General features: G+C 35.7%; 36 protein-coding genes, 1 pseudogene, 1 riboswitch and 1 other annotated feature. Of the genes and pseudogenes, 33 read left to right on the top strand and 4 right to left on the bottom strand.

Annotation, left to right across the window (positions count from 1 at the left end):
* The 10 genes and pseudogenes from D8M03_RS17895 to D8M03_RS11770 form a co-directional block, all read left to right on the top strand.
* Positions 1–126, top strand: a pseudogene (locus tag D8M03_RS17895) (IS30 family transposase); the annotation flags it as partial.
* Positions 127–178: 52 nt separating this feature from the next.
* A complete protein-coding gene (locus tag D8M03_RS11810; protein WP_121214989.1) occupies positions 179–1,708 on the top strand; it encodes an EF-Tu/IF-2/RF-3 family GTPase in 1,530 nt (509 codons plus the stop codon).
* A 257-nt stretch (positions 1,709–1,965) separates the two neighbouring features.
* Positions 1,966–2,063: riboswitch (TPP riboswitch) on the top strand.
* Between the two features lie 200 nt (positions 2,064–2,263).
* The gene (gene tenA, locus D8M03_RS11805) at positions 2,264–2,947 is read left to right on the top strand and encodes a thiaminase II (protein ID WP_121214988.1); all 684 of its coding nucleotides are present in this window, start codon (positions 2,264–2,266) and stop codon (positions 2,945–2,947) included.
* Entirely contained in the window at positions 2,934–3,695 is a 762-nt protein-coding gene (thiM, locus tag D8M03_RS11800) for a hydroxyethylthiazole kinase (protein ID WP_121214987.1), read from the top strand. The genes tenA and thiM overlap by 14 nt, the downstream gene beginning before the upstream one ends.
* Entirely contained in the window at positions 3,683–4,504 is an 822-nt protein-coding gene (gene thiD, locus D8M03_RS11795; protein ID WP_121214986.1) for a bifunctional hydroxymethylpyrimidine kinase/phosphomethylpyrimidine kinase, read from the top strand. The genes thiM and thiD overlap by 13 nt, the downstream gene beginning before the upstream one ends.
* Entirely contained in the window at positions 4,494–5,111 is a 618-nt protein-coding gene (gene thiE, locus D8M03_RS11790) for a thiamine phosphate synthase (RefSeq protein WP_121214985.1), read from the top strand. The genes thiD and thiE overlap by 11 nt, the downstream gene beginning before the upstream one ends.
* A gap of 422 nt (positions 5,112–5,533) precedes the next feature.
* Positions 5,534–6,805, top strand: coding sequence for a saccharopine dehydrogenase NADP-binding domain-containing protein (locus D8M03_RS11785; protein WP_121214984.1), 1,272 nt, complete (start codon positions 5,534–5,536; stop codon positions 6,803–6,805).
* 389 nt (positions 6,806–7,194) lie between these two features.
* On the top strand, positions 7,195–8,907 hold the full coding sequence (locus tag D8M03_RS11780; protein WP_121214983.1) for a methyl-accepting chemotaxis protein: 1,713 nt from the start codon (positions 7,195–7,197) through the stop codon (positions 8,905–8,907).
* Positions 8,908–9,250: 343 nt separating this feature from the next.
* Positions 9,251–10,075 (top strand): MBL fold metallo-hydrolase, encoded by an 825-nt coding sequence (locus D8M03_RS11775; RefSeq protein ID WP_121214982.1) that lies wholly within the window; start codon positions 9,251–9,253, stop codon positions 10,073–10,075.
* Between the two features lie 72 nt (positions 10,076–10,147).
* The gene (locus tag D8M03_RS11770; RefSeq protein WP_121214981.1) at positions 10,148–11,440 is read left to right on the top strand and encodes a hypothetical protein; all 1,293 of its coding nucleotides are present in this window, start codon (positions 10,148–10,150) and stop codon (positions 11,438–11,440) included.
* A 23-nt stretch (positions 11,441–11,463) separates the two neighbouring features.
* Here D8M03_RS11770 and D8M03_RS11765 read toward each other — a convergent pair whose 3' ends face one another.
* Entirely contained in the window at positions 11,464–13,455 is a 1,992-nt protein-coding gene (locus tag D8M03_RS11765; RefSeq protein WP_121214980.1) for a methyl-accepting chemotaxis protein, read from the bottom strand.
* Between the two features lie 184 nt (positions 13,456–13,639).
* Positions 13,640–13,851: a binding site (T-box leader), on the top strand.
* Positions 13,852–13,998: 147 nt separating this feature from the next.
* Here D8M03_RS11765 and proS point away from each other — a divergent pair.
* From proS to D8M03_RS11745, 4 genes are all read left to right on the top strand, one after another.
* Positions 13,999–15,435 (top strand): proline--tRNA ligase, encoded by a 1,437-nt coding sequence (proS, locus tag D8M03_RS11760; RefSeq protein WP_121214979.1) that lies wholly within the window; start codon positions 13,999–14,001, stop codon positions 15,433–15,435.
* A gap of 113 nt (positions 15,436–15,548) precedes the next feature.
* Positions 15,549–17,945, top strand: a complete 2,397-nt coding sequence (locus D8M03_RS11755) for a tetratricopeptide repeat protein (RefSeq protein WP_121214978.1) — start codon at positions 15,549–15,551, stop codon at positions 17,943–17,945.
* A gap of 13 nt (positions 17,946–17,958) precedes the next feature.
* Complete coding sequence (locus D8M03_RS11750; protein WP_245987560.1) at positions 17,959–18,432, top strand: peptidoglycan recognition protein family protein; 474 nt, start codon at positions 17,959–17,961, stop codon at positions 18,430–18,432.
* A 159-nt stretch (positions 18,433–18,591) separates the two neighbouring features.
* Positions 18,592–19,434 (top strand): methyl-accepting chemotaxis protein, encoded by an 843-nt coding sequence (locus D8M03_RS11745; protein WP_121214976.1) that lies wholly within the window; start codon positions 18,592–18,594, stop codon positions 19,432–19,434.
* A 126-nt stretch (positions 19,435–19,560) separates the two neighbouring features.
* Here the strand turns inward: D8M03_RS11745 and serC are convergent, their stop codons facing one another.
* Positions 19,561–20,661 carry a 3-phosphoserine/phosphohydroxythreonine transaminase gene (gene serC, locus D8M03_RS11740; protein WP_121214975.1) on the bottom strand — a complete coding sequence of 367 codons (1,101 nt, stop codon included), beginning with the start codon at positions 20,659–20,661 and terminating at the stop codon, positions 19,561–19,563.
* Positions 20,662–20,944: 283 nt separating this feature from the next.
* Here serC and D8M03_RS17735 point away from each other — a divergent pair, with 283 nt between their 5' ends.
* The 9 genes from D8M03_RS17735 (at position 20,945) to D8M03_RS11700 (ending at position 30,338) form a co-directional block, all read left to right on the top strand.
* Positions 20,945–21,091 (top strand): hypothetical protein, encoded by a 147-nt coding sequence (locus D8M03_RS17735; protein ID WP_170148435.1) that lies wholly within the window; start codon positions 20,945–20,947, stop codon positions 21,089–21,091.
* A gap of 11 nt (positions 21,092–21,102) precedes the next feature.
* Complete coding sequence (locus D8M03_RS11735; RefSeq protein WP_121214974.1) at positions 21,103–21,870, top strand: NRDE family protein; 768 nt, start codon at positions 21,103–21,105, stop codon at positions 21,868–21,870.
* Positions 21,871–22,469: 599 nt separating this feature from the next.
* Positions 22,470–23,585, top strand: a complete 1,116-nt coding sequence (locus D8M03_RS11730; protein ID WP_121214973.1) for an S-layer homology domain-containing protein — start codon at positions 22,470–22,472, stop codon at positions 23,583–23,585.
* A 139-nt stretch (positions 23,586–23,724) separates the two neighbouring features.
* A complete protein-coding gene (locus D8M03_RS11725; RefSeq protein WP_121214972.1) occupies positions 23,725–25,185 on the top strand; it encodes an IS1182 family transposase in 1,461 nt (486 codons plus the stop codon).
* 188 nt (positions 25,186–25,373) lie between these two features.
* Positions 25,374–25,970: a class I SAM-dependent methyltransferase gene (locus D8M03_RS11720; RefSeq protein WP_121214971.1), complete on the top strand. Its 597-nt coding sequence runs from the start codon at positions 25,374–25,376 to the stop codon at positions 25,968–25,970.
* A gap of 427 nt (positions 25,971–26,397) precedes the next feature.
* A complete protein-coding gene (locus D8M03_RS11715; RefSeq protein ID WP_121214970.1) occupies positions 26,398–26,526 on the top strand; it encodes a YjcZ family sporulation protein in 129 nt (42 codons plus the stop codon).
* Positions 26,527–26,698: 172 nt separating this feature from the next.
* Complete coding sequence (locus tag D8M03_RS11710) at positions 26,699–26,809, top strand: YjcZ family sporulation protein (RefSeq protein WP_121214969.1); 111 nt, start codon at positions 26,699–26,701, stop codon at positions 26,807–26,809.
* A 137-nt stretch (positions 26,810–26,946) separates the two neighbouring features.
* Entirely contained in the window at positions 26,947–29,028 is a 2,082-nt protein-coding gene (locus tag D8M03_RS11705) for a DUF2339 domain-containing protein (protein ID WP_121214968.1), read from the top strand.
* A gap of 155 nt (positions 29,029–29,183) precedes the next feature.
* Positions 29,184–30,338 (top strand): toxic anion resistance protein, encoded by a 1,155-nt coding sequence (locus D8M03_RS11700; protein WP_121214967.1) that lies wholly within the window; start codon positions 29,184–29,186, stop codon positions 30,336–30,338.
* Between the two features lie 462 nt (positions 30,339–30,800).
* On the opposite strand, the gene D8M03_RS11695 is transcribed toward D8M03_RS11700, so the two are convergent.
* Complete coding sequence (locus tag D8M03_RS11695) at positions 30,801–31,178, bottom strand: CotD family spore coat protein (RefSeq protein WP_121214966.1); 378 nt, start codon at positions 31,176–31,178, stop codon at positions 30,801–30,803.
* 339 nt (positions 31,179–31,517) lie between these two features.
* Between D8M03_RS11695 and D8M03_RS11690 the strand changes: the two genes are divergently transcribed.
* The 7 genes from D8M03_RS11690 to D8M03_RS11660 all read left to right on the top strand — a co-directional run bounded on the left by D8M03_RS11690 (position 31,518) and on the right by D8M03_RS11660 (position 36,281).
* A complete protein-coding gene (locus tag D8M03_RS11690; RefSeq protein ID WP_121214965.1) occupies positions 31,518–32,471 on the top strand; it encodes an alpha/beta hydrolase in 954 nt (317 codons plus the stop codon).
* A gap of 31 nt (positions 32,472–32,502) precedes the next feature.
* Positions 32,503–32,916, top strand: a complete 414-nt coding sequence (locus tag D8M03_RS11685) for a PaaI family thioesterase (protein WP_121214964.1) — start codon at positions 32,503–32,505, stop codon at positions 32,914–32,916.
* A 31-nt stretch (positions 32,917–32,947) separates the two neighbouring features.
* On the top strand, positions 32,948–33,133 hold the full coding sequence (locus D8M03_RS11680; protein ID WP_121214963.1) for a DUF6954 family protein: 186 nt from the start codon (positions 32,948–32,950) through the stop codon (positions 33,131–33,133).
* 155 nt (positions 33,134–33,288) lie between these two features.
* Positions 33,289–33,606 (top strand): PadR family transcriptional regulator, encoded by a 318-nt coding sequence (locus tag D8M03_RS11675; RefSeq protein ID WP_121214962.1) that lies wholly within the window; start codon positions 33,289–33,291, stop codon positions 33,604–33,606.
* On the top strand, positions 33,603–34,136 hold the full coding sequence (locus D8M03_RS11670) for a DUF2812 domain-containing protein (protein WP_121214961.1): 534 nt from the start codon (positions 33,603–33,605) through the stop codon (positions 34,134–34,136). Before D8M03_RS11675 ends, D8M03_RS11670 begins: the two co-directional genes overlap by 4 nt.
* Positions 34,137–34,150: 14 nt before the next feature.
* Entirely contained in the window at positions 34,151–35,050 is a 900-nt protein-coding gene (locus tag D8M03_RS11665; protein WP_121214960.1) for an ABC transporter ATP-binding protein, read from the top strand.
* Positions 35,043–36,281 (top strand): ABC transporter permease, encoded by a 1,239-nt coding sequence (locus tag D8M03_RS11660; RefSeq protein WP_121214959.1) that lies wholly within the window; start codon positions 35,043–35,045, stop codon positions 36,279–36,281. The genes D8M03_RS11665 and D8M03_RS11660 overlap by 8 nt, the downstream gene beginning before the upstream one ends.
* Positions 36,282–36,431: 150 nt before the next feature.
* Here D8M03_RS11660 and D8M03_RS11655 read toward each other — a convergent pair whose 3' ends face one another.
* Positions 36,432–38,150, bottom strand: a complete 1,719-nt coding sequence (locus D8M03_RS11655) for an S-layer homology domain-containing protein (protein WP_121214958.1) — start codon at positions 38,148–38,150, stop codon at positions 36,432–36,434.
* A gap of 191 nt (positions 38,151–38,341) precedes the next feature.
* Here D8M03_RS11655 and D8M03_RS11650 point away from each other — a divergent pair, with 191 nt between their 5' ends.
* The 3 genes from D8M03_RS11650 (at position 38,342) to rarD (ending at position 43,043) form a co-directional block, all read left to right on the top strand.
* A complete protein-coding gene (locus D8M03_RS11650) occupies positions 38,342–40,102 on the top strand; it encodes an ABC transporter ATP-binding protein (RefSeq protein WP_121214957.1) in 1,761 nt (586 codons plus the stop codon).
* Positions 40,095–41,864, top strand: a complete 1,770-nt coding sequence (locus tag D8M03_RS11645; RefSeq protein ID WP_121214956.1) for an ABC transporter ATP-binding protein — start codon at positions 40,095–40,097, stop codon at positions 41,862–41,864. The genes D8M03_RS11650 and D8M03_RS11645 overlap by 8 nt, the downstream gene beginning before the upstream one ends.
* A 252-nt stretch (positions 41,865–42,116) precedes the next feature.
* On the top strand, positions 42,117–43,043 hold the full coding sequence (gene rarD, locus D8M03_RS11640; RefSeq protein ID WP_121214955.1) for an EamA family transporter RarD: 927 nt from the start codon (positions 42,117–42,119) through the stop codon (positions 43,041–43,043).
* Positions 43,044–43,375 lie beyond the last annotated feature (332 nt).

Genomic DNA, 43,375 nt, shown 5'->3' with positions numbered 1-43,375 from the left:
TTTGATCACGTAACGGAAAAAGAGATGGAACAAGCACTTAAACTTATCAACAATCGACCAAGAAAATGTCTTGGTTGGAAAACTGCATACGAGGCGTTTCAGGAAGAACTGTTGCACTTAAATTGACAAAGTATCTATTAATAAAATTGACCGTGATGGTGCTAGCGTTGATAACGTAATGATGGAAATCCGCAAAGAATTTTCACAAGATGCTCTTTTGATAACGGAGACGTTAACTGAAAACTCGTTACCGGAAAATGTTCTGGAATGGATTGCAGAACGCGATGAAGAGCTACTAGAGCAGTATATGGAAGGGGAAGTTGATTCTTTAGCTTTCTTTTCTAAATTAAAGGACATGATTCAAAACGAGCAGGTATTTATTTGCATGGCAGGTTCAGCGTTAAAAGATATTGGTGTGAAGGAATTTTTCGAGCAACTATCAATTTTAACGGATACAAGTTATGACAAGAATGGTCCGTTTCAAGGGAAAGTTTATAAAATTCGTCACGATGAACAAAATCAACGAATTACCTTTATTAAAGCTGTGTCCGGCACATTACATGTACGAGATGAAATTAATGTGGGAGAAGAGACTGAAAAAGTTACGGAAATCCGACTTTATAACGGGAATAAATATGAGACCGCGCAACAGGTTGAAGCGGGTGAAATTTTTGCAGTTAAAGGATTGTCAGAAGCAAAAATCGGGGATGTTCTAGGGGGAGATTTCGCGCGGGATGAATTTGAACTCATGCCAACGTTACAAGCCAAGGTGGTGTATACAGGAACAGAACATATTAAAGAAGTTTTACGCTATTTCCGCATGTTAGAGGCAGAAGAACCTACTTTACGTGTGGTATGGAGCGAAAAATTTCAGGATATTCATGTCCACGTCATGGGTGTTATTCAGCTAGAAGTATTAGTTGAAGTGGCGAAAGAACGTTTTAACATGGATATCACCTTCGAAGATCCGAAAATTTTATATATGGAAACGATTCAAACCACGGTAACCGGTTATGGGCATTTTGAACCTTTGAAGCATTACGCTGAAGTGCATTTGAAAATGGAGCCAGCTCCTAGAGGGAGTGGGATTGTTTTTGAAAATGCTTGCCATGCCGATGATTTATCGGTTGGGTATCAACGGTTAATCGAGAAGCATTTGTTTGAACGCGACCATCATGGATTACTTACCGGATATCCGATTACAGATATTCGTTTTACGTTGTTGACGGGACGTGCCCATTATAAGCATACAGAAGGTGGAGATTTCCGTGAAGCCACTTTCCGCGCACTTCGTCAAGGACTTGAACAGGCGGAAAATGTTTTATTAGAGCCGTATTATCGCTTTAAGATGAAGGCAGATTTGACCCATTTAGGACGGATGATGACGGACATTCAACAAGCAAGTGGTACCTTTGAAGCTCCAGAAATGACGGAAAACCAAGTGACCATCATTGGAAGGGCGCCTGTTTCAACATTTATGAATTATAGTACAATTTTTTCGGCATATACGAATGGTAAGGGTGCACTGTCTCTTCAATTTGACGGATACGATCTTTGTCACAATGCCGATGAAGTGATTGAAAAGATTGGCTATCGGAAAGAGGCAGATCCAGAATATACGTCATCCAGTATTTTTTGTGCAAAGGGGAAAGGCTATTCTGTTCCGTGGGATGAGGCGGAAGAAGCGATGCATTGTTTGAAAAAGTGATGTGGGGGGAAGGTTTGGTTTATTTCCCGCACGAAACGGGGGATTTTCCGAACAAGACGGATTATTACCCGCACGAAAGAGTAAATTTCCCAAACCAGATGGACTATTACCCGAACAAAAAAGTGTATTTCCCGAACAAATAAGCTCAATTTCAGCACGAAAACTAAGCTATTTCCGAACGTAATGAATCTGTAATTTAAATAATATAAATCAAACTTGAATAATAAGAAAACTATGCTAGAATGAGAAATAATTAGAATATTTGCAGGGGGGGCACTCGTGCCTGAGAAGGTTAAAACCTGACCCTTAGAACCTGTTCGTTAATACGATCGTAGGGAGCAAGTACAATTTTAGCATAGTTTTTATTATGCTTATTATTACCTGTACATGTTAAGCGCTCCATTTTTTGGAGGGCATTTTCTTTGCCAAATATCTCTAATTGCTAACTAACTGTAATTCGATGTAGGGAGCAATTTAGGAAGATAGGCGCCCACTCAGTCATCGTATGAGTAGGGCGCTTTTTGTTTTCCTACGTCCATTAGAGGAGGAAGAAAGATGACATTTTGTGAAGAAGTTCGTAAAGAAACTGATTTGTATTGGGAAGGAAGCTTCAACCATCCATTTGTTAGAGGGATTGTAGACGGTTCTCTACCAATTGAGAAATTTAAGTATTATATATTACAAGATGCTTATTATTTAAAGCATTATACGAAAATATTAGCCATTGCGGCTTCAAAAGCAGATACAAATGATGAAATTACTTACTTTTTAAATTCCGCGCGTTTTATCAATGAAGCAGAACTTGAGTTGCATCGTACAGTTTTTAACGAATTAGAAGTATCCGAAGAGGAAATCGAACAATTTGAACCAGCTCCAGCTGCTTATAACTATGTAAGTCATATGTATAATGCTGTGCATAACGGAGACGTGGCAGAAGCATTTGCGGCAATGTTCCCATGTCCATGGCTGTATCAGGAAATTGGTGAAAAATATAAAGATGCTAAACCAGGCGTTAAGTTATATGAAGAGTGGATTGCCATGTATAGTAATCCCGAGTTTAAAGAATCCGTTGAAAATCAAAAAGCAATGATGAATCGATATGCAGAATTACACCCAGAAAAAGTTCACATTTATAAATCCCACTTCTTAAAAAGCTGTTATTATGAATGGAAGTTTTGGGAAATGCCGTGGACATTAGAAAATTGGGAGCAGGAGGTAAAAGAATATGGCTTTGTATAAAATCCGTCAAAAAAATCCACTCGTACATTGTATTACAAATTATGTAGTAGCGAATTTCACAGCAAACGGATTATTGGCGATTGGGGCATCTCCTGTGATGGCTGACGAAGTAGAAGAAGTGGAAGAGATGGTCTCAATTGCGAATGCGTTCTTAATAAATATTGGAACGTTAAATACTAGAACGCTAGAATCTATGCTTAAAGCTGGGAAAAAGGCTAATGAATTGAATATTCCAGTTGTACTAGATCCTGTCGGGGTCGGGGCAACTTCATTCCGTAAGCAAGCTGTGGCCAAAATTTTAGAAGAAGTTGATATTCAATTAATCCGTTGTAACCCTGGTGAACTTGCTGCGATTGCTGGAGTAAGTTGGCAAGCGAAGGGTGTAGATAGTGGAGAAGGTGAAATCGACGTTCAAGCGGCGGCTAAGGAAGTTGCTTCAAAATACAATTGTATGGTGATTGTTACTGGGCCGTCTGATTATTTAACAGATGGTGAATCGGAACATTGGATTTCTGGTGGACATGTATTAATGACACAAGTAACAGGAACAGGCTGCTTATTAAGTGCCATTTGTGCTGCAACACTATCTCTTGAAGGGGATCCAATATCAAATCTAAAAGCAACCTTATCCGACTACAAACGTGTTGCAGATGGTGTCAGTTTCCAGCTTCTTCTTGGTTCATTCCAAGAAAATATCTTAAATCAATTACATTTAATTTCTAGGAGTGTATCGAAATGGACGTTGTAATGACAATTGCGGGTTCTGATAGTGGTGGAGGAGCAGGCATTCAAGCCGACTTAAAAACTTTCCAAGAGTTAAAAGTATTTGGAACGTCTGTGATTACAGCATTAACGGCTCAAAATACGCTCGGGGTAGATGGAATTTTTCCGACAACACCTGAATTTGTCACACAACAGCTTTCTTCAGTTTTCAATGACTTTGATGTAAAGGCGTTAAAAACAGGAATGTTGTTTTCAGCTGACATCATTGAAAGAGTAGCCGGAGAAATCCAAAATAAGGAAGTTCAAGTTGTCGTGGATCCTGTGATGATAGCAAAAGGTGGCGCGAGTTTATTGCAACAAGAGGCAGTAGAAGCATTAAAAACAAAATTGTTGCCGATTGCTACGGTACTAACGCCAAACATTCCTGAAGCTGAAGTGATTACTGGGATGACAATCAAGACACAATCGGATATTCAAGCTGCTGCAGAATGTATTCTAGAAAAAGGTTTGCAATGTGTCGTGATGAAGGGTGGCCACCTTGAAAATGACGAATTTGCGACAGATACAGTGTTCCTTGCGAATGGCAGCTCATTTAAAATGCAAAGTAAACGAATCCATACTAAACATACGCACGGAACAGGATGTACGTTTTCCGCTGCGATTACGGCATTTTTAGGTAGAGGATTTTCTTTACAAGAAGCTATCGTTGAAGGGAAAAAATTTGTCCAACTTGCCATTGAACATCCATTGAATTTAGGACATGGTCACGGTCCAACAAATCATTTTGCTTATCAAACATATCAAGATTATGAGGTGACGGTAAGTGAAGCGTAGTGATTTAGCGGTGTATTTTATTATGGGTACAGAAAATTGTAAGGATGAGCCATTAGTCGTCTTGGAAGATGCACTGAAGTCAGGTATTACATTCTTTCAATTACGAGAAAAAGGAGCAAATGCCTTAACTGGCGAGTCCCTAGAAAAATTTGCCCTTGCTTGCCAAACATTATGTAAAGAATATAACGTCCCATTTATTATTAATGACAATGTGCAATTAGCACTGAAGATAAATGCGGATGGCGTTCACGTTGGACAAGATGACGCACCAATAGCTCAAATTCGAGAACAATTTAATGGGAAAATTGTTGGCGTTTCTGTTCATAATGACGAGGAAATGAAGGTAGCTGTGGAAGGTGGGGCAGATTATGTAGGCATTGGTCCGATTTATGAAACACAATCAAAAGCCGATGCAAAACCTGCTGCGGGCGTGTCGTTTTTATCCAAAGCAAGAAGAGATTATCAAGATTTCCCGATTGTCGGCATTGGCGGTATTACGACAGAAAATGCATCTGAGGTACTTGCTGCTGGGGCTGATGGGGTTGCAGTAATTTCAGCCATTTGTCAAAGCGCGGACCGTAGAGAAACGATTAATCTATTAAAATAAACTATCAAGGTTAGGGAATAGTGATTTCTATAAAAACGTTGTTCTCCGTTCCGGCCAACGCTTTCCGCGGGCACTGCCTCAACTAATTTTTGCCGGCAATTGCCCGGCAAAAATGGATTTTCGGCTAGTGCGGTTCCCGCAGGAGTCGTGGCCTCCTCTTCGAACAACTAAAAAATACTACTATAATATTTTAATTACTAAAAACTACAAGTAAAAGTTGAAACGATCCACTTATGTCCCAACCTCTAAATCGGCACTCATGAGCTAAACATTCATGAGTGCCGTTGTATTTTTACTTGGATTTTAACCCAAGTCCATAATATTATTTTTTGACTAGGCGCTAATCATATCCCTAATAGTTTTCTACCTAAGCATACTCTATTAAACTTCATATGCTTTAAGTAGAAGGCGAGGTGAATCATATGACAAATCGTACTAGTGTTCTTACTCTTTTAGGTAGCGCAGGTGGTGTTGCCAAAGCAATACTCGCTATTTTGAACAAATCCGCTGTAGATGTAACAGACCCAATTCATCCAATCATCACCAATTGCCAACTTCATTTGATAGATATGAAGTCAGTGGACAAACAACTCTACTTTCAACTTTTCCCTAATTTAAAACAGAGGTTTGTATTTCATCAACTAGATTTAAGTGATAAAGATAAGTTCATTCAACATCTCAAGAATACGAAAACATCCTTGGTTATCGATGTTTCTTGGGCTGATACAGTTGAAATGATGAAAGCCTGTAACAGTTTAGGGATTAGTTATGTAAACTCTGCCTTGGAAAATCCGTATATCGATGAAAATGAAGATCAATTTGCTGGATTTGGTCTTATTGAACGATTGAACTGGATTGAAGGTAAACGACATCTCATTACAAATTCAAAAGCCATTCTTTGCTCTGGGATGAATCCAGGAGTTGTGCAATGGATGGCGACAGAATTGTTTAAAAATAAGCCAACTAATGAAACACCATTAGCATGTTTCATAGTGGAACACGATAATTCATTTTTCAAAGATAAAACTCTGGCAAAAGAAAATGTAGTTTATACTACTTGGTCCCCTGAATGTTTCCTCGATGAAGCCATTCTAAGCTACCCGATGTTTATGAAGGGTCAAACTCCGCTATTCCTTTATGAAAATGTTTACGATCTTGAATTCAAAGTGAGATTGGGAGATATCAAGTTTTACGGTTGTTTAATGCCCCATGAGGAAGTCTACACATTAGGGAAATTATTGAATTTGGAAAGTGGGTTTATTTACAAAGTGAATGAACACACAACGAAACTCATTCGTTCCAATATCGATGATGTTGATAAAATTTGGGACTTCGAAATGAAGGTGTTGAATCCCCTTGATGGAGAATTAGTAGGGGAAGATTTATGTGGGGTTTTAATGGTGTATCCAGATAAGGAACAGTACATGTACAATGTTTTAACAAATATAGAGATTTTTGATAAGTTTCAAATGAATGCTACGTATTTTCAAGTAGCCTGTGGAATTTATGCCTCTTTATCGGTGCTGTTGCTAGATGATATTCCAAAAGGTGCCCATTATGTAGATGAACTTCTACTAAATCACCAAACAAATTTTGGACAATATTTAAAGCAATATATGAAAGATTTTGTCGTTGGTGAGAACGATAAGTCGGACGGTTTAATATTAGACCGGATGAGAGATTTTAAAGATTAAATTAGTAGGGCTGTGTAGAAGGTAGGTTATCTGCATAGCCCTTTGTCATGCTTTTACATCAAGATGTAACTATCATTGTTTCGGAAAGTGTGCTTCTGTGGCGGTCACATTAGAATATCACCATCCTCTTTTCAAAGAATCTGCTCCTGTGGTGGTCACATTAAAATGTCACCATCCTCGTCGCAATATATCTGTGACGAAAGCGAAGCGACAGTCACAAAGGCTGATTCTCAAATGTATTTCAGACGCAACCTTGACAAATAGATGACAAATTTATTATAAAATTCTGGAGAAATATCCAAACATTCTTTCTCGATACTTCTTTTCATAGTATGATAGATTAGAGTTTTTTAATATAACAGGGGTTCTTTTAGAAGGTGGTACGAGAAATGAAATTTTTTCAGACTTTAACGTTTAAATTAGGAACAATCATTGCAGGTATTTTAGTAGTTATGCTTGCAATTACTTCTGCCGCTACATATTATACTGCGTACGATAAATTGTACGAAGCTGCTGGTGTTGAAGCATATGGTTGTGCCAATATCACAACAGGATTAATTGATCCGACTGTGTTAGATCGTGCACTAAATAATGATATGGCAGCAAAAGAAAGTATTAGTGAACAATTAAATTGGACAATCGATCATAAAGAAATTTTTGAAACGCAATATATCTTAGATTTAAATGGGAACGTCATCGCCCTTGATAATAACTTAAAAGAAAAAGGGATTAATATTGGTGATGAATTCCACGTAGACCAAAAAGCAATTTCGATGTTGTTAGAAATGGGCCACCCAACTTTTTCAGAACCTTATGATTACGCAGGGATGGAACGTTTATCGGGTTATGCACCAATTTATAAAGACCACGACCCATCTAAAGAAATTATCGCCATCAATGTCATCGATTTTGATGCAGATATCGTAACAGAAAGAACGTGGGAAGTCGTTAGTCAAGGAATTTTAATTAGTATTATTCCAATGTTAGTAGCTTCAATGATTACTGGATTATTAATTTATCGTAAAACAAAACTAATTTCACAATTAATCGAACAAGCAAAACGATTAGCTGACGGAAATTTATCAGTTTCTGAAACAACGATTAAAGGGAAAGACGAAATCGCGGATTTATCTAGAACGTTAAATCAAACAGCATCTAATTTACAATCTATCATCTCGACAATGCGTTCGACTTCTAATCAATTAACAACGAATGCAACAGAAACCGCAAGTACATTAACAGAAATGAATTCGGCTGTTCAATCGGTAGCAGATCATATAGAAGATGTAACAGGTGCGATGCGAGATGGAATGCATAATGCAGATAATGCATCGAATGTCTTAACGTCCTTAGCGGATAATCTACAAAGTATGAAAGCTCGAGCTGATCAAACGGTAGTTAATTCGAATGAAACAATGAAAATTGCCATTGAAGGGGAAAAACGTGCACAAGAAATTAGCGCGGATATGGAAAAAATCCGTACTGGTTCCCAAGAAGTAAGCAATACGATTCAACATTTAGTCGAGTCTGCTACGAGAATTCAAACGATAACTGAAGCAATTTCATCGATTGCTTCCCAAACAAATTTACTGGCTTTAAATGCATCCATTGAAGCGGCTAGAGCAGGGGAGCATGGAAAAGGATTTGCTGTTGTTGCCGAAGAAGTACGTAAACTTGCAGAACAATCGAACAAAGAAGTAACAGAAGTTGAGAAACTAGTAAAAGATATTATGGAACGCATTGGCAATGTCATGATTTCTTCCAGTGAAAATGGGAAGTTTATTGAAAAAGGTACACAAACGGTTCAATTAACGGCGAATGCACTTCACAATATTTCGAATGCGGTTTCTGAAACGGTTCATGATATTAAAAATATTTCTAACTTATTATCTTCTGAAACAGAGAAATCTGATACAATCGTTGAAATGATTCATGAGTTAACGCGATCAATTCACGAAATTGAAGATACATTGAAGGGCATTTCAGCTGCAGCCCAAGAAACAACGGCAAGTATTCATGATATTTCACATCGCTCTGTTGAATCTACAAAAATGGCAGAGGAACTTGAAATTTCTGTAAAAATGTTTCGATTAAAAGAGTAGTCTAGGTCCAGTATTCTTGAATTAGTCAAGGATACTGGATTTTTAAATTGAATAGAAATTTTAGAAGGATTAATCAAAATTTATGAGAAATTAATAGAAAACGTATAAAAAAATAATAGAAATGACTCAAGTATTTAAAAGTTATATGAATATAATAGAGTAAAACAGCTAGCTAATAGAAATTTGCCCGTTATTAATAGAGTTTTTCACTTAAATAAACGATTAACCTTAATAAATGCGTGTATTCGGCAAAAGTGTACATAATTTTCAAGATATTGAAGTTATACATTTTCTATTATTTCGGGTAAAATATTTAAGAATAAGTGGATTGGAGTGAAATATATTGATTCAATATCAAAATAGTAATTTCACAGTTTTCCAAAGTCTTTTATATAAAACAACTTCTACAGTCATTCAAACAAATGATTGTATCATTGTGGTAGATCCGAATCTATTACCCTTTGAAGTTGAAGCAATCCGCGCACATGTAGATAGCATCAGAGACAACCGACCAATCTATGTCATTTTCACCCATTCTGATTGGGATCATGTCATTGGTTATGGAGCTTTCCAAGATGCAACCGTCATTGCAAGTAGTGCTTTTGCACAAAGAGAAGATATAGAAGATATTGTGAAACAAATGAGAAAATTTGATGACCAGTACTACCTTGACCGACCACATCCAATCCTATATCCGTCCGTAGATATTGAGATAAATGAAGATGGGCAGTTTGTTACAATTGGTGATACCTTTTTAACGTTTTATCAAGCAGAAGGGCACACAAACGATGGAATTTACTGCATCATCGAACCATTGGGCATTTGGATTACAGGCGATTATTTGTCAGACATTGAATTTCCTTTTATTTACGATAGTAGCTCAAAATATGAAGCGACTTTACTTAAAACGGATGCCATTTTAAAACGCCATCTGATTGACTATTTAATACCAGGTCATGGTCATATTACAGATATTGTGGAAGAGATAAAGTTTCGTAAAATGGTTTCGTTGACATATATTAAGGAATTACGTGAAGCGATTGAAAAAGGGAAGGATAGTCAAAATCTTCTCCAAGGTTATAACTATTTAAGTGAACTTCAAAGTTGTCACGAACAAAATATTGAACTGATGAAAAAGGAACTGAATGCTCAGATCAAGCAAGACTGATATTTAGACCCGTGTACCCCCTTTACCTTTTCTCGCATAAACTATTAAGGCGACAAAGGGGGTGTATTCATAATGGGGTTATATATTAATAATGAGGAGCACCCAGAAGTGTTTAGAAATTCAAATAAACTTTTTGCACCGAATCAAGCTGAGTTTCGAAGGGATTCAATGGCAGAATTTTTAGAACAGCAATTGAAGTTAAGTGAAGAATTAAAGCAAACTGTTTCTCGTAATCTTAATACACAAGTACAGTGGAATTTACAGCAAACGAGACAGTGGGGACAACTACAACAACAACTCGAACAGCAAGCAATGAATATGTTAAATACTATCGAAAATCAAAATACAACTTTTCAAGAAGTTTGGAATAATGAGCAACAGAATCGACAAAATTTATTTCAAGAAGTAAACGGCATTACGCAAACCCAACAAACCTTATCTCAAGAAGTAACTGCAATTAGTCAATCGCAAGTGAACTTGACGCAAAATGTAGACACTATTAACCAATCCCAACAAAATCTCCTCCAAGAAGTCAATGGCATTACGCAATCCCAACAAAACTTGTTTCAAGAGGTCAATACGATAAGTCAATTGCATAATACTTTGCAAGAAAATGTAGAGACTATTAATCAATCCCAAGAAAATCTACTTCAAGAAGTAACGGGCATTACACAATCCCAACAAGACTTAATCCAAGAAGTAAGTACGATTAATGAATCACAAAATACATTGCAAGAAAATATTGATGCCATGAGCGAATCACAGCAAAATCTGATTCAAGAAGTAACGGGCATTACACAATCCCAACAAGACTTAATGCAAGAAGTCAATACGATTAATCAATCACAAAACAACTTGCAAGAAAATGTAAACATCATTAACCAGTTACAACAAAATCTATTCCGAGAAGTCAATGGCATCAATCAACAATTGGAACAAAGCTTAACCGGAGAAGTCAATGGCATTTCCTTTTCACAGCGAGAAGTGGTGACAAGGGTCGATGTAATTGCGGATGAACAGCATAGTATTGTTGATTTATTACATGAATTTGAAGTGTTGAACAATGCCATGCTAAAACGAATTGAAGAATTGGTAATGAATAATGATGTTATGCAAGGGAAATTAGATAAACAAATCGAAATAAACGAGCAACTGCTAGCAAAGATTGCTCAAATTGAACAATCCCAACAAACCGTTGTTGAGCATGTGGAAAATAACGGAGGGTTAATCGAAAAGATTGTCCGTCAAATGGAATACTTACGTTCCGTTATATTTGAACGTTCCAACTTCTTAGAAGAAAAAATCGGCAAGCTGTTCAATTCTCAAAATGGGAATACAGATGAAGATAAGAAGCCACGGTTGTGAACAACAACACGTGGCTTTCTTGTTTATAATTTAAATTTACTTGCAGCAATGGATAGTTCTGTACTTAAGCTGTTTAGTTCTTCCGATGCAAGGGCAACGGATTGAATAGCATGTAGTTGTTCGTCACTAGATGCACTCACTTCTTCACAAGCAGCGGCACTTGATTGCGCTGTGATGGTCATTTGTTGAATCGTAGCGACAACTCGATCTTTGTATTTAATAATGCCTTCAATTTCGGTTGATACATTTTTAAAGGTTTCTTCCATGTTGTTTACTAATTCCGTTAAATTGCCAAATAGGATACCGGTTTCTTCCACAACGACACCTTGATTTTGGAAAGTCGTTTGCATTTCACTCATTTGTGATGTCACCACTTGGGCTTCTGATTGAAGTTCTTGAATCGTCGTTTTTACTTGTTCCGTTGCGACTTTCGATTGTTCTGCTAATTTACGAACTTCTTCAGCTACTACCGCAAATCCTTTCCCATGTTCTCCCGCACGAGCAGCTTCAATACTCGCATTTAAAGCTAATAAATTCGTTTGAGAGGAGATTTCAGAAATTGTATTCATAACGGAACCAATTGCTTCTACTTTTACTTCTAATGTTTGAACAGCTTGCGCCATATTTAATAAATCTTGTTTTGATAGGTCAAAGGAGTCTAGCAAGTTCTCCATTTTTTCTTCCCCGATAATATTCAATTTACCAGCTTGGATTGTAATATCATGAAGGGCATTGGATTGTTGCTGCATGCCATTAATTCTATCTCCAAGTTTTACAGAGGATTCCATGACGGCATCGGCATTTTCAGATGAACTCGTTGCACCAATAGCAATGTCATTGACAGCCTTTGCCACTTCATTACTTGATGCACTTGTTTCTTCTGCTAATGCACTTAGTTGCTGTGAGCGTTCTTCTACATGGTTAGATGATTCTTGAACAATCGTAAGAATCGATTTCATTTGTTGCACCATGGCATTAAAGTAGTTGGCAAGTTGACCAATTTCATCTTTTGAATTGATATCAATTTGAACGGTTAAATCACCTTGCGCGACCTCTTCCATTAATTCACCGAGATGATGAATCGGTTTTAATGTTCTTGTAATTAAGAAATAAAGAATGACAAAGGTAATGATTAATATTGTAACGGCAATGAGAATTATAACTTGTACCATATCCCGCGCTAACCCTTGTACTTCTTTGACATCATATACAGCTCCCACGTACCAACCAAGGTCAGGAATTTTATTAAAGACGATTACGGATTCTTTTTCATCGATTTCGTCATTGAAATGATTCGTCGTCACCGTATCACTTAACATTTTATTGACATAGTTTAATGATTGTAAGTTTTCCCCGGATTGGGTAGGGTGCACTAAAGCTGTACCTTTCTCATCAACAATCAGTGGATAGCCATTATAACCAAGTTTTGTTGATGAAACCATTTCCGTTAATTGTTCTAATTGAATGTCGACACCAAGTACACCGATTACTTGATTACCATCTTTTACAGTAACAGAACCTGTGATGGCATAATGATTTGATACTGAGTCGATATATGGTTCAGACCAGACGAATTGACCTTCGTTATCAATCGCATTTTTATACCAATCTCGTGATTTAATGTCGATATCGTTTATCCCTTCAAAATGGGGTTCAATGATGGTATAGTCGCCCGTTGAAAAATAAATTCCTGAAGCGGCTTTGTAAATTGATAAGTAGTCTGCTAATCCAGCACGATAGATTCGATCTTGTGCATCGTTGTATGTAGAAGATTTTTTATAAAATTCTATTGTGTCAGGTGAATTTGCTAGTTTTAATAAACTATTTTCATATCCATTTAAGAATGTTGTAATGTTGTTGGATAATCCTGTTACAACCACTTCACTCGATTCAATGACACTTTCTTCAGACTTGGATGAAATTATGTATGAACTAATTGATGAAAGTAATCCTAGTCCAAGCACAATAATGACTAGTACAATGGCAATAATTCTCCATCGTATGGATGTTTTCAAAAATATTCCTCCTTAAATTTTCGATTAAATGCTAAATAGATTATAGGACCATTTAGAGGAATTTCTCTAAATAAAATTAATTTTTAATATTTGGTTAATTTGGAATTTTCAGTCCGAAGTAAGAGTTAGAAAAATTACCACAATCATTGAATTTATTCCGTTTTTTTGATACATTATAAGAAATATGGAATCAATGATGTGACCAAGTAAATAAGAATTGTGACACAGAAAATGTAGCAGTTGCTGAGAGCTATATCACCACTTCTTATTGAAACCTATCACGGAGATGCGAGCAAAAACTTGCCGAGTCGTTATCGTTACTAACGTAGGAGGGTAATATTTTATATTACCGAACTAAGGTGGTACCACGTTTATTCGCACAGAGGCGTCCTTAATATGAGGGCTCTTTGTGCTTTTTATTTGGTTTTTATGTTTATTTTAGGAAAATGAATCCAAATAATAAGAAAGAATATCACGAGGCGAGCTCGAATCTACCGTTTAGAACGGATCCGTCAAGTTGTAATATATTTAGGAGGAAATTGAATGTCTCAACAAACAAATGATTTTTCAAAATGGTACATCGACACAATTCAAAAAGCTGATTTAATGGATTATACACCAGTACGTGGTTGTATCGCCTTTAAACCAGACGGCTATGAGTTATGGGAACACATCCAAGGCGAGATGGACCGTCGTTTTAAAGAAACTGGACACCGTAATGCGTACTTCCCAATGTTAATTCCTGAATCTTTCTTCCAAAAAGAAAAAGATCATATTGAAGGTTTCTCACCAGAACTTCCATGGGTAACAGAAGCAGCAGGGGAGAAATTAGAAGAACGCCTTGCATTACGTCCAACTTCTGAAACAATGATTGGTCATTTGTATTCAGACTGGATTAAAAGTTACCGCGACCTTCCAGTATTAATTAACCAATGGGCAAACGTTTTCCGTTGGGAGAAGAAAACACTTCCATTCATCCGTACGTCTGAGTTTTTATGGCAAGAAGGGCATACAGCTCACGTTGATGAAGAAGATGCACGTAAAGAAACAATGCAAATGTTAAATATATACAAAGAAGTTGTTGAAGGATTCCTTGCAATTCCTGTTTATGATGGTCAAAAAACTCCATCTGAACGTTTCGCTGGTGCGGTTGATACGTATTCAATCGAAGCGATGATGAAAGACGGTAAAGCAGTGCAAGCCGGAACTTCTCACTACTTAGGTACAAAGTTTGCAGAAGCTTTTGATATTAAATATTTAAACAAAGAAAACAAACACGTTCACGTTCATACAACATCTTGGGGAACGTCAACTCGTTTAATCGGTTCTGTTATCATGGTACATGGTGATGAGCAAGGTCTTGTATTACCACCAAAAATCGCACCAACTCAAGTTGTATTAATCCCTGTTGGTCCATGGAAAAAGAACCCAGCAATCATTGAAAAATTAGACGAAATCTTTGCTGCATTAAAAGCAAAAGGCATTCGTGTACGTCTTGATGATTCTGATCAATCACCAGGATACAAATTCAATGAATGGGAATTAAAAGGTGTACCAGTACGCATTGAACTTGGACCACGTGACTTAGAAAACAACCAAGTATTATTAAAATCTCGTGACGAACAAGATAAACAAACAGTAGCACTTGGTGAAGTTGTAGAAGCTATCGAAAAAGAACTTGAAGTGATGCAAACACGTCTTTACGACAAAGCAAAAGCGTTCCGTGATGCAAACTCTCATACACATATCGATTCATTAGCTCAATTACACGAACATTTAGCTACATCTGAACAAAACGGCACAATCCCTGGTTGGGTACTTGCTGGATGGTGTGGAGATGATGCATGTGAATCAAACGTGAAAGAAGAAACAAAATTCACAACACGTAACATTCCATTCAACCCACCAACGAAAAAACATACATGCATTAACTGTGGCAAAGAAGCACAACACACAGTTTGGTTCGGCCGCGCATATTAATTAATGAAACTGCTCTTGATTTCAATCAAGGGCAGTTTTTTATGAAGAAGAAATAAGGAAAATTATGCTATGATAAAACAATAATTCCAATTATTGTATATTTTGGAGGTCGTATGTCTAGTTTAAAAGCAATGTTAGACAAAAAGAAAAAAGCAAGATTTGTCGGAAGAGAATATGAAGTGTCTGAATTTATGCAGGAATTATCCATGCATGACTTTGAAGACCATCGCATCTTTTCTTATTACGGAATTGGTGGTGTAGGGAAGACTGAATTTTCAAAGGAATTACAAAGAAGAATCAACCCGTTGTCAAAGTATCGTTTTACATCGATTAATTTTGAAATTAAGAAGCATCGCACAATGGAAGAAGCTCTAATTTTCATGAGACAAGAGCTAGGGAAAAAATATAAAATGCCATTTACGCTTTTTGATATCGCCTATGTCATCTATTTGAAAAATATCGATCCTAAAACGGTTATTAATGAAAAATCGATTCCATTTATCGAGGAAAGTTCGATTATTATGGAAATCATTTCTGCAACTTCAGGGGTTACGATGATTTCGATTCCAAAAATTATTGAACTTGTATACCGTAGAATGGACAAACTATTAAATGCGTCCCGAAGAGAGATGATTGAAGATTTTAAGAATATGGATAACATAGAACTATTCGAACTGTTGCCATATATTTTTGCTGAAGATATTCGTGCTTATATTGAAAAACATCACAGTCATTTTATCTTTTTCTTAGACGCGTATGAGGCTTTATGGGAAGAAAAAAGAGAGCATTATGATGTGGATCATTGGATTCGTATTCTTGTTGAAGCAATGCCCTATTCTGTTTGGGTTATTACAGGGCGCGAACCCCTTGATTGGATTCAATATGAAGATGAATGGAAAGATCGAATTATTCCAATTCCATTAGATAACTTAAGTGATACAGAGACATTTCATTTATGTTCCTCACTGGGTGTAGGGGATTCTGAAATTCAACATGTTATTTATGAAAACTCTGGTGGACATCCATTTAGTATTACGTTAGCAATTGATTTATATAAACAAATCAAAGATTCCGGTCGAAAACCAGAAGTGAGTGACTTTATTGATCAAAAAACACCACAAAAATTAGTGAAGCGATTATTGTTATATATAACAAACTCTGAAAAACAATTATTAGAATACTTAGCTTTAGCAAATACATGGAATATCTCATTGTTTCATGCAGTCGTTTCGAATTTTAGAATTTTTATGAATGAAGAAAACCATCAGAATATCACACAATTTTCTTTCATTCGTGAAATAGGTGAAAATCAATGGGAGATGCACCAACTTATGCGTAAATGTTTAAAACATACGCAATCTGAAGAAAAACTGTCTAAAGGACATAATTTCTTACATATGTATTATAAGAATCAATTACATAAAGATTTAATTTATTCTGACCCTAATTATGCTAGTTCTATATTACATGAAGCGTTCTATCACGGTTATCAATTAGTTGGAATGAAAGAATTTAATAAAAAAGAATTTATTGATTGGTTCAGTAAATTAGATGAAAAATTCTTAAATAGTGGAAAAAACTATTTAACTTTGCCAATGCTTGAAACGTTAATTGATGATTTGGAGAAGTCTAATGATGAAATTAAATTGGAGTACTTATCGATTTTAATTTATGATTTAGCCTATATTCATATGTGGGAATTGCTTAACTATGATGAAGCTGAACGTTTGTTCAAAGAAGCACTACAATTACGATTAAATTACTACGGTGAAAACCATTTATATACTGCGAAATCTTATTATGGTCTAGCCACTTTATATCATCGACAAGGTAAGAAGGACCGTTCAGAAGAGTTATACATTAAATCTCTGGATATCCGAGAAAGACTTTGCGGGGAAGGGGATAATATAGCAGTTGCATTATCTGCAAATGGATTGGCAAAACTATATCAAGATAACGGTGATTATGAAAAAGCAGAAGAGCTTTATAAACGATCATTAGAAATTCGTTTAAGTCAAGTAAACATGAATTATGAAAAGATTGTTCTAGCGAAAAATAATCTAATCAGCTGTTATCAAGAGATGGGGAAATATGAGTTAGCAACAGAGTTAATTGATGAAGTGTTAACCATTATAAAAGAGCATCTATCTTCACAAAAGTTAGAATGGCATAAAGCACAAACATATTTAGCGATTTTAACAGCTAAAGATAAACATTTTGAGAAGGCAATTAGTATTTTAGATGAAGTAGAGGAATATTATAAAAATTATTACGGCGAAACCCATATAAGAGTTGGGGATATTTTGCATAATAAAGCACTGATTTATGCATTGAGAAATGAAACCATTCTTGCAATTGACTTTATGGAAAAAGCGATAGAGATTAAATCGAGAATTAACGGTTTGAATAAAGCCTTTGATAAACGAATTGGTTTTAAGAAATCTACAATAATGCTAGAATATATAAAACTTAAGAAATTGGCGTATGAAGACTGCAAATTTGACTTTTAGGTGTGAATTAAATTTGAAAATTGTGAAGAAAAATTTTTATTTTATTGAACCATTAGAAGATTTAGATGAAGTACAGAAAATCATTGTTCATCACACATCTCGAAAACAAATGAATGCTGAAGAATGTCATGAATTTCATCAAAAAGTTCGTGGGTGGAGTGGTATTGGCTATAATTTCTTTATAGAAAAAGATGGGACAATCGTTGAAGGACGAGGGTTTCACGTAGGGGCTCATGCATATGGGCATAATCGAAATTCAATCGGGATTTGTTTAACAGGAGATTTTGATATTGAACTTCCAACATCATCGCAATTTTCCTCGTTCCTTCAATTATGTCATCACATTATGAGATTGTATAATTTGGAGCCGCACCAAGTAATCGGTCATCGTGAACTTGATGGAGTAACGAAAAGTTGCCCTGGATTATTATTCAATGTTAATCAAATGCGTGATGATATAAAAGGTTATATCCATTCCTCAATATAGGTCTATAAGTGTCTCTTCATTAGAGGAGGCACTTTTTTGTGGAGAAGAAAGGGGAAATTTTTCAAAAAATATTACCAAAATGAGAGTTTCTGGAAACGATATTGGTGTTATAATATTAGCGAATAGGTTGTTCAGGTTGATTTGAGAGGGGAATTTTTAATGAGTTTAGAGACAAAAACAGAAGTACATGAAACATTACAATGGTTCGTAAAACAAGCACCAACAATTAAACAACTGTTTACAGAAGATGTCGACATTTCCATTACAGATGGCGAAACAGTAATTGAACAACTATTATCGAAAGAAATTGCCGTTCAAAGTTCAAAAGGTAGAAAACTTGAGAGTCACGAACCAATTATGGAGGTCATTCGTACAAATAAAGTAAAAACTGTAAACGTTCCTGCAGAATTATACGGTGATCCGTTTCAAGCAATGATAGTACCAATTCACGGAGATCGCGGGGAAGTAATCGGGGCAATTGCGGTTAGTAAAAGTACAAAAAATCAATCAAAATTATTGCAGGTTGCGGAGCACTTTGCAGCTTCTTCTGAAGAGATATCGGCTTCTACTGAACAATTAGCGGAATCCGCTAGTGAATTTAGTACATATATCAAACATTTAACAGAAGCCCAAAGTGAAATGAGCATGCAAGTTGAGAATACAACGAAAATATTAGAAATGATTAACTCTGTTGCAAAAAATACGAGAATCTTAGGTTTCAACGCAGGTATTGAAGCTGCTCGTTCAGGTGAATACGGAAGAGGATTTAGTGTTGTTGCAAAAGAGATTACAAAATTAGCAGACCAAAGTGCAGATTCTGTTAACGAAATTCGCAATTTACTCGACCAATTAAAAGTGAAAGTAAGTCAAGTTGCGACAATCGTTAAAGAAACATTAGAAATTGCGGACAATCAAACTTCAAGTATTAATGAAATTTCGCAAACGATTCAGCATTTAACGGACTTTGCAGAAGAAATTGAAGATATGGCTAAAAAATTATAAAACTATGAGAAGAGAAATCTTGGGTGGGATTTCTCTTCTTTTTTATTACATTGCTACGTAAATTGATGGTGAGCTAACGAATCGAAATAAAACACCTTGCCTCAAAAGAGACAAGGTGTTTTCATTTTACTTTTGGTTATTTTTTTGGAATTCAACCATGAAGTTTGCAAGTGCTTGACAAGCTTCGAATGGTACTGCGTTGTAAGTAGATGCACGGCAACCACCAACTGAACGGTGACCGTTTAGTCCAACGAATCCAGCTTCTTTTGCTTCAGCAAGGAATTTTTTCTCTAACTCTTCATCAGTAACTCGGAATGTGATGTTCATTAATGAACGAGATTCAGGTGTTGCATGACCGTAATAGAAGCCGTTACTGTTATCGATAGCATCGTAAATTACTTTTGCTTTTTCTTCGTTTTGTTTTTCGATAGCTTCTAATCCGCCTTTATTTTCAACCCATTTTAAAACTTCACCTAACATATAAATACCAAACGTTGGAGGAGTGTTGTATAAAGAGTTTGCATCAGCATGTGTTGTATATTTTAACATTGTCGGAATGTTAGTGTTCGCTTTTTCAAGTAAGTCTTTACGGATAATGACTACAGTCACACCAGATGGACCTAGGTTCTTTTGTGCACCAGCATAGATAATACCGAATTTACTTACATCCACTGGTCTAGATAAAATATCACTAGACATATCGGCAACTAATGTCACCTCACCTGTAGTAGGGAATTCTTTCCATTGTGTACCGTAAATTGTGTTGTTTGAAGTGATGTGTACATATGCATCAGTATCGTTAAATTTGATTTCTTCAAGAGAAGGAATATTACGATAGTTATTTTCTTTTGTTGAAGCAGCTTGAGCAGTTTGTCCAAAAAGTTTAGCTTCTTTTAAAGCTTTTTCAGACCAAGAACCAGTTAACACGTAGCTAGCAGTTGTTTCTGGTGTTAAGAAGTTCATTGGAATCATTGTGAATTGAAGACTAGCTCCACCTTGTAGGAACAATACTTCATAGTTATCTGGAATCGAAAATAAAGCTTTTAAGCGAGCAACTGCATCGTTATGTACAGCTTCATAATCTTTACTACGGTGGCTCATTTCCATTAAAGCCATACCAGTATTATTAAAATTCACTAATTCTTGTTGTGCCTTTTCTAAAACTTCTAATGGTAAAGCAGATGGACCTGCATTAAAGTTATAGGCACGTTTTGTTGTTGTACTCAAATCGAACACTCCTTGAAGATGTAATATAGATTGATTATATACCCTTTTCTACCATTTCGCTCGAAAAAATTTAAAAAATGATGAATTATTTGATATTTCGATTTTATTTTTACTTTTTTCGGGAGAAATTGATACAATTTTAGATAATAAGAATCTATTATCACGAATGATTAAAACTATTATAACTCAATTGTTCGTATTTTGGTTTCATTTTTTTAAGTGGATAGTAAATTTTTAATGGTTGTTCGTTTTTTAAAGAAAAATGAAATTGGGGGTAACTTATTTGGATATGATCATAGCGTTTATTTTTTATGTAATTCCCGCACTATTTATAATCTGGTTTATGGTAAGTATTGTTTCAGCACAGAGGGAACGGAATGCCATTTTGCGAGAAATCGTAGAAAAATTAGATGCTAAAAATAATGACTAAGGGGAATGTTTATGTGTTTAATTAACGTTCATTACAATCTACATCCAAAATATCCATTCATACTTGTAGCTAATCGTGATGAAGCCTATTCACGTCCAACAAAAGCCGCGCATTTTTGGGATGATCAACCGTCTATATTAGCTGGGCGTGATTTATTGCAAATGGGGACATGGCTAGGAATCGCAAAAAATGGGCGATTTGCAGCGGTGACAAATTTCCGCGATCCAAAAGAAGGGGCAAAACCGAAATCGAGGGGAGAAATCGTCACGAACTTTTTAACAGGTAGTGAGGATATAGGTGCGTTTATTGAAAATCTAAGAGCAAATCGATCATTATATGGTGGATATAATGTATTGCTTTGGGACGGAGGGGAATTTGTTCACTATAATAATCGCTTAGATGAAGTGAATACGATCCAACCGGGCACTCATAGCCTGAGTAATTGCTCGTTAAATACACCTTGGTCGAAAGTGGAGAAAGCTAAGTCGAAGTTGGAAGAGCACGCTTCGCAAAACAATGATATTAATGTTGAAGATTTATTTGCGATTGTGGCAGATTCTGAAATCGCAGAAGACCACCTGTTACCGGATACAGGGGTGGGACTAGAACTGGAACGTCGACTTTCTGCGATGTTTATCAAAATGCCGAACTATGGAACAAGGAATTCGACTGTTGTATTAGTGGATAATGAAAATAAAGTCACGTTTGTTGAGCGAACATTTCGTGATGGGGAATTTCAATTTGATACGAGATTTGAATTTGTGATTGAGGGGGAGTAGAGTGGGGATTTTCGTGAACGTTCGTTTGGCTAATTACTGATGAATACGAAAATTTGATGTGAACTGGTTCAATATAGTTTTCATAGATTTCGTGAATGAGTAAATGAAATGGGAAATATTACAAAATCGTTTTCATTAGAGTGTTGAATACGAAAATCAATGATGAATAGGTGTAAAATGGTATTCATAAAGCTCATGAAGACGAAAATCAATGGAGAATAGATTCAAAATGGTATTCATAAGGCTCATGAAGACGAATATCAATGAAGAATAGGTTCAAATTGGTATTCATAAAGCTCATGAAGACGATGAATACGAAAATCAGTGAAGAATAGGTTAAAAATGGTATTCATAAGGCTTATGAAGACGAAAATCAGTGAAGAATAGGTTAAAAATGGTATTCATAAAGCTCATGAAGACGAAAATCAGTAGAAAATAGCGTTAAAACGGTATTCATCGAATAAATAAAAGCGAAGTTCTAAGCTAATTTTTCTTCTAGCAAACTCCCATACTTTCCATATTTTTTGTTATATTCATTTATCTATATTTCGAGTAAGATTCTCGAGTAAGATAAATTATATGGAAAGGTGTTAAACCATTTGAAATTAGTACGTATTTTATTCATTCTAATACTTTCGTTCGGAATTTTTTCCGTCTCTCCTGCGTTTGCCGCAGACAAATCCATCGACCAATATTTTATGGAAGATGTTTATGAAGATCATGAGGCTTACAACCAACTTGAACGCTTTTTGTATACTGATATTATTGAAGGTTATGAGGAAACAGAAGTTTATGAAGAAGATGGAGAAATCTATGAATATACTTCGATTCTTGTAAAGCCTGGTAATACGATTACGCGTGCGCAATTTACAAAAATTTTAGTAAACGCCATGAATTTAAAACCCGGTGACATTACAAAATCATTCCCAGACGTAAAATCAAGCGATTGGTATTATGATTATGTACAAACTGCCACTAGCAATGGAATTATTATTGGTAAACCTGATGGAAAATTTAAACCAAATGAGAAAATTACCCGTGCTCAAATGGCTTCAATGATCTACCGTGCTTTTGAACCAACCGTTGATTTCTCGGCACCAATGAAAACGTTCAAAGATGTAACAACGAAAAACTCTGCACATGAAGCAATTGCCAAAGCTGCAGGAGTTGGCATCATAAAAGGGTATGGTACAGAATTTAAGCCAAATGATTTTGCGAAGCGTTCACAAGCTGTATTAATGATTGACCGTGCATTGCATTTAGAACTTGGTACAGCTGAAGACGAATCAGTCGTTACGCATGTTGTGAACCGTAATATTACGGAAGAGTTTTTATTAACGGATCAACAAGATATTAATGGGTTAAAAACGTTATATCGTGAAACAACAATGGGTTATTATCTAGCACTTTCACTTGATACGCTGACACTACAAGAAGATTCTGAGGAATTTGAAGGTACTATTACAGCAAAACAAGTAGGTGAACATACAAGCACAGTGACTACACTCAATAAACGTTTTGCTGAAGTGAAAATCGATAATCTAAAAGTTCAAGTTGTGATGACGGCACCAGATATGAATTTTGACATGACAGTTGATATGTCAGGAACAGCATACTTAAAGAAAACTGCAGATGGTACGTGGAAAATCTATAACATTGTTTATGATGAAGATTATGAGGACGTACTAAGCGCAGCAGTATTGGAAAATGAGTAATTCAACAATCCCTACAAAAACGGAGGGCACTGAAAAAGTCCAATATTTAAATTAGGCAGTTGAAAGTTTGAGATTATCAAACTTTCAACTGCCTTTTTCCTTTATAATTAGAATATCAAATGTATGTAGGTGATTCCCAATGATTTCAAACCAAGAAACGCTCAATTTAAGTCCTTACATGGCGATTTATGATATCGTCGTGCCAAAAAATAACATGCTTCGTCAGATAAAGGAACTGGTCGATTTCACCTTTATTCTAGAGGAATTAAAAACAAAATACTGTTTAGATAATGGACGAAATGCGATTCCGCCTATTCGGATGTTTAAGTATTTATTATTAAAGGCAATTTATGATGTATCGGACGTTGATTTAGTAGAGCGTTCTAAATATGATATGTCCTTTAAATATTTCTTAGATATGGCACCAGAAGATGACGTCATCGATCCAAGCTCACTGACAAAATTCCGTCGTCTGCGTCTAAAAGATGTCAATCTATTAGATATGTTAATCGGGAAAACCGTTGAAATCGCACTGGAAAAGAACGTTATTAAAAGTAATGCCATCATTGTGGACGCTACACATACAAAAGCTCGTTACAATCAAAAGTCACCAAAAGAATTTTTACAAGAGAAATCCAAAAATGTCCGGAAAGCCATCTATAAAATTGATGAATCAATGAAAGATAAATTTCCTGCAAAAAATACGACGAACGAAGTAAAAGATGAAGTGACCTACTGTAAAAAACTAATTGAAGTGATCGAAAAGGAACCAAAAGTTGTACAAGTACCCGCTATCAAAGAACGATTAAATCTGTTAAAAGAAGTGGTCGAGGATTATCAAACTCAACTTTCTTATTCATCTGATGAGGATGCACGAAAAGGTCATAAAACAGCTGACTCCTCTTTCTTTGGCTATAAAACACATATCGCGTTAAGTGATGAGCGAATTATTACAGCTGCAGTGATTACAACAGGTGAAAAAAGTGATGGGAAGTACTTACAGGAATTGATAGAAAAAAGTAAACAAGCAGGTATGGAAGTGGACACGGTAATTGGAGATACAGCTTATTCAGAGAAAGCGAATATTGAATACACAAAAGAAGAAAAAATTGCCCTTGTTTCAAAATTAAATCCCGCTATATCAGAAGGCAATCGAAAAGAAGAAGACAAATTTGAATATAATAAGGATGCCGGGCGATTTGTCTGTAAAGCCGGGCATTTAGCGATACGAAAAGCACGAACTGGTAAAAAGGGACAAAGTACAAATCAAGTAGAGACACACTATTTTGATATTGAAAAATGCAAGGTGTGTCCATTACGTGATGGATGTTACAAAGAAGGTGCGAAAAGTAAAACCTATTCAGTGAGTTTAAAATCCGAAACGCACGCAGAACAACTGGCTTTTCAACAAACGGATGAATTTATCCAGTTAGCGAAAGAACGTTATAAAGTGGAAGCGAAAAATAGTGAGTTAAAAAATGGACACGGGTACGATACGGCATCGTCAGCGGGTCTATTTGGCATGGAGATTCAAGGAGCGACAACGATATTCGCAGTAAACCTCAAGCGAATATTAAAGTTAATGAACGAAAAAGAGTAAGAAATACACAAGGAAAGAAGGCACTTTCTGTTCAAAATCGAACAGAAAGTGCCTTCTTTTGTATTTTGAAAACCAATACGCTATTAAAAACGTAAGTTTTTCAGCGCCCTCCAAAAACGTGGGGATTTTTTAGTATCCTTTATACTTTGTGTGGTACCATTTCTTTATTAAATAATTGGGGGATGAGTATGGAACAGAACGTTTTTGAAGAAATGGCAAAACGATATGACACAAAAGATAGAATCGCTTTAGCGAATGTGATTGCAGAGGAAGTTAGAGCGGAATTACAAAATTGCGGGTCCAAATCTTTCATCGATTATGGAAGTGGTACAGGTCTTGTTAGTTTACAAATATCAGATCTGGTTGAATCAGTATTGTTAGTTGATTCATCAAAACAAATGCTAGATGTGGCTCAAGGGAAAATTTCGCGCAGGGGAATATCCAATGCAAAGGTGCTTTATTCAGATTTTACGCAAGAAACACCGGAATTAAAGGCAGATATTATATTAATGTCCCTCGTCCTACTGCACATTCCTAATACGAAAATCATTTTACAACAATTGTTTAACATCCTAAATGAGGGTGGACAGCTCATCATAGTGGATTTTGATAAGAATGAAAAAATAAACCATCCCAAAGTGCACAATGGATTTGCCCATGATGAACTGAAAAGTATCTTAGCAGAGGTTGGATTTCATTCAATTCAAATAAAGACATTTTTCCATGGTCAAAACATTTTTATGAACCAAGATGCATCTATGTTTATCTCTACTAGTAAAAAATGAAACATAAACCTAAATTTTTCGTATATGTATTGAGGTGGATCAGATGAATGGTACAAAGAATGAAAAGAAGACTTCAAATAACCTTATAATCTATGGGTTTTTAGGTGCTTCAATTGGTGCCGTCATTGGCTTAGTTGCCTATGTGAAAGATTGGTTGTAGTAAGGAACTGAATAGAAAAGAGGAACCTACTTTTTACAAAGTACGGTTCTTTTTATTTTTTCAAAAAGCAAATTCAAAAATAAACATTTGTCATACGTCAAAAATGAGCATTTGCATTTATTAGTAACAGGAGGTAGTTATTAAGGAAGAAACGAAAGCACTCATTATTCGAAATAATAAACTTTACAAAAACTAAACTTTTGTCCCCTACCCCCTTCAGAAAGAATCATAAATTAACAATGTATTCAAAGAGAGGAGGTTTTATGTATGGGTTACTGTGGAAATGACTATGGATATGGTCAAGGGAATGGTTTTGCTTTACTAGTAGTACTATTCATTCTTTTAATTATCATTGGTGCTTACTATAACTTCAATGGTGGCGGAAAATACTGTTAATGTTTAAAAGGGGCATCCATTTCGGGGAAACTCGGAATGGATGCATTTAAATTTTATGAGAAGTCTTCATAGAATTTTCTGTCATGTGGTAAGAAAAACTAAGTCATTTGTCCCTGTTCTTTATAGTGAAAAAACATAAATTGTAATATCTCGTATAAAGGGGGAGTAAATCATGTATTGTAATTCACATGGTGGCTATTCTAAAGGACACAACACTGATTTTGTATTAATTGTCGTATTATTCATTCTACTAATTATCGTTGGTGCACATTACTTTAAGTAATATTTAAAAAATGCCTCGGAAGTAGTGATACTTCCGGGGCATTTTGTATTTAAATAGCTTTTTAGTACTACATTATATTTGGCAAAATTAAAATAAAATAGTAATAGGTACAAATAAAAGAAAAAGGGGTTTCGATAATGGATCAAGAAACCGAAAAGCGAATAGCCCGTTTAGAGGAAGAAGTACGTGCGCTTCGTTTTGAACTGAATGAGCTAAAGCAGAACAAACAGGTCATCGAAAATGGTACGAGTGAAAACCATTTAGTAAAACTGAATAAGGCTGCTGCTCAAGAACGGGGGGATAAGCAGGAATCACCCAAAACCATTTTAAAACCAGTAGTACAAGAGAAACCTGAAACGCCTCCGAAAAAGTCTCGTAGTTTTGAGGAAATGGTTGTTTGGGCATTACCAAAAATCTTTATGCTCATACTTGTCCTAGGTGTTTTATGGGGATTAAAGCTTATAAGTGATTATGGATTATTCTCCAATACTATTAAAATTATTTTGGCATACTTCCTTTCCATTGGATTAATCATAACAGCTACATTAATGGAAAAAAGGAAACAGGATAGCTCACAGGTGTTGACCGTTGTGTTATACGGTGGATCGTTTATGATTGGAATTCTGACGACAGCTGCAGGGGCCATCTTGTATGAAGTAATTGGGTTATATGTTGCGTTATTCATAGCGATACTTTATATTGCATACGGAATTATCATATCTTACTTCAAGAAAAATGAAGTGTTATCAGTGTTTATTATTTTCACTTCATTATTGCTACCTTATTTACTGGAGTACATGGAATTTAATAATGTCATAATTCTTTTATACGTATTACTCTTATTTGGTGCAATGCAATGGGTATTTATCAAACATCGTCAAAGAGTGGCGCTATATGTGGCCTATTTCTTTTCCATCATTGCACTACAAATCATTTATAGTTTGAATGAACAAGGGGAAGTTTACTATTTTATTAGTTATGTCATCTTAAATGCGGTATTACTTGCGGTTTGGTTGAAGATTTTTGAAGCGGGTAAATTCAGAGCCTTACATGAAGGAATGTTGTTTAGTTTAAGTGGGCTGACACTTTTATTGATTCACTTTATTCCAGAGGATTCTTTTATTGCATTTATTGTATTAGCCATTATTTATGGTAGTTTCGCGTTTTACATCAATAAGCGGGGAGAAAAACGTATTGTCGATGTGGTTGGAACACTGGCTTTATTGGCATTTTTCAACATGTTACTTGCGTTAGAGCTATCACCGGAACTAGGTAATATCCTCTTACCACTATCTACGTTTATAGGAATTATGTTAGCGGTGCGACTCGGTGCTATGCTAATGAAAATTACGTATAGTCTATTATTTATGATATTGATTCTAGGACATATTCTAATTAATGATGTAGAACCATTTTGGAGTGTCGAACATTTAAATTATCTATTAATCTTGATTTATTTAGTTGTAATATTTGCTTATATAAAAGGGAAGTCAATTGGGAAAAGTGCTATCACTTTTGTTGATGATTTCTACCCAATAATTATCGTACTATATTTCTTTATTTATATTGTGAAATTCGATGGTACTTATTTTTCAGAATATGGGTTCCCGTATTTTTCATGTTTAGTATTAGTCATTGTGATGCTTGGATCGTTTTTCCTTCCAGAACGAATCGTTGGACGGATTTTACGATACGTTCTCATTGTTACGTTTGGAATCGTTACGTTAAATCTTCTTCCAACCCATTATGTTGATGGGATGGAGATGTGGTTGAATCTAATCGTTCGAATCGTTTATGCGTGTGTCATTATCGGTATTCTGTCAGATGTTTATGAGGAAGGCTATTTATATAACAAGTGGATACGAGGATTAAAAATTAATATTGATGGGTTACTAATGCTTGGAATCCTTGGCACCATGTTTGTGATTTATGGTGTGTTGAACCAGCTCATTTACGACGGATATATTGATTACATCGCTATTGTTGCAACGAAAACGATTTTATTGTTTGTTACGGCAACGATCTCACTTTGGATGAGTACAAAGCGTAAATTAAAAATTGTTCGCGTGTTTGGGTATACCATACTTGGCGTTGCAATTTGTAAATTAATCTTTATCGATTTAGGAAATTTAAGTTTGTTAGTACGGGCATTACTGTTTATCGCAGTTGGCGGAATTGGATTATTGTTATCGAATCAATTGTTAAAATCGAAAAAATAAATTTTTTGGAAGCCGCTGATTAGTTTGCGGCTTTTTATTTTTTGACTGAAACTTTTTTACTGTTTAATTCGTATGTTTTTATATAGACCGAATGTGTGAATTATGTATAAGATGAAGATAACAATATTTAGAAATAGAATGAACGGAGGATTTTCATGTCTGATATAAAAAATCCATTATTCGATGATTTAGATGCAAAAAAAACTGAACCAATGAGTACAACATTAGAACCAGTTCCTCAACCTGTACAACTTGTATCCCAAGAGGAAATGTCACAAATAAAAAAACGTCAATTAATGTTAAAAGAAGAGCCACAAGTACAAGCGTTGGCAGAAAAAATTGACCATAAAAATCAAATTGCTGTTCTGGAATTTGGGAAGGAAACTGCAACTGCGATATCCAAGTTTTCAGATCGCATGTTGGCTTCCATTAAGTCTAGTAAGCTGGAAAAATCGAGTGAACTGATTAACCATTTGAATAAAATTATGGACCGCTTTGACCCACAAGATTTCAAAGAAGAGAAAAAGGGCGGCTTTTTGAAAAAGTTGTTCAATAAAGGGAAAGAGCAACTGGAACGGATTTTATCCAAATACGACACGATGAATAAAGAAGTAGATGTGATCTATAACGAAATCACAAAATATGAGTTGGAAATGAAGAAAAATACAATGGAATTAGAGCAAATGTATGAGCAAAACTTAAACTATTTCCAAAGTTTAAGTGAGCATGTGGCTGCCATTGAAGTAAAGTTAGATCAACTGCGACCTCAAATTCCTATTTTAGATCAAAGAGCGAATGAAGGCGATCAAGAGGCGATTATGGAGCTAGAATCGTTGAACCGTACAATCGAGTTGTTAGAACAACGCCGCTATGATTTAGAAATGGCTCAACAAGTTTCGTTCCAAGCAGCCCCACAAATTCGTATGATTCAACAAGGGAACAACCATTTAATTGGGAAGATTAATTCTGCCTTTGTGACAACGATTCCGATTTTCAAACAAGGGCTAATCCATGCGGTGACAATTCAACGCCAAAAATTAGTGGCAGATTCAATGAATGAACTAGATAAACGGACGAATGAAATGCTCATTCGTAATGCGGAAAATATCCGTCAAAACAGCGTAAACATTGCACGCTCAGCTGGAAACCCGAGCATAAAAATTGAAACAATAGAAAAAACATGGCAAACCATCATGTCTGGAATTCAAGAAACAAAACAAATCCAAGTCGAAACCATCCGCAACCGTGAAGAAGGAAGAAAACGTATTGAAGCATTGCAGTTAGAATACGAAAAACTAAAACGAGTTTAATAAGAAAAGCGGAGCGCGTTCGTTCAGCCGTGAAAGAAACTGGCCGAGAAAAACGCCACATCACGTGGCATTGTCGGCACTTGTACATCCTTGTACTGCGGAGACTTCCGACAAGCGTGTTTACACGCGTAGGAGGAAGTTGAAGTGACCGAAAGAGCTAGCGTTCGCAGCTAGACAAAAGAAAAGCGGAGCGCGTTCGTTCAGCTCCGACAACAACTGGAAGAATCGGCAAAAGGGCGCTTTATGCCCTTGAAGACGATTCTGAAGTTGACGAGGAGCTAACGCGCGGAGCTAGACAAAAGAAAAGCGGAGCGCGTTCGTTTAGCTCCGACAACAACTGGAATAATCGGCAAAAGGGCGCTTTTTGTCCTTGAAGACTATTCTGAAGTTGTCGAGGAGCTAACCCGATCCTTATATAACAAAAAAACTACCTACCGTCAAAAACGGTAGGTAATTTTTTTATTACCACCCTCTTCTTCTACGACAAGGGCGGCAACCGCAACCATGCCCATGACCCATAGGACCTTGACTCATAGGGCTAACTTGGCTCATAGGACCTTGACCCATTGGGGATACATTGCCTCGATTGTTGCTTTGAGTTTGAATATATTCATTCTCAACAGATTGTGTTTGTGGGAAGTAGTGTTGGTTATGAATATAATGACGATTAACTGTACGAGTATGAGTAGGATGAACGTGAGGCACCACTGTATGGAATACGTTTGTTTTAACTACTTCTTGAGTAGGTGATACACGTGCTGGTGCAACTTGTGTTGGATGTACGTTTGGTGGACAGTAGATAGGCTTTCTGCTACCGCAACCGCAATTTTTTCTGCGCATAATTTCTCCTCCTTAGTTAATATTTGTTGCATTAATAAAATATGAAATAAATAATAGTAGAGTTAGTTGGTTTACCTATTATTAGAAAGATTGTGAGGAAAATCGGTCTAATTACTAAATAAAAGGTAGATGCCTATTGAGTAATTCATAATTTTTTATTTTCTAGCAATAATCACAAGTAGAATGAATTACCCAAAAATCGCCAAAAAAGTAGATAATATTCTGGATTTCATGATTTTTTACTAAATCTTTTTTTCTCCCTTGCTAATTCCGAGTGAATCAGTTAGTATTAAAACATACTAAATCTATAAGAATTCAAAACATTGGGAAGTGATTGGTTTGCCAAATTTATTGTTAAAAACAAGTCAATATTTAGAAACTGTTAATAAACAACCATCAATCCATACTATGACACCAGAAGAAGTACGTGATTTACGAGCATCAAGTTTAGTAAAAGATGATCAAAATACAGTTGAACTTGCGAATATAAAAGATGAATACATTGAAGTACGTGATGGAAGCAAAATAAAAATACGAATTTATACACCAGTTGGAGAAGGACCTTTTCCTGTCATCATTTATTATCACGGTGGAGGATGGGTAATCAATAGCATTGAAACAAGTGATCGCTCTTGCAAACAATTAGCAGCTATTACGAAATCCGTTGTTGTATCTGTTGATTATCGACTTGCTCCTGAATTTAAATATCCAACTCCAGTTCATGATGCCTATGATGCATTTTTATGGACTGTTGAAAATGCAAAATTAATTAATGGAATAAAACATCAAATTTCCGTGATGGGAGATAGCGCCGGTGCGAATCTTGCTACTGTTGTAACACTCGTGGCGAAAGATTTACAAGGTCCAGCGATTGCTTCACAAATTTTACTATATCCTGTGACGGATTTAGGCTATGATACGGCTTCATACCAAGAATTTGCAGAAGGATTTGGACTTGAACGAAAAGATATGCAATGGTTTGGGAAATATTATTTAAATAACGAAGAAGAAAAAGAACATCCTTATGTAGCACCATTAAAAGCAAATAATGTGTCAGGTCTTCCTTCAGCAATGATTATTGTGGCTGAAAATGATGTGTTACGTGATGAAGGGATTGCATATGGGGAAAAATTAAAAAATGCCAATGTACCAGTCAATCAATTAGTTGCGAAGGGTCTTGTTCATAGTTTCTTTACGAAAAATGAAGTTTTCTCGGAAGAAATTGAGAAAACAATTGTAGCAGTCAATTCATTTTTAAAGGAAACGTTGCAGCCAACTAAAATTGCAGGTTAAAGTTTTTTATGATAATTTTTGAGGTGACATCATGGGAACAACAATACTAGACATTCAAAAAAGCTTTGAGGAAATGCCGTTTTTCAAATATATCGGCTTTGATATCATCGCATTTGAAGAAGATCGAGTTATTTTAAAGCTTGATATACGTGAAGACTTTCTAAACAGCAATGATACTTTACATGGTGGAATTTATGCTTCCATGATTGACCAAGTACTTGCAATGTTTATTCGGGCAAAAACGCAGGCTAGCTGTGCAACGATTAACTTAAATATTAACTATTTAGCTCCAATTTCTGCTGGGACAGTTTACGCAACAGGGCGAATTGTCCAACTTGGCTACCGCATTACACAAGCAGAAGGAGAAATTTATACTGGTGATGGCAAGGTCCTTGCAAAAGGTATCGGCAGTTTTAAAATCATTCGAGACAAAACGAGCATGTAATATAGAAAGCCTAACCTTAGGAGGATAGTGCATGAAGTGGATCATCTCCATCCTTTTTCTTGTTCTGTATGCAGCGGTGACATTTTTTGGTTTAGGTCCGGTGTTATTTGCTGATGGGTCGGATGCAGAACGAATGATAACATTGGTATTTGTCATTATTATTTACATCGTTTTAACTCTGCTCCTTATTTGGATACGAAAAAAATATAGAACATAAAAAATCGGTAATCACCATATGATTACCGGTTTTTTCATTTTTTTACAACTTACATCTTGCTATTTATATCGGACGCTGATATATTAAATGTATCAACAGACGATATATCGTTAGTCATTATATTATACGTCGATATAAAAATGGGGTGAATTTTCATGAAACAAGAGCTTGCACCGTTAACAGAAGGCGTTTATTATATTTTGCTTTCTTTATATGAACCACGACACGGTTACGGCATGATTCAATTTACGGAAGAAATGACGAATGGTCGCGTGAAATTAGGAGCGGGGACCATTTATGGGGCAATTAAAACCTTGCTCGATCGTGGATGGATTAAAGCCTTTGAAGAAGATGGGCGGAAAAAGGAATATATCATTACAGAACAAGGCAAAGAAGTAATTGAATACGAAATTTTAAGATTAAGGGAACTTTTTGACAATGGTATCCGTATAACAGGGGGTAGTGAAAAATGAATGAAAAGTGTTCAAGATTTCGTTTCTTTTTAGATTATGAAAAAGAGGAAAAATGGGTAAATGAAATGGCAAAAGAAGGATGGCACTTAACGGATTTTAATATTGGCTATTATAAATTTGAAAAAGGTGCACCAGGGCAATACATTTACCGTAATGAGATGGTAAGTAGTTTAGGAGCAAAAGGGCAAGTTAAAGATTACCTCGAATTTTTGCAACAATCAGGTGTGGAACTTGTGAAAACTCGTGGAATGTGGGCGTATTTCAGAAAAGCAACTGAAGATGGTCCATTTGAGCTTTATAGTGATACATCATCAAAATTAGCGTATATGAAACGCATCTTTTTATGGTTCTTCTTTTTCTTCCTATTAAATTTCTATTTTACCATTTCAAATATTGGAGAAGAATCTGTTTTCCAAGTGATTCTTGGCAGTTTAAACCTCTTAGCAGCCATTTTACTTTTCATTCCATTAGTAAAAGTAGGAAAGAAAATAGGTCAATTGAAAAAGAATTTAGATCTATTTAATGATTAGAAGGGAGAAGGGCTATGACATTATCATTGCAACATGTGGTGAAGAAATATAAAGATTTTACAGCCGTAAATGATTTGAATTTCACCATTGGCAAAGGGGAAATATTTGGATTGATTGGTCAAAATGGTGCGGGAAAAACGACCACTTTCCGAATGATTTTAGATTTACAAGACCAAACTTCAGGAACAATTACGTGGGATGGAGTTCCGATTAAAAAGGTGAACCGTGATTGGCTTGGCTATTTACCAGAAGAGCGCGGAATATTTCCACAAATGAAAGTAGAAGAACAACTATTTTTCTTTGGTCAGCTTCGCGGCATGAATCGTACTGAATTGAAAAAGGAAATTGATTTCTGGATTCAACGTTTTGACTTAGAGGAAAAACGAAATGCAAAGGCTGAAACGTTATCAAAAGGGAATCAGCAAAAGGTTCAATTAATTGCAAGTTTTATCCACAAACCAAAGTTTTTAATTTTAGACGAACCATTTAGTGGGCTTGACCCAGTGAATCGTGATTTATTAAAAAATGCGATTTTGTTGCTAAAAGAAAAGGGTATGACAATTCTATTTTCCAGTCACCAAATGGATAATGTAGAAGAATTATGTGACCATCTATGTTTATTAAAGCGCGGGGTATCGTTATTTTCCGGAAGTTTGCTAGATTTGAAAAAACAATATGGGAAGACGAAATTGACGATTCGTACGGAGCTACCTGTTGAAGAATTTTCTAGATTGTCAGGGATAAAAGAGATTAAAAGAGAACGAGATGAAGTGGTTATTACATTGATCGATGAATCCTATGCAAAACCAATATTCGACTTTGTTTCAAATGGGAATTATATTGAGAAATTTAGTTTAGATTATTTATCCCTCGATGAAATCTTTAAAGATAAGGTAGGTGGGGATCATGCGTAAATTTTCGATACTATTAAAACAACTCTATTTCCAAAAAATACGTTCCAAAACATTTATTTTGATGACCTTATTGTACATAGGGATAATTACGGTGGTAATGTTTTGGTCTGACATTAAAGCAATTTTTGTGGATGAGGAAGCAATTGAAGTAGCAATCGTCAATGAAACAGCCGTTGATTTGGAACCGATTTTTGCATCCAGTGAAGATGTAAATTATTCGTTCCCAAATAGCGAAATGGAAGCATTGTATGAACAGCTGAAAGAAGAAAAACTAGATGCTGTTATCCATGTAACTGAAGAAAATAACAATTTGAACGCAGATATTGCAACGTATACGCCATTAAAATTAAATGATCAATCAGCTATTTCATCTCTTCTTCAATATGCTGGGAAAATTTACGGCATTGGTCAACTGAATTTAACGGCGCAAGAAGCAGACCAAATTTTAAATTCTGAACCAATTATTACGATGACGAATTTAAATGAAGAGGTAGCTGATGGAAAAAGTGAAGATCAAAAAGAAGCGGGCATGTTTGCTTCTTATGTAGCGGGGATTGTAATTTATTTCTTCATCATGGCCTTTTTATCTATGATTACAACGGATGTAGCAAACGAAAAAGGCTCTCGTGCATTAGAGATGTTACTGGTAAGTGTGAAACCAAGTAACCATTTACAATCGAAAATCTTTGGCGTGTTCTTAGTAGCACTAACTCAAATAGGTATTATAATCGCAGTATTATTTGCTTACCTTGGATTTACGGATAGCGGGGAAAAGCTTGAGTTTGTTCAATCAACCATTAATGAACTTTCTTTTGGGTTTGTATTATATATTTTAGGGTTCTTATTCCTAACAATTTTCTTATATCTCATTATTGGGGCATTGTTCGGTTCCCTTGTTTCCAAACCGGAAGAAGCTTCTCAAGTAATGACACCAGCTATCATGATTCCGTTAATCGGCTTTTATGTAATGCTTTCAGGAATGGGCAACCCAGACACATTATTAATTAAAGTGTTCTCTTACATTCCGTTAACATCAGGAATGGTCATGCCGATGCGTATTGGAGCTACCGACATTTCACCAATCGAGCCGATCCTATCAATTGTCGTACTGATTACTACGGTTGTAGTTGTGTACATGTTAAGTTTATCATTCTACAAACGAAGCGTATTAACGTATAGTAGTGGTGGCATCATCCAAAAAATTAAAACGGTATTAAAAGTAACAACGTAAAACAATTAGATTGTAGACAAATTCTAGAAGATAGAGTTTGTTTGCAATCTTTTTCATTCAAAGGGAAGTAGGCTGGGATAAAAGAAAATAGTAAAAAAACGAGAATGTATATTCTACAATCTCGTTTTTTTCATATTTTTATTTCGAAACTTATTTATAGAATAGCTCCACATTATAAGGCATCAATTCAAATCCATTAGTTGTTTTTGCAATTTCAAAGTAATGTTCATTTCCAGCTCCATCAATAATTAATACGATAGTGCCTTCTACTTCTTCACCAGTAGCAGTGGCTAAGATGGTGCCGTTCGGTTGTTGTTTTAATATCACATTACCGAACGCATACATTTCTTTAATCGTTATGTTTGCTGGTGATTGTAATTCAAAAGTATATTTTTCAAAGAAACCGTTTTCCTTTGAAAGATCTAACACACCGTAGACATTTTTGTTCCCATCTATCACAAGGGCATATTCACTTTGATCAAAATCGAAATGAGCTTTCGTTCCGTCTGTTATAAAGAATGCTAAAATCTCTTCAATTGTTGTGGCGTCTTGAAAAGCCGTATAAGTCCAATTTTCATTCGATGAAACTGGAATATAGTAGAATGTTTGTTCTTCTACTGGGTGACCATCAAAAACAACATCTCCACTATTTGCTATGTAATAATTATAATTTAAGGAATGGTTATTCGCCTTTTGATTGAATACGATATTTCCAGCAAAGTCAACATAATACTGTACTGTTTCCGTAACACTTTCGTTATTTCGCAAGCCTGTAAACGTCAATTCTATAATTTCATTTTCAGTATCTTTTTTAATGGCATAAACGTTACTGTTTTCATTCGTTGAAAGTGGTTCACGATTGGCTGATGTCACCATTACATTAATAAATGAATCCATCAAGAATGCTTGGGCTAGGATATTTTCTGTTAAACTGTTTTTCTCGTTGAATAGCTCCAATTGAGTTTCTTCGTTTAAAACAAAATCAAAACTTACAAATCGTTCGTTTCCGAATAAATCTGTTCCTTTGATATCTATCCAATCAATAAATGTGTTCACTTCATTTTGTGTAAATTCACCAGAAATCGTAATTTGAGAAGGGGAGAAGTCAACATCTAATGAAGTATCGTCTATGTTTGTTATTTCAGAAAAGCTTAAGAAACCATAATCTTGTGCATTTAGTGTAAGCGTTGATTCAATTGTTTTCTCTGTCATAAAAGGAATTGCTCTCGTTAAGAAGGAAGCAAAATGAACACGTAACACATTGCCTTTTGGGTTGAAGTTTGACACGTTGGAAATGCCTAATACATTTAGAGCATTTACTGCGTCGCGTGTTTCCGTTCTTGCACGTGATATGTCTTCTATATTTCCTTCTTCATAGTTGGCAAGCTCAACTAATGATTTTCCACGCATGGCTTCAGTTGCGCGGTCGAGTACAAGGGCCATATTTTCCCGTGTAATTTTTTCGGAACTTGCTAAAGAGCCATCTGGTTTTCCGATAAATACGCCTGAAGATTTTACAACGGCAGCGTATTGTAATAATTCTCGGTCTTTACTGTTTACAGAAAGGTCGGTGAAATATTGTTTTCTTTCCCAATCAGTAGGAATGCTTGATATGCCACTATTGACTAAAAAACGTCCAAGCATTTTGACCACTTGTCCACGGGTAATGGATTCTTTTGGTGAGAAGGTTGTTGGTGAAGTTCCTTTAATGATTCCTAACTCTACTAAATTTAAAATCTCTTGTTGTGTTTCTTCGGGGTAGTTCGTGATGTCATTAAAATTCGTTGTCGCTGCATCTGCAGATTGGACTGAAATTGGCGCTACAATGGCAGCAATGGCGCATGTTGTATAAAAAAGTCTACGTTGCATTGAGTTCCCCTCGCATTTGTTATTCTAAAGTAAGATTACCACGTAAATTAATAGAATCATATGAATCAAAAAATGGTAAATTTATTTCGAGATTTGAAATGTATTGCTTGGCTGTTCCATTCAATATTTGCTAAAATAGGTTGGCTATACTGAATTTTCCAAATTCACTGAAAGCCGAAGAAGGTGATTACATGAAAGTTTTTTTGCGGTTAAATTGGTTCTTTAAAGAGAGGAAAAAAGAATATATCATTGGGATTCTTATGTTAACAATTGTCGGAATATTGATATTGATTCCACCAAAAATTATTGGATACGTCATAGATGAGATTGGCTCACAAACGTTAACGGTACAATCGTTACTGAAATGGATAGCCATCATCATCGCAGTCGCCCTAGCGATGTATGTGATGCGATATTATTGGCGAATGATGATTTTTGGATCTTCCAATTATTTAGCAAAGATCTTGAGGGAAAAATTATTCCGTCACTTTACGAAGATGAGTTCATCCTTTTATCAAGAACGTCGAATTGGAGATTTAATGGCCCACGCAACAAATGATGTGTCAGCTGTCCAACAAACAGCAGGTGGCGGAGTATTAATGCTATTTGACTCCATTGTAACGGGGGGATTTGTGATCCTTGCCATGGCTATTACGATTGATTGGCGTTTAACACTCATTGCACTTATTCCAATGCCCTTTATGGCGTTATCTACAAGTTACTACGGAAAACTATTGCACGAACGGTTTGGCGTTGCGCAAGCTGCCTTTTCCGATTTAAATGATAAAACGCAAGAAAGTATAACGGGGATTAAAGTTATTAAAACCTTTGGACAGCATGAAGAAGACATTGACGATTTTACAAGATTATCTGAAAACGTCGTGTCAAAAAATATGAAAGTTGCCCGAATTGATTCTTTATTTGACCCCACCATCAGTTTAATAGTAGGTATTAGTTTTTTGCTTAGTTTAGGGTTTGGGGCGAAATTTATTGTAGATGGCCAAATGACAATTGGTGATTTAGTAGCTTTTAATACGTATTTAGGTTTACTCGTGTGGCCAATGCTTGCTTTTGGACTATTGTTTAATATTTTAGAGCGCGGACTTGCTTCTTACGATCGCATTCAACAGCTATTATCGACTCCAGTAGAAATAGACGACAAAGAAGGTGCCCTTGATATTCGTCCAGCAGGGGATATTGTGTTTAATGTGGATGAGTTTAAGTTTCCTGGCGAACAAAAATCATCTTTGAAAAATGTTCATTTTACATTAAAGCAAGGTCAAACCCTTGGAATTGTCGGAAAAACGGGAGCAGGGAAGACCGCTATTTTAAAACTATTACTTCGAGAATTTGAAGGCTATAAAGGGGAAATTTATTTCGGTCAACATAAAATTGATGACTATAAAATGAACCGCTTAAAAGAGGCAATTGGCTATGTGCCTCAGGAGCATTTTTTATTTTCAACCACGATTTATAACAATATTGCCTTTTCAAATATCGATGCTAGTAAAGAAAGAGTGGAGCATGTTGCAAAGCTAGCAAACATTCATCAAGATATTTTAGCCTTTTCTGATGGTTATCAAACGATTGTCGGGGAGAGGGGCGTATCACTATCAGGGGGGCAAAAACAACGGATTTCCATTGCACGTGCATTGTTAACGAATCCAGAATTACTCATTTTAGATGATTCTCTCTCTGCAGTTGATGCGAAAACGGAAGAAGCAATCCTTCAAGCATTGAAGGAAGAGAGACAAGAGGCAACAACGATTATTACCTCCCATCGATTAAGTGCGATTGAACATGCACATCTCATCCTTGTGTTGGAAGAAGGGACAATTGTTGAGCAAGGCACCCATGAACAATTGATGGCGTTAAAAGGCAAATATTATGAAATGTACCAACTACAACAGTTAGAACGTTTAGTAGAAAAGGGGGGAGCGGCTGATGAATAATCAACCAACCTTCTCAAATAAAGAACAAAGAAGGATACTTTTCCGATTATTATCCTATTTAAGACCCCATAAAAAATCAGCCTTTTTAGCCTTATTTTTACTTGTCTTAACGGTCACTGGGGATGTGCTAGGTCCTTATATCATAAAAGTATTTTTAGATAATCATGTAGCGGTATTAAACTTTGAAACGAAACCGATTGTGTTTCTAGCGGTATCATATTTCACCATCCAAGTTGTGAATGTGTTTATTTCTTATTTTCAATTAGTGAAATTCCAAGAAATCGCCCTCAAAATTATCGGGCAACTTCGAATCGATGTGTTCTCGAAAATTCATCGCTTAGGTATGCGTTACTTCGATAATACGCCAGCAGGATCCATCGTTTCTAGAGCCACGAACGATACAGAGGCAATCAAAGATTTATTTGTTTCTGTTTTAAGTGCCTTTGTGCAAGCGGCCTTTTTAATTATAGGCATGTATGTTGCGATGTTTTTATTAAATCCATTGTTAGCAAGTTTCGCATTACTAATTTTGCCACTCATTATCCTAGTAATTTATATTTATCGAAAATATAGTTCGGTCGTCTATATGACCATGCGTGAAAAGTTAAGTCAACTAAACGCAAAATTATCGGAAAGTTTATCGGGGATGGGGATTATTCAAGCCTTTCGTCAAGAAGGGCGTTTCAACGATGAATTCGACCAAATTAATGAGGACCATTATGTGGCGGCAATGAACAATACAAAATTAAATAGTCTTTTGTTAAGGCCAGTTATTGATTTAATTTATTTTGTTGCCGTGGTGTTATTGTTAACGTATTTTGGAATATCATCCTTTGATACGGCGATTGAAGTTGGGGTTATTTTTGCCTTTGTGTCCTACATTAATCGTTTTTTTGAACCAATTAATCAAATGATGGAACAATTAGCGATGTTTCAACAAGCAATTGTGGCTGCGTCAAGGGTATTTGCACTAATTGATGAAGAGGAAATCGAACCAGCACAACAACAAACAACTTACGAAATACAAGATGGCTATATTGAATTTAAAAATGTGACCTTTAGTTACGATGGGAAGACTCCTGTATTAAAAAATATTAGTTTTACAGTGAATCCAGGGGAAACGGTAGCCCTAGTTGGTTCAACAGGTAGTGGGAAAAGTTCAATTATCAATCTGTTAATGCGATTTTACGAATTTGAGCAGGGGGATATTTTAATTGATGGACATTCTATTAAGTCCTATAGTAAACGTGAACTGAGGAAAAAACTTGGGCTAGTTTTGCAAGATCCGTTTTTCTTTTATGGAACGATTGAAAGCAATATCCGTTTGTACGATCAACAGTTAACAGATCGTGATGTGGTATCTGCTGCTCAATTTGTGCAAGCAGATCAATTTATTGAGCAACTACCAGATAAGTATAAACAGAAAGTTACGGAAAGAGGGTCTACGTTATCCAGTGGGCAAAGACAGTTGATCGCCTTTGCACGAACTATTGCAACGAATCCCAAAGTGCTTGTGTTAGATGAAGCAACAGCTTCTATTGATACCGAAACAGAAGTTGCCATTCAAAGTTCCTTGGAAAAAATGAGAAAGGGCAGAACAACAATCGCCATCGCTCACCGCTTATCAACGATCCAAGATGCAGAGCAAATTTTAGTGATGCATAAAGGTGAAATCGTAGAAAGAGGCAATCACCAAGAACTGCTTGCACAAAAGGGTTTATATCATAAAATGTATCTATTGCAGAATGGTATTGTGGAATAATATATGTGCAGGAGAGAAATAAAACTGAGTTTTTGAAAAGATTGAGTAATGATAGTATTGGAAATCAACTTCTTATATCAAAAAATCAACTTTTTCACTTAGGGAGGTTGATTTTTTGTTTTTTTCTCAGTCTCGTATTCTTTTCAAATGGTTTATTATTTTACTACTAACTTATTATCGAAGAAAAATACATTTACTTCTAATTTTTAGAATACTATAATGTGTTTTAACTTAAATAAAGAAGGTGTCTTAATGAAGAATGAACAAAAGGGCATTCTCTATGCATTTGGAGCATATGGAATATGGGGATTGTTCCCGCTCTATTGGAGACTATTAGACCAAGTAGATAGCATGGAGATTTTATTAAGTAGGGTTATTTGGTCATTCGTCTTTACAACGGTATTTATTTTAATACTCAAACATAAGAATTTATTAATAGAAGATTTGAAAACGATATGGAAGAACAAAAAGGTCTTTTTGGCCCTTTTAGCTGCATCCTTTGCGATTTCATGTAATTGGTTTATTTATATTTTCGCTGTCAATAATGGTCATGTGATTGAGACGAGCCTAGGCTATTATATCAATCCGCTAATTACCGTGTTGTTCGGGATGCTCTTCTTTAAAGAGCGTTTATCGAAAATGCAACTTGTCGCAGTTATTGTTGCGTTTATTGGAGTCATTGTGTTAACGGTGAGTTATGGGAACATTCCATGGGTTGCAATGCTACTTGCTTTTAGTTTTGCAACATATGGTGCATTGAAAAAGAAAATTACCTTGGATGCTACTAGAGGTTTAGCCATTGAAACATTATTTATTTTACCCTTTGCGTTAATTTACTATATTTATATTATGTCAACTAATCAAATGTCCTTCCTCCATGTATCCTGGCAAACGGATATTTTATTAATACTAGCTGGGGTAGTGACGGCAATTCCTCTTGTTCTTTTTTCGAAGGGGGCCAAGTTACTGCCACAATATTTAATCGGGTTTATTCAGTATATTACACCAACAACTCTATTAATCTTTGGCATAGTTTTATATCATGAAACCTTTTCTACGATAGAATTCATTTCTTTTAGTTTCATTTGGTTAGCGATTCTTATTTTTACCGTTTCAACCATAGTCGAATCGAGGAAACGACATAACATTGAACATAAAGTAGCAAATGTTGAAATTTAATAGAAAATTCTATCGTTTTCCAAGAGGGTTCTGATTGTTTTTGTAGAATATAAATATGTTATGTAACATTAATATATTTTTATAGTAGGGTAGTGTCAAAACTTCTATGAAAAATTGAAAAGCACAAGGTATTGGGCGATAAGTACTCTCCGAACGAGGGGACAATCGCTCTTGACAAACATTCCGAAAAGGTTGCGCCCATATTTTTGAAGGCGAAGGGGAAAAAGTAGGCACACCAAATAACCCTCGCCAAATACCAATTTTAACCTTTTCTCCATTCGGTTTGTCAAGAGTTCGCTACGCCGATTGTCATTCGTATGTAGTTATTTGAG

Origin of the sequence: Ureibacillus endophyticus, from assembly GCF_003628435.1 — a bacterium.
GTDB classification, from domain to species: domain Bacteria; phylum Bacillota; class Bacilli; order Bacillales_A; family Planococcaceae; genus Ureibacillus; species Ureibacillus endophyticus.
Note: the sequence above shows the minus strand (reverse complement) of the source record. Positions and strands in the feature narration are given on the sequence as shown.

Excerpts from the sequence above, each read along its gene's own strand:
- D8M03_RS11745 (WP_121214976.1), top strand. The coding sequence starts at position 18,592 with ATGAGTTTAGAGACAAAAACAGAAGTACATGAAACATTACAATGGTTC.
- D8M03_RS11680 (WP_121214963.1), top strand. The coding sequence starts at position 32,948 with ATGAAGTGGATCATCTCCATCCTTTTTCTTGTTCTGTATGCAGCGGTG.
- D8M03_RS11810 (WP_121214989.1), top strand. The coding sequence starts at position 179 with ATGATGGAAATCCGCAAAGAATTTTCACAAGATGCTCTTTTGATAACG.
- D8M03_RS11755 (WP_121214978.1), top strand. The coding sequence starts at position 15,549 with ATGTCTAGTTTAAAAGCAATGTTAGACAAAAAGAAAAAAGCAAGATTT.
- D8M03_RS11705 (WP_121214968.1), top strand. The coding sequence starts at position 26,947 with ATGGATCAAGAAACCGAAAAGCGAATAGCCCGTTTAGAGGAAGAAGTA.
- D8M03_RS11725 (WP_121214972.1), top strand. The coding sequence starts at position 23,725 with ATGATTTCAAACCAAGAAACGCTCAATTTAAGTCCTTACATGGCGATT.
- rarD (WP_121214955.1), top strand. The coding sequence starts at position 42,117 with ATGAAGAATGAACAAAAGGGCATTCTCTATGCATTTGGAGCATATGGA.
- D8M03_RS11660 (WP_121214959.1), top strand. The coding sequence starts at position 35,043 with ATGCGTAAATTTTCGATACTATTAAAACAACTCTATTTCCAAAAAATA.
- D8M03_RS11785 (WP_121214984.1), top strand. The coding sequence starts at position 5,534 with ATGACAAATCGTACTAGTGTTCTTACTCTTTTAGGTAGCGCAGGTGGT.
- D8M03_RS11675 (WP_121214962.1), top strand. The coding sequence starts at position 33,289 with ATGAAACAAGAGCTTGCACCGTTAACAGAAGGCGTTTATTATATTTTG.
- D8M03_RS11645 (WP_121214956.1), top strand. The coding sequence starts at position 40,095 with ATGAATAATCAACCAACCTTCTCAAATAAAGAACAAAGAAGGATACTT.
- thiM (WP_121214987.1), top strand. The coding sequence starts at position 2,934 with ATGGCTTTGTATAAAATCCGTCAAAAAAATCCACTCGTACATTGTATT.
- D8M03_RS11700 (WP_121214967.1), top strand. The coding sequence starts at position 29,184 with ATGTCTGATATAAAAAATCCATTATTCGATGATTTAGATGCAAAAAAA.
- thiD (WP_121214986.1), top strand. The coding sequence starts at position 3,683 with ATGGACGTTGTAATGACAATTGCGGGTTCTGATAGTGGTGGAGGAGCA.
- D8M03_RS11780 (WP_121214983.1), top strand. The coding sequence starts at position 7,195 with ATGAAATTTTTTCAGACTTTAACGTTTAAATTAGGAACAATCATTGCA.
- proS (WP_121214979.1), top strand. The coding sequence starts at position 13,999 with ATGTCTCAACAAACAAATGATTTTTCAAAATGGTACATCGACACAATT.
- D8M03_RS11670 (WP_121214961.1), top strand. The coding sequence starts at position 33,603 with ATGAATGAAAAGTGTTCAAGATTTCGTTTCTTTTTAGATTATGAAAAA.
- tenA (WP_121214988.1), top strand. The coding sequence starts at position 2,264 with ATGACATTTTGTGAAGAAGTTCGTAAAGAAACTGATTTGTATTGGGAA.
- D8M03_RS11685 (WP_121214964.1), top strand. The coding sequence starts at position 32,503 with ATGGGAACAACAATACTAGACATTCAAAAAAGCTTTGAGGAAATGCCG.
- D8M03_RS11655 (WP_121214958.1), bottom strand. The coding sequence starts at position 38,150 with ATGCAACGTAGACTTTTTTATACAACATGCGCCATTGCTGCCATTGTA.
- D8M03_RS11720 (WP_121214971.1), top strand. The coding sequence starts at position 25,374 with ATGGAACAGAACGTTTTTGAAGAAATGGCAAAACGATATGACACAAAA.
- D8M03_RS11710 (WP_121214969.1), top strand. The coding sequence starts at position 26,699 with ATGTATTGTAATTCACATGGTGGCTATTCTAAAGGACACAACACTGAT.
- D8M03_RS11650 (WP_121214957.1), top strand. The coding sequence starts at position 38,342 with ATGAAAGTTTTTTTGCGGTTAAATTGGTTCTTTAAAGAGAGGAAAAAA.
- D8M03_RS11715 (WP_121214970.1), top strand. The coding sequence starts at position 26,398 with ATGGGTTACTGTGGAAATGACTATGGATATGGTCAAGGGAATGGTTTT.
- D8M03_RS11695 (WP_121214966.1), bottom strand. The coding sequence starts at position 31,178 with ATGCGCAGAAAAAATTGCGGTTGCGGTAGCAGAAAGCCTATCTACTGT.
- D8M03_RS11770 (WP_121214981.1), top strand. The coding sequence starts at position 10,148 with ATGGGGTTATATATTAATAATGAGGAGCACCCAGAAGTGTTTAGAAAT.
- D8M03_RS11665 (WP_121214960.1), top strand. The coding sequence starts at position 34,151 with ATGACATTATCATTGCAACATGTGGTGAAGAAATATAAAGATTTTACA.
- D8M03_RS11735 (WP_121214974.1), top strand. The coding sequence starts at position 21,103 with ATGTGTTTAATTAACGTTCATTACAATCTACATCCAAAATATCCATTC.